This is a genomic window from Streptomyces antarcticus, assembly GCF_026627255.1.
Lineage (GTDB): Bacteria > Actinomycetota > Actinomycetes > Streptomycetales > Streptomycetaceae > Streptomyces > Streptomyces antarcticus.
This window is the reverse complement of record NZ_JAPNLM010000021.1, coordinates 1-55,988: the sequence shown is the minus strand read 5'-3', so window position 1 is coordinate 55,988 and position 55,988 is coordinate 1. Positions and strand designations below refer to the sequence as shown.

Below are 55,988 nucleotides of genomic sequence, written 5' to 3'. Positions count from 1 at the left end.
GACCTGCTGGTCGCGGCGAGCCCCGGCTACCACGGCCATCTGCGCCGCTCGGCCCGCCGTCTGGGTCTGCCGGACGCGGGCCGCGGCGCCCGCGTCCTGGACCTGGGCTGCGGTACCGGCGCCTCGACGGCAGCGCTGTTGTCGGTCGCGGGAGAGGCCCGCATCACCGGGGTGGACGCCTCCGCGGGCATGCTGGGGCGGGCCGCGGCCAAGGACTGGCCCGTCGGCGTCGACTTCGTGCAGGCCTCGGCCGACCGGCTCGGCGAGGCCGGCGTCCACGGCCCGTTCGACGCCGTGTTCGCCGCCTACCTCTTGCGCAACGTGCCCGATCCCGACCTGACGCTGGCCCGCGTGCGTTCCGCGATGGCGCCGGGCGCCCGGATCGCCGTGCACGAGTACGCGCTGGGCGGGAGGGCGGTGCACCGGGCGCTGTGGACGGCCGTGTGCCGGACCCTGATCATGCCGCTGGGCCGGGCCGGCGGGGACGCCGGGCTGTACGAGCACTTGTGGCGCAGCGTGCTCGGCTTCGACACGGCGCCGGAGTTCGCCGCGCGGATGCGGGCGGCCGGGTTCACGGAGGTGCGGGTGCTCCCCCTGCCGGGCTGGCAGACGGGGATCACGCACACCTTCGTCGGGCGGGTCGCCGCGTGAGCGGGGCCTACCCGGGCCGGGACCGGCGGGCCCGCCGCGTCGAAGCCCGCGGCGGGCGGCCGCGGGCCGAGGGGCACGGGCCGCGGGTGGCCGTGATCGGCGGGGGCATCGCGGGCCTGTCGGCGGCCACGGTGCTCGCCGAGCGCGGTGTGCGCGTCGTGCTCTTCGAACGGGACGCACAGCTCGGGGGCCGGCTGGCGGGATGGGGGACGCGGCTGGCGGACGGCTCGGAGGCGACGATGACCCGTGGCTTCCACGCGTTCTTCCGGCAGTACTACAACCTGCGGGCACTGCTGCGCCGAACCGATCCGGGGCTTCACGGGCTGACGGGGCTGGCGGACTATCCGCTGCGCCACCGCGACGGCGGGCAGGACAGCTTCGCGCGGGTGCCGCGCACGCCGCCGCTGAGCGCGCTCGGCTTCGTCGCGCAGAGCCCGTCGTTCGGCTGGCGCGATCTGGGGCGGATGAACCCGCGCGCGGCCCTGCCCCTTCTGGACGTCGGTGTCCCGGGGGTGTACGAGGCGCTGGACGGGGTGAGTGCCAGCGAGTTCCTGGCCTCGATCCGGTTCCCCGAGGCGGCGCACCATCTGGCGTTCGAGGTGTTCTCGCGGAGCTTCTTCGCCGATCCGGCGACGCTTTCGGCGGCCGAGCTGGTGCTGATGTTCCACATCTATTTCCTCGGCTCCAGTGAGGGGCTGCTGTTCGACGTGCCGCGCGAGCCGTTCCCGCAGGCCTTGTGGGATCCGCTGGCCCGGTATCTGGGCGGGCTCGGCGTGGACTTGCGTACGGGCACGCCGGTTCACGAGGTGCACCCCGTGGGCGAGGAGCGGGTGGAGGTCGTCGCGGGAGCGTCGCGCGAGCCGTTCGACGGGGTGGTGCTGGCCCTGGACACCGGGGGGCTGCGGGCGGTGGCCGGGGCGTCGCCGCGGCTCGTGGGTCCGGCGTGGCGGGCATCGGTCGCGCGGCTGCGGACGGCGCCGCCGTTCCTGGTGTCGCGGCTGTGGCTGTCGCGGCCGGTGGCGGGCGGCCGGCACGGGTTCCTCGGCACGAGCGGCTTCGGCGACCTCGACAACGTGAGCGTCCTGGACCGGTGGGAGGGCGAGGCGCACCGGTGGGCGCTCCGGAGCGGCGGTTCGGTGGTGGAGCTGCACGCGTACGCGGTCGATCCGGCGGAGCGGCGCCGGGACGTGGAGGAGCGGCTGGTGGGCCGGCTGCGTGAGGTGTATCCGGAGACGGCGGACGCCGGGATCGTGGATGTCCGGCACGAGTGGCGTGAGGACTGTCCGCTGTTCACGGTGGGCGGGTACCGGGATCGGCCGGGTGTGCGGACGGGTGATGCGCGGGTGGTGGTGGCCGGGGACCTGGTGCGTACGGGTCTGCCGGTGGCGCTGATGGAGCGGGCGGCTACCAGCGGGTTCCTGGCGGCCAATGCGCTGCTGGCGCGGTGGGGTGTGCAGGGCGAGACGCTGTGGACGGTCCCGGACCGGGGGCGGTCCACGGCGGGCCGCCTGCTGGCGGGCCTCGGACAGCGGGCGCCCCGCGTTCCGTAGTGGAGCGGGCCCGGTCGGAGCGGTCGCTTCGCGCCGGGTTCGGTCAGCCGGGGAAGCGGCCTGTGCTGCGCAGCTCCCAGCGGCGCTCGGCGTAGGCGAGGTCGTCGCGCCACAGGCGGCCGGCGGTGCGGCGCACGAGGGGCCGCAGGAGGGGGGCCGCGGTGCGGGCGAGGGTGAAGCCGGGGCGGTGCGAGGTGGCGATGACGGCTTCGGTGACCCGGGTGCGGGGGCGGCCGTCGCGGCCGGGCCCGAGCGGGGTGGCGTGGGTTTCCACGACGGAGCCCCGGCCCTCGCCCTCGGTGATGCGCATGACGACGGTGCGGGGGCCGGGGGCGGTGAACTCGGCCGTCACGGGTACGACGATGCGGCGGGACATCTTGAAGGAGACGCGCACGGTCAGGACGTCGGTGTCGGCGCCGTCGTCGAGGACGGTGAGGTCGACGAAGGAGTAGGGGTGGAACCAGGCCCCGTGCCAGGGGTCGAGGCGGTTGGCGACGATGTCCTCGGGCTCGCAGGCGCCCGTCCCGGTGTAGACGGCGGCCAGGGAGCGGGCGGCGGGCGGGCGGGCCGGCACGGCGGGCGCTTCGAGGGGTACCTCGCGGCCGCGGCCGTCGAGCCGTACCCAGGCGAGGACGCCGTCGTCGTGGGCGGGGCAGGGGTTCCATCCGGCGAAGGGGGCGCCGGTGAGGGCGAGTCCGTGCCAGGGGCAGACCAGGGTGCCGCAGCGGACGGCGGCCTGGGCCAGCGCGGCGCCCAGGTGCGGGCAGGCGCCCGGTCCGGCGACGAGCGCACCCTCGGCGTCCCGCCAGGCCACGATCTCGGTGCCGTCGACCGTCACGCCGTACCCGGTGTCCGTACGGACGGCGCTGCTGGGGCCCAGGACGTACCAGTTGCCCGTGGGCCGGGCCTGCGCCCGTTTGAGGGCGGCGTCGATGAGCCGGGGCGAGGCGTCGCGCCAGGTCGGTTCCTGCCGGTGCCAGGCCACCGGTCCGCGGCGCAGGCTGACCGGGATGCGGCGGCGGGGGAAACGCGGGCTCATCGGGCCGTCTCCTTGGCGGCGGGGGCTGCGGGGGCTGTCAGGCGGCCCGCCGCGATCCGGGCCAGTCCGGCGGCGGCGACGGCCGCCCTGCGGGTGAGGGGGACCGCGGAGCGGCGGTGGACGCCGGCGTACCCGTCGCGGGCGACGGCGTCGAGGATCTCGCCGTAGAGGACGAAGGCGGTGCGGACGCAGGGCCGGGAGCGGGGTTCGAGCATGTTCAGGCCGGGTTCCGCCCTCGCGTAGAAACGTCGGGCCAGGGCGGCCGCGGAGCGCAGGGCGTGGGTGATGCGCGGGTCGCGGCGGCCGGTGCGTCTGCTCCAGAACAGCAGGTCGCGGTCGACGCCCTCGGCGGCGAGGAGGTCGGCTGGCAGGTAGACGCGGTCGCGGTCGAGGTCTTCGCCGACATCGCGGATGAAGTTGGTGAGCTGGAACGCCTCGCCGAGGGCGGCGGCGTGCGGGGCGGCTTCGTCGCGGGGGGCGGTGTGGCCCAGCACGGGGAGCATTTGGAGGCCGATGACGGCGGCGGAGCCGTGCATGTAGCCGCGCAGCGCGTCCAGCGTGTCGTAGTCGGTGACGGTGAGGTCGCTGCGCATGGAGGTGAGGAAGTCGTCGAAGTGACTGTGGGGGATGCGGTAGTGGTGCGCGGTGTGGGCGACGGCGGTGACGACGGGATGGTGGCCGGTGCCGCCGGTGATCGCCGTGTGGAGGTCGCGCGAGAGCGTCTGGAGCCGCTGGGCGCGGTCGCCGGCCACCGCGGGGGCGGCCAGGTCGTCGACGATGTCGTCGGCGAGCCGGGCGAAGGCGTAGAGGGCGTGCACGGCGGGGCGGCGGGAGGCGGGCAGCAGCCGGGTGGCGAGGAAGTACGTCTTGCCGTGGCGGGCGTTGAGACGGCGGCAGCGGTCGAAGGCGGCGCGCAGGGCGGGGTCGGTGATGGCGGCGGCGTCGAGTTCGCGTCGCGTCATGCGGGGCTGCCTTTCGTCGCTGAGGGAAGTGGCGCCGTGGTGCGGGGGCCCGCGGGCAGGCCGGTGATGCGGGCGGCGGCGAGACGGCCGGAGATCAGGACGGTGGGGACGCCGACGCCGGGGGTGGTGCCGCAGCCGGCGAGTACGGCGTTGGCGGTGCCGCGTACGAGGTTGCGGGGCCGGAAGGGGCCCGTCTGGGGGAAGGTGTGGGCGACGGAGAAGGGGGTGCCGGCAGCGTGGCCCTGGGAGGTCCAGTCGGCGGGGGTGACCAGGACCTCGGTGTCGATGGCGTCGGCGAAACCGGTCAGGCCGCGGTGCTCCAGTTCGCGCAGCAGGCTGTCCCGGTAACGGGGGCCGAGGTCTTTCCAGGAGGCGGCCGAAGGGCCGACGGCGGTGTTGGGGCAGGGGGCGAGCACGTAGTGGGTGTGCTTGCCGGGCGGGGCGAGGCCCGGGTCGGTGGAGGTGGGCCGGGTGATGAGGAGGGAGGGGTCGCTCATCAGGCGGCCGGTGCGGGTGAGTTCGCGGAAGGTCTGTTTCCAGGCGGCACCGAAGGAGATCGTGTGGTGGGCCAGGTCCGGCCAGGTCCGGTCGGTTCCGGCGTGCAGGACGACGGCCGACGGGGAGTGGCGCAGGGCGAGCGGGCGGCGCGGGCGGGCGCCGAGCAGGCGGTAGGAGACGGGCAGGTCCGGGGTCAGGACGACCGCGTCGCAGGGGATGCGCTGGCGGTCGGTGACGACGGCGGTGATCCGGTCGCCGGTGCGCTCCAGGCGGGTGACGCTCTGCCCGTAGTGGACGGTGGCGCCCGCCTCGGTGGCGGCGGCGGCCAGCGCGGCGGGGACGGCGTGCATGCCGCCCTCGGGGAAGTACACGCCGGCGATGGTGTCCATGTAGGCGATGACGGCGTAGGCGGCGAGCGCGCGGGCCGGCGGGACGCCGGCGTACAGGGCCTGGAAGGAGAAGACGCGCTGCAGCCGCTCGTCGGTGATGAACCGGCCGATGGCGGGCTGGAGGCGGCCGAATCCGCCCAGGGCGGCGAGGCGGGCCAGGTCCGGGTGCAGGAGGGAGAGGGGCGAGTCGAAGTTGGTGTCGATGAAGCGGCCCATCTGCGCCCGGTACAGGTCGTGCAGCCAGTGGCGCAGGCGGCGGTAGCCGGCGGCTTCGCGGCCTCCGGCGAAGCGTTCGATCTCCGCTTCCATGGCCTGGGCGTCGGTGTGGACGTCGAGGCTGCTGCCGTCCGCGAACCGGGCGTGGTAGGCGGGGTGCAGGGGATGCAGGGTCAGCCGGTCGGACATCGTCTGGCCGACCGCGGCGAAGGCTTCCTCGAGCAGGTGAGGCATGGTCAGGACGGTGGGGCCGGTGTCGAAGCGGTAGCCGTCGCGTTCGATGAGACCGGCCCGGCCTCCGGGGAGGCGGTCGCGTTCGACGAGGGTGACCCGGCGGCCGGCGCCGAGGAGGTGGAGGGCGGCGGAGAGGCCGGCGAAGCCGGCGCCGATGACGACCACGTGATCGGTGCGGCCGGTGACCGTCCTCATCGGGCACCTCCGCGGCGGGCGGCGGGTCCGGCGGCGTCGTCGTGCGGTGGGGGCGAGGCGACCTGTCCGAGCAGTTCGGTCAGGTGCCGGGCGGCGGGGCCGTGCAGGCGGGCTGCGGCGAGGTGGCGTTCGCAGGTGCGTGCCAGGCGGTCGATGCGCCGCTCGACGTGTGCGGGCGCCCCGGTGGAGTGAAGGGCCGTACGGACCGAGGCGAGGTCGGGGCCGGAGAGGGGGGCGCTGCCCCGGCAGGCCTGGAGGAGGTCGATGACCTCGGTGTCGCCGGTGGCGCGGGCGCGCGCGTGGGCGAGGGCGAGCAGGTACGTCGCCTTGCCGGAGCGGAGGTCGTCTCCCGAGGGCTTGCCGGTCACCGCGGGGTCGCCGAACACGCCCAGAAGGTCGTCGCGGAGCTGGAAGGCGATCCCGGCGCACCGGCCGGCTGCGGCCAGGGAGCGGCGGGTGGTGTCGTCGGTCCCGGTCAGCGCGGCGCCCAGGGCCAGGGGCTGTTCGACGGTGTAGCGGGCCGTCTTGAGGCAGACGGTGCGGATGGCCTGGGCGGCCGAGCGGGTGGCGGTCGCCTGGCCGTGGAGGTCGAGGTACTGCCCGGCGACCATCTCCGTCCGCATGGCCCGCCAGATCCGCAGGATGTCGGTGCGTACGGGCGGGTCGAGGTCCGTCCCGGCGACGATGTCGTCGGCCCAGGACAGGGCGAGGTCTCCGGCGAGGACCGCGACTGACTGGGCGAACGGCGCCGGGCCCGCTTCCTCGGGGGACGTGTTCGCCGGGAACTGGAGTGCGATCTGCGCGTGGAACGAGGGCCTGCCGCGGCGTACCGCCGACTGGTCCATGACGTCGTCGTGGACCAGGGCGCAGCTCTGGATGAGTTCGAGCGCGGCGGCCAGGCGCAGCGCTCCGGCGGCGTGGCTGTCCGTGCCGCCGCAGGCGCGCATGGCCCACCACAGGAATCGGGGGCGGATCCGCGAGCCGCCGCCGAGGGTGAAGGCGGCCAGCCGCTCCGCGACGTCGGTGGCGAAGACCGGGTCGAGGGACCGGCTGTACGCGACGGACTCGGCGCACAAGCGCGCCAGTTCCTCCGTGACGGCGTGGGTGACGTCGGCGTCGACGGTTGCCGCGGCAGTGGGCTGGGGGGCTTGTGCGGTCTGCCGGCGGGGGGTGGTGATGAGGTGCCGGGCAACCGACTTCGCGTGCATAGAGTCCTCCGTGTCGTGAAGTGGTGCTTGCCACCTGTTCCGCTTCCACCCGGCGTACGGCTGCGCTCTCCCGCGGCCCCGGACCGTGCGAGGCATTTGTCCCCCGCGGGCGGAGGGACTCAGACAGCAGGCGGCGCCCGTCCACCCGATGGGTGCATCGATACGGCGCGAGCGGCGGCGGGGCCGAGCGCCTCCGAGCGGTGCCGGCGTACTTCCGCGCACCGACTCGGTCGCGCCCGCGCATACGCCGCCGCGCCCCACCCGTCGCGGCCGTGGAGGGCGGCTGCGACGGGTGGGGCGCGGTCGGGGTGGAGCGGCCGGTGGGTGGAGCGGCTGGCGGGCGGTGCGGCCGGTGGGTGGGCTACCTGTCAGAGGGCGGGCGGGAACCTGTCCCAGGCGCGGTGCTCGCCCAGGGCTGAGGTGATCGCCTGTACGGCCGCGGCGGCGCTGTCGCCGAGGGCGACGCCGGGTTCGTCGGCGGTGATGCCGGTGGTTTCGAGGAGGTGCTCCGCGCCGTTCCAGCCGCCGATGGCCTTGCCGTGGCGGAACGCCTCGGTGAGGAGGAGCAGGACGCGCGGGTCGCAGGCCGCGGGGGGCTGGGCCGTACCGGCCTTGGCGTCCCGGGCGCCGTAGGCGTCCGCGGCGGCCCGGGGTGCTCCGGCGAGCAGCAGCGCGTCGTATTCGACGGATCGGGCGGTGGCGAAGGTCCGCTGCACCGTGACCGGGTCGCCGTCGGAGCCGAGGGTCCTTCCGGTCGGGGCGATGACGAGGGGGACCATTCCGGCGTCCAGTACGGCCTGCCGTGCGGCTCGTACGCCGTCCAGGTCGGCGGCGGCGTCGGCGATGATGCCGATGACGCGGCCGTCCGTGGGCCAGGTGCCTCCCATCTGGGAGAGGGCGGGGCTGGGGTCGGGGGTGACGAGCGGCACGGTGGCCGCGGGAGCGGGAAGTCCGAGGCCGGTGGCTACTTCTTCGCAGAGCTGCGGATCGATGTTCGCCAGGACCTCAAGGGTGCGTTCCTTGATGGCCTGCTCGTAGCACTTGTTCAGTTCGAAGGTGTAGGCGGCGATGATGTGCTCGCGCTCGGGCGGGGTCATGCTGAGCCAGAACAGGCGGGGCTGGCTGAAGTGGTCGGAGAAGGAGGCGGGCGCCTCACGGACCTTGCTCGCCGCGGGAACTGTCACGGGCGTCTCGATGAACGCGCCCATGTCGGCGCCGGCGAGGAAGGGGCAGCCGCCGTCGAGGCTGTTCGGGTGGTACGGGGCCACGCCGGTGTGTACGGCGGTCTGGTGCATGCCGTCGCGGAGCATGTCGTTGACGGGGGCGTGCGGCCGGTTGATGGGGATCTGGCCGAAGTTCGGGCCGCCGAGGCGGCTGATCTGGGTGTCGAGGTAGGAGAAGAGCCGGCCGGCGAGCAGCGGATCGTCGGTGACGTCGATACCGGGGACGAGGTGACCGGGGTGGAAGGCGACCTGCTCGGTTTCCGCGAAGTAGTTCTTCGTGTTGGCGTTCAGGGTCATCAGCCCGATGGGCTGCACGGGGGCCAGCTCCTCCGGAACGATCTTGGTGGGGTCGAGCAGGTCGATCCCTTCGAACGTCTGCTCCGGGGTGTCGGGGAAGACCTGGATGCCCAGCTCCCACTGCGGGAAGGCGCCGGATTCGATGGCGTCGGCCAGGTCCCGGCGGTGGAAGTCGGGGTCGATGCCGTTGATCAGCTGGGCCTCCTCCCACACCAGGGAGTGCACGCCCAGCTTCGGCTTCCAGTGGAACTTCACCAGCACGCTCTCGTCGGCCGCGTTCACGAGGCGGAACGTGTGGACGCCGAAGCCCTCCATCATCCGGTACGACCGGGGGATGCCCCGGTCCGACATGTTCCAGAGGGTGTGGTGGGTGGCCTCGGTGTGCAGGGACACGAAGTCCCAGAACGTGTCGTGCGCGCTCTGCGCCTGGGGGATCTCCCGGTCCGGATGCGGCTTGCCGGCGTGGATGACGTCGGGGAACTTGATCGCGTCCTGGATGAAGAACACCGGGATGTTGTTGCCGACCAGGTCGAAGGTGCCCTCTTCGGTATAGAACTTCGTCGCGAATCCCCGGGTGTCGCGCACGGTGTCCGCCGAGCCCCGCGAGCCGAGGACGGTGGAGAACCGCACGAACACCGGCGTTTCCACGTCCTTGGCCAGGAAGGCGGCCTTGGACACCTCGCCGGCCGTGCCGTAGCCCTGGAATACGCCGTGCGCGGCGGCGCCGCGAGCGTGGACGACCCGCTCCGGGATCCGCTCGTGGTCGAAGTGCATGATCTTCTCGCGCAGGTGGTGGTCCTGCAGCAGCACCGGCCCGCGGGCCCCCGCCTTCAGGGAATGGTCGGTGTCGGGCAGCCGCGCGCCCTGAGCGGTGGTGAGGTACGCGCCGCTCTGTGCCCTGCGTGTCTGCTCGGCTCCGGTGGCCTGACCGGTCGGGCTCACGGTCTCCGGCCCCTCCTGGTCCGCCTTCGGCGGCAGCGGCTCTGCGGGCTGCATCGGCTCGGCCACGGGCGGCGGCACGGACGCGGGCTTGCCCGGCAGCCCGTCTCCCTCTGCACCCGTGGTGGCTTTGTCGTGTGCTGCGCTCATGCTTCTCTCCTCAGGGTCCGCGGAACGTCTCGGTCATGACCGCAGAGCCACGGGCTCGGGCGGGCTCGCGTTGTCACGCCCCTTCACGGGGGCCATGGCGCCTGCCCGGCGCAACGAGCGGCCGGGCACCGCGTTCGCCGCCTACCCGCTGCGGAGGGAAGAACCCGTCCGCAGGTGAGAAAGCTCCCAGCTCGGAAAAAACGGCTGAAAAGCCACACGCTCCGTCCGCCGCGAAGGTCCGCACCTGATGGACCACCGTATGGACGGTCGCTCCTTCTTTCAGCCCCCCACAGGTGTTGGTGCAGCTTCGCCCACCACACGGTCCGGCCCGCCGCATGTCCGCGTGCTGTCGGTCGATCAGACGGAAGCGGGCTGGGGGTGGGGCTGGGGCTGGGGCAGTTGCGCCTGTCCGAAGAGGAGGGCGTAGCCGTCGGGGAGCCGCTGGAGGATGCGGGCGAGGAGGTCGGGGCCGGCGAGGGCGGCGACGGGAGCGAATACGGCGCCGGTGTTCCAGCGGGCGACGGCCGGGCTGACGCCGGTTCCTGCGGCCAGGTCCTTCACGAAGCCCCAGCCGGTGAGCTGTTCGGCGTCGGGAGCTGTGGAGGTCAGGGCGAGGGCCGCTTCACGGGGCAGGCGCCGGGCGAGGTTGACGCGTTCGTCTCCGGCGATCTGTCGGCCGAGGGCCGCGAGGACCGCCCGGACGGCTTCGGCGGCGCGTTCACGGGTGGGGTATGCGCCCTCGTAGCGGACGCGTTCGAGCATCTGATCGAAGGTCATGGCGGGGACGGACCTGTCCGGTCGAGGCCGGTCGTACATGATGCTTCGGGTGCCCTTCTGCGCCGGAAACGCTTCGTGTCGGATCGGCATCACGTCACCTCCGGAACGGAGTGAGGGGGTAGGGGACGAGGGGGGGGTGGGTGTGTGGCTGTGTGGGTGGACTGGGAGACGCGGAGGACGGGGTGCCGGAGGGGGGATCGGGACCCGGTCCTCCCCGTCCTCCGCCGGCGGCGCGGGGGCTCAGCCGGAGATCTGCTCGTGCCCGTCTGTACGGCCGATGCTGACCTTGCGCGGCTTGGCGCGTTCGGCGATCGGGATGCGCAGGGTCAGGACACCCGCGTCGTAGTCGGCCCGGATGCGCTCGGTGTCGAGCGTGTCGGCGAGGACGACCTGGCGGGAGAAGACACCGAGGGGCCGCTCGGAGAGCTCCATCTGCACGGTGTCCGCCTTCGCGGCCGGACGGCGCTCGGCCTTCACCCGCAGCATGTTCCGCTCGACGTCGATGTCGATCGCCTCGGTGCTCACGCCGGGAAGGTCGAAGGCGATCACGTACTCGTCGCCCTCGCGGTAGGCGTCCATCGGCATGACGGACGGCTTCGACCAGGTCCCGGACGCACCCGACAGCTGCTGGACGATCCGGTCCATCTCGCGGAACGGGTCAGTGCGCATCAACATCGCGAAACACCTCCAGTTGGTTCGGGCAGAAACTGCCAATGCGCTTCAACGTGCATCCGTTGTAGCATGTCATCGAAACGATGACAAGAAAGATGTCACCTGGACGGTGACGGGTGAAGGAGACGCCGTGAATGACGTCAGCGAGTCGGCCGCACCAGTGCCGTTCCATGCCGCGTCGGCCGCCCTGGAAACCATCGGGCAGGCCCTCGGGGACGCCCGGCGCTCCCCCGTGGAAACGCCAGCGGCCGAGCCGGACAGCCAGCCGGGGCCCCACCCGGCCCTCACCGCGCTGCAGGTACTGCGCGAGGTGCGCGAAGAGCTCGCAGGCTGGGAGAGCGGCCTGATCGAAACGGCCCGCCGCCACGGCGCGAGCTGGGCCGACCTCGCCGGACCCCTCGGAGTCGCAAGCCGCCAGGCCGCCGAACGCCGCTACCTGCGCCTGCGCCCCGGAACCGCCGGCTCAACCGGCGAGCAGCGCGTCCAGGCCACCCGCGACACCCGCGCCGCCGACCGGACCGTCACCGCATGGGCCCGCGACAACGCCGCTGACCTGCGACGGCTCGCCGGCCAGATCACGGCCCTCACCGACCTACCCGCAAGCGCGCACGACGCCGTCGGCGACCTCGACCGGGCGCTCGGCGACAACGATGCGGCCGGTCTCGTCCGGCCGCTGACCGACACCCGACCCCACCTGCGCCCCGAGGACTCGGCCCTCGCCGACCGCATCGACGACATGACCCGGCACACCGCCCAGCTCCGCCAGAACAGCCACGAGCAGCGCAGCACCTGACGGGACCGGCGAATCACCGGCTGCCGGGCCACGCCCGGCCCACCCACACGTACCCACCGGGTTGCGGCGGTGCCGCCGGGCTAGGAACGGGCACAGGACGGCACCGGTGCCGGTGCCGGTGCCGGTGCCGGTGCCGGTGGCACGGTACGGAGGATCCGGGCGGAACCCCGGTCCCCCCTACGGACAAGCCGCCCCGGGCGCCGCCTCAACCGCCGCTGCGCTTGCCGGGCGGGTCCTGGGGGTCCACACCCGTCGCGGCTGAAGCATCCTTCGTTCCGCTGGGCCGCTGGGATCGGCCTCGTGGGCCGGTGTCGTGCATCCCCGTCTCCTCGGAGCCCTTGCTCTGGTCCTCACCACGGGTGCCGTGGCTCTTGACGGGCTTGCCGTGGGGATTGCCGGCTTCTTCCTTGGAAACCTTCCGGCCGGGGCCCTTGGCCGGCGCGTACTCGTCCGGGTGGAAGGACCGGTGGGCACTCGGGTTGTCCTGCTGGGTGGTCTCGTCCACGTCCGGCGACCAGCCGTGCTGGTTCGTGCCTTTGTGAGGGCTCGGGCCCTCACCGTGGGTGGGCTGGGACGGCTTCGGCTGCTTGCTCATGGCCTGGCCTGCTGTCTGAATCGGGGCGGGCGCACGGTGTTCTCGCCACTACCGCTGGTAAGTCAATGCTCCCACCGTTTGTACGAGCGGTCGCGTCGTCCGCCTGAGGCCCCGATGCTCGCCGCACCGACGAACGGAACACGTTCCTCAGTCGGGCCGCAGCCCGCGGCCGCCGCCCTCGCGGCCCGCGAGGAGGCCTGACGGCACGGTCGTACCTCTGTTCGCATCGGGCGACCGCCGCCGCGGGTCCCGGCTGCGGGCAGACACCCGTACCGCATGGGGCCGCCCGCCGTGGATAGCGGCTCCTCCCCCCTCCTCGCTGACCCGGATACCCCTCACCACAAGAGCCTGCGCAAACCACGCAAACCTCCTCAGAGGTCAGTACGCTTGGCAGCCGATTTCCTGACCGGTCCCGGAGATCGCGATGAGTCTGCCCCGCCCGGAGAGTCTCACCACCGCTATCGCCCCATCACAGGAGGAACGCGTGGCTCAGCTAGTGAGAGTCCAGAACTTCAACGTCTCGAGTGACGGCATCGGTGCCGGTGAGAACCAGACCCTCGAGAGGCCGTTCGGTCACGTCGAGCCCGCGAGGCTGTTCGCCTGGGCCGGCGCCACGGCGAGCTGGCCCATGCGCACCGACCCCGGCGGGAGCCGGGGCCTGGACGACTACCTCACGCGGGACTACGCGCGCAACATCGGCGCCGAGATCATGGGCCGCAACAAGTTCGGGCCCCAGCGCGGGCCCTGGCAGGACCATGAGTGGCAGGGCTGGTGGGGTGACGAGCCCCCGTTCCGCACCCCGGTGTTCGTCATGACCCACCACAAGCGCCCCTCGTTCACGCTGTCCGACACCACGTTCCACTTCGTCGACGGCGACCCGGCCACGGTCCTCGAGCAGGCCCGGGAGGCGGCACAGGGCAAGGACGTCCGACTCGGCGGCGGGGCCACCACCATCCGGCAGTTCCTCGACGCAGACCTCGTCGACACCATGCACGTGGCGGTCTCGCCGGTGAGGTTCGGGTCCGGAGTACGGCTGTGGGAGTCCCCCGATGAGCTTCTCGACCGGTTCCATCTCGAGGTCGTTCCCAGCTCGAGCGGGGTGACGCACCACCTGTTCTGGCGGAAGTGACCGGTCGTCAGGGCTGACTCCGGGCGGTGCCGGGAGAAGTCAGCGGCTCGCCTCTCGCCTCCGCTCGCGCCGGAGTAGAAGTCGAACTCGCCGCGCCTGTGCCACTCCTGCGAGAGCGAGTCCGCCGTACAGGGCGACAGAGCAGACGGACTCGTCAGGTGACCCTCGGCCCCTGGAACTGATCTGCGGCCCTGCGTCTATCGTGCAGGGAGCGCAGATCAGTTTCCTCCAGTACCACCGGAAAGGACGCCCCCTTGACAGTCCGGCGCCAGCACCACGTCACCGTCACTGTCCTCGCAGCGCTGGGGGCCCTGTTCCTCGCCGGGTGTTCAGTCGCCAGCGAACCCGGCGACACGGCGGGGATTCCCTCCGCGCTGCCGGCCCCCGATCCCCACGGCGCCTACGCCGCCGAGGACGCGGTTCGCGCCGCGCAGCTCCAGCAGTGGGCGTCCATCAACGCCGAGGCGGGCCCCAAGGCGGCGGCCATCCACATCAAGGCCGTACAGGTCGGGCAGTCCGGCGAGACGCAACTGGTCTACCTCCACACCGACTTGCCGCACACCCGCGACGGCAAGCCGCCGGAGCAGACCGCCGAGCTGCTGGCCGTCTACGAAGCGTGGCCCAACCGCCCGGCCACAGCCCTCCGGATCGGGGTATTCGACGCCGACGGACACCGTGTAGGCACCACCGGAATCCCCGCCCCCACACCGCTGGGCACCTGACGCCGGTGCGGGCGCAGGAAGTCAGTGTCCGTGACGGTGCGCCTCGCCCCAGCTCGGGCAGCCGCTTTTGTTCATCGTGCTGCCGTACGCGGGCAGGCCGCCGGATGCCCGGGGTGCGCCGGGACACGGGACGAAGCCGATCTTCGTCGACGTGGAGGGGGCGTTGGTGGTCACCTCGGTGAGCTGCCTGCCGCGTCGAAGTCCTGTTTGCCGGAGCCGTCGTTCGCGCTGAGCGTGTAGGTGCCGTTCCCGTTCTGGACCAGCTTCGCCTTCACCCCGCCGGAGGCGGTGAGCCCGGAGGAGGAGTTGGTGAACAGCCAGGTCGTCCCGGCACGTCCGTAGTAGGTGACGGAGCCTTCCTCGTGCACCACCGGCGCCACGTCGTACGGCGTCAGCTTCCACCCGAAGCCCGCGGCGGCCTTCGCGCCGGTGGCGTCGGTACCGATGGCGGCGCTGTTGCCGGCTACCCCAGAGCGGTGTCGGCGTCGGCGCAGGGCAGGGTGAGGTCGCCGGTGGTGACGAGCAGGTTGCCGGTGCCTGCGTCGACCTGGACGCCGACGTTGTCACGGCGGCGAACTTTAGCCGCGTGGCGCCCGGCGGTGACCGTTCCCCCACGCGACGAACGCCGACCCAACGGCAGTCAGCCTCATCGTCCACGCCCGCACCCTGACGAAGCCGTTGCGGAATCGGCACGGCCCGTCGTGCGCGGGAGGCCGGCCCGTCGGTCGGGCGCCCGTGCCGTGACCAGGATCGTTCACCGGGTCGTGTCAGCGGAGCAACGCGTGCCGATATTCGTTTCGTGCCGTCCGGGAGGCGCCTTACCGTGGCGCGGTGACGACTCAGATGATCATTCTCAACGGTGGCTCCAGCTAGGGGAAGTCCGGGATCGTACGGTGTCTGCAGGCCGTGCTGCCGGATCCGTGGCTGGCGTTCGGATGCGATTCGTTCATCGACGCCATGCCCGCGAAGATGCAGGCGTCGGACGAGGGAATCGTGTTCGCGGCGGACGGCGGGGTGAGCGTCGGGGCGGACTTCCGGGTGCTGGAGGCGGCCTGGATGGACGGGGTCGTGGCGATGGCCCGCGCCGGCGCCCGCGCCAGGGTCATCATCGATGACGTATTCCTCGGCGGCGTGGCGTCCCAGCGGCGGTGGCAGAAAGCGCTGGGCGGGCTGGACGCGCTGTGGGTCGGCGTCAGGTGCGAGAGTGCGGTCGCCGCAGGCCGTGAGGTCGCACGAGGAGATCGCGTCCAGGGGATGGCCGCGTCGCAGGCGGATGTGGTTCACGAGGGTGTGCTCTATGACCTGGAGGTGGACACGGCGCGTACCGAATCCCTGGCGTGTGCGCGAACCATCGCCGCCCACGTCAGCTGATCGCCGGGTCGGCCCCCGGCTGCTCGTGAGGCCGCTCGAACAACCGGCGACCCGGCAAACGTTGCCGGTCAGCGCGCTGGGTTGCGGCCACGCCCTTGGCGGCGGGGCGGGCCAGCGGGTGAGTGTGCCAGGGGTACGGCGTTGCCCCGCCTCCCGGGGGAGGCGGGGCAACGCCGTCGCTCAGGCCAGTGGCGCAGGCCAGTGGCTCAGGCCGTGGTGCGGCGCCGGCGGCCGGTGCCGGCGACCAGGGCCGCGCCCATCGCCACGGCAATGCCCGCACCGCCGAGGGCCCAGGAGGCGGCCGGGTCGGTGCCGGTGGCGGCGAGTTCACCACCGGTGGGGGCGGTGGACGTGCCGGTACCGGTGCCGGTGCCGCTTCCGGTACCGGTGTTGATCGGGGTCACGCCGCCGTCGGGCTTCGGCTGGTTGCCAGTGCTGCCGCCGTTGCCGGTGTTACCGCCACTACCCGTGTTACCGGTGTTACCGGTGTTGCCGGTGTTGCCGGTGTTGCCGGTGTTGCCGCCATTGCCGCCATTGCCGGTGCTGCCGCCGTTGTTGGTATCGGCGGCAACGATCTTCGTCAGTCGGGCCTTGGAGCGCGACTGGACCATCGAGTTGTTCTCCTCGTCGAACGGCCCGCTCCCCCAGACACGGATACTGAGGTCGCCCTTGGGCGCGTCGGCGGACACCCGGATCCGGACCTGGACGTCGAACGCCTTGCCGCCGCCAATCGGCCCGGAGGCGAGGTCGTAGCCGAAGCTGTCGACGTCGCCGATCCTGTCGTACGTCGGGTGCCAGCCGAGGACCCCGTTCTCGTCCTTGCTGTAGACCTCGACCTGGACCTGGTCGCGGTTCATCCCGGCCCGCTCCAGATGAATGAGGCTCAACCCCAGGTCGAAGGCCTTCTGGGCGTCCTTACCGGTGTTGTCGACGTGGACGCTCACCTGCGACCAGCCGCCACCGGCCGTGATGGAGCCGGGCACCTCACTCACCGTCAGGGCGGGCCCCTCGGTGATCGTCGGCCCCGACTCGCCCCCGTCCTCGGCGCCCTCGATCTTCGACTGGTACCAGGATCCGGGAGACGCGCTGACGACCGAACCGTCACGGCTGGTGCCGTCGGAGTACAGCTCGAAGGGCACGACCGGGGTGTCGGCGGCGAAGCTGATCCGCACCTCCACCGTGTAGTTCGCCTCGGCGGCCACGGAGGCGGTCTTGCCGAGGTAGTACTTGAACCCGGGGCCCATGCTCTCGGCGGTGACGGCCTTGACGGGCTGCCAGGTGCCGCCGACCAGCCGCTCGACCTCGACCTGCGAGGTCGTGAAGTCGCCGTCCCACTGCATGATGTTGAGGCTCGGGGTGTAGTTCGGGACGGCGCGGTGACCGGCGTTGTCGACCTCCACGGTCAGCTTCGTCCAGCTGCCGTCCTTCTTGAATCCGTCCTTGGGTATGCCCTGGACGGTGACTTCCGGGCCCATCAGGGTGCTGGTGGGCTGCTCGTACGCGTCGTCGGAGGCCTTCTCGGCCGCCTTCGACGCCGTCTGGCCCGCGGGCTTCTGGGTCTCCGGCTTCTGTACCTCGGACTGCTTCGCCTGCGCGGCGGGCGCCTGCGCGGGCTGGTCCGCGGGCTTGGCCGCAGCCGCGGGCGCGGCGTCGCCCTGGGGTTCGGTGTCCGGGACGGTCACTGCGGGCTGGACGGCCTCGTCGGCCATGGCGGGCGTGGTCATGAGCATCGTCGGGCCGACCACCGCGGCCGCGGCCACTGCGGCGAGACGCTTGTTGAGCTTCACTGCTGGTTCCCCCTCTATTTGAACCCGCTCAGATTATGAGGTGAATGCTCCTTCAACCCTCGGGGGAGATCACAGCTTGGCGTCTATTCCGCCGGACCTCTTGCCCACTTCCGGGCATACACCGCGCCACGGACACACACATCAGCGGACCGGGCTGAGGGAGGGGGTAACGGTGGAGGTGGAGGTGGCGGCGGCCCACGACGCAGCCCGCAGCCCGCGTGGTCAACGGCTGCGGGAGGTGACACGGCTGGGATGCGTCGCGGATCGCGTACCGCGCATGGGTAACCCGCCCCGGTCAGAGAGTCAGCAGCCGAATGAGCAAGGCCAGCAGCGTGCCCACTGCGAACAGCGCTCCCAGGAGGGTGAACAGCATGTCGACCGTCGTGACGTCCCACCCCTGGATCGCGAACCGGCGCGGGTCTTCCGGGTCGTATCGGATCACGACGGAAGTGCCCACGCCGAAGCTGCTTGCGATGGAACCCCGGCCGAACCTGGACGTGTGCTCGCACTCGCGGCCGTCGCGCGTCGTCCAGACTGCGACCGGGTGGTAGTACGTGGCGCCTTCGTCGCGACGCGTCACGACGTGGCGGACGATCCGCCCCTCGGCGGTCACACCTGTGCGGCGGAGCGCGGCGGCACGGCGGAGTCCGTACACACCGAAGGCGAGGAAGAGCACGCCGATCGTCAGCGGGATGAGCGAGAAGAGCCATTCGCGTTGCATGTGTTGTGCGACGCATGAGCGGGGGCCTCGGTTGCGCGTGGTGCGTGCGACAGCCGCATCCCTGACTCCCCGTCGTCACTGATCAGGCGGTCCGATACGTCGGGCCGATCGCACTACGGCCGCAGAATGTGATCTTGCCGCGCCCGCCGACAGGGCAGTCGTTCCGCACGCGGGGCGTGACATTCAGGGCCCGTACTTGATATCCGCACCGCCGCTGGCCTCGATCAGCCAGGTCAGCGAGTCACTACCGAATGGCCATCCGGTGGTGGCCACCTGCACCCAGCCGCCGCCCGATTCATGGGTACCCACGTGCCACCACCACCAGCTGCGATCCTTGCCGGCCCCTTCCTCGGTCGGGTCGAAGTGGTCCAGCCAGCTCGAGAGTGTCCACGGTTCCTCGCTGATGGCCTCCTTCTGCTCCGGCGTCATCGCACGCCACTGCCGCAGCCATACGTCGGCGTCGAAGGACTCGTCGTACTCGGGCGCACATCGCTCGACGAACCACGCCGGCAGCAGCTGCGGCCACCGCTCATCTGCGGGCCAGTCGCGCATCTCCTCGACCACACACGTCAATACCTCACGCGCATTCGCGATGACCTGGGCCGGATCCTCGGCGGCGAAACGGGCGCGAACGAGAAACGTCAGCCGCTGGTCGTCCTCGGCTCCAGGTCCGGATCGAAGGCGCCGTAGCTCGCCCTTCACGCTCTCCATGACGGAGAAGTGTGCACCACCACCGGCCCGTCGACCAGGCCGTCACCACATGGAAGCCGCACATGTCCCTGCCGGGACGACGACTTCTTTGCGACCGCGGTCTACGAGGTGCCGCCCGCGCTGTACGGCGAGGCAAAGTGCCATCCCGCAGCTGGAGTTCCATGAAGGCCTGGACTACCAGATCGGTGGATTCCTCCCATGGGACTGAGCTTGCCGGCCCGGGGATGCGCCGGGGCTACCGCCCGGTCGTTCCGGCTCCCCGCCGGCAACTGCTCCCACCGCTCGCTCCGGGTGCCCCGTTCGCGGCCGCCGGGTGGGGCGGTGAGGGCGGCAAGGAATCACGGGACCAGCGGACGGGGCCTTCGGTGAGCCAGGAACCGTCGCCCAGCGGCTCCACGTCGTAGGGGTGGGCCGACTCGACGGTCATCTCGCCGCTGATCGTGCCCGTGCGCACGTCGATCAGATGGTGGCGGAACCACTCCTCCCCGTCCTCGGTCTCACTGCCGAGGACGACCACAGCCGTGTCCGGGGTCAGATAGCCGCCGCTCCATTCCACGAACGTCTCCTCCGGGTCGTAGCCGAAGGCTTCGACGGGGAGAGTGAAGAGCACGGCGCCGCTGGGGTGGTGGTGGAAGGCGATGTCCGCCTGCCCGTGGTCGACGGTCATGAACTGCTCCCCGCCTGGCGCCAGGTCGATCAGGCAGCGGTCCGACCACGGGTACGTCACGAACTCCACCTCGCCGTCGGTTCCGGCCGCCGTACCCCGGAGAATGACGGAGCCGTCCTGGCCCTCACCGATGTCGAGGTAGATGCTGCCGTCCACGGGGTGCACGTGGTGACCGGCGCCGTGCCCGACCGTCTCCAGCTCCTGACGGGCGAGGACCGCCCCGGTGTCGGCGTCGTACACGACCCACTGGTCGCCGCCCCCGCGTCCCGCCATCGCGTCCGGCCGGTAGATCCACACAGTCCGGCCGTCCAAGGACATCGCACAGCCAGGCCGGTGGCCGTGGCGCACGTCGGAGTGGGGCTCGAAGGTCGACGTCCACACCGGCTCACCGGCGCGCGTGAGGCAGACGGCTCTGTTCAGAGTCGTGTACACGGCTCGCTCCAGATCGGGCCGGACCACCGAACTCACCACCTCGTCACCGGCCCGCGGCCGGAACGTCGCGGCGGGCTCCAGCAGGCCGAAGGTGCCGGAGTCGATCACGTAGGCGTGGATCCGCCCGTCTCGGTGTCGGGTGATGACCTTCGGAACCCGGGCAGGAATCATTGGCCGAGGCTAACGCCCGGCCCGAGCGCCCGACGGATGGGGCTGGCGTTCACGATCCTGCCCGTGGTGACTGCGTCCAGCAGGGCGGGGGCGGACGGTGTCGGCAGGCCGCGCAACACTCTCGCGATCAGGGCTGCACTGGGCTGAACCAGTCGCCTGTAGTCGCGGGCGGGGCTCCGGTCAGAGTCGCTGAAGGACGTCCAGGTCCGACGAGGCGTACTGCTCCAGCAGGGCGATCCGCCGCCTGCCGCCGCGCCGGATGAGCCGGACGGGCTCGAGGCCGATCGGGCACCGGGCGGGAAGATGGTTGCGGCCATCCGGAGAAGATGTGGATCCCCGGGTGTGAGGTCGGTTTGGGCGGGCAGGCGCTCTTCAGCGAGGCGGCCGTACCTCCCGCATTTCGGGGAGTGAGCGGCCATCCAATTCACTGATTTCGGAGGGGACTTCGTATGACTGAGAACGTGTGGGGTTACCGCGAGACGTCCGGTCGTCTGGCCGGTGCCGATCTGACGGGCTACAAGGTCGAGGCGACGGACGGCTCCATCGGGAAGGTCGACAAGCACTCCGACGAGGTCGGATCCTCGTACATCGTGGTCGACACCGGTCCGTGGATCTTCGGCAAGGAGGTCCTGCTGCCCGCCGGCACGATCAGCCGGGTCGACGCGGACGATCAGAAGGTGTACGTGGACCGGACCAAGGAGCAGATCAAGAACGCTCCGGAGTTCGACAAGGACAAGCACCTCGGCAACGAGGACTACCACCGCGAGGTCGGTGGCTACTACGACGGTCCGCACCGCGTCTGACCGGCACGCACCCGTAGGGCCCCGGGCGGGGGCGACGGCCACTCGGCTGTCGCCCCCGCCCTTTGCCGGATCCCGCCCCGCGCGGGATCCGCGGCGGCCTCGCCGACCGCATGGAAGTCCGGTCCGGCCCCGGCGGCGAGTCCGTCACCACGTCGTTCGCGGCCCGTCCTCCACACCGTGATCACCCAGTCCGACGGACCGGATGTTCGCCGAACGGTTCGCGGCCGGCCGACCCCCAGGACGACATCGTCGTACTCGTCGCCCGCCTGCGGCCCGTGCCCGATCCGGCCCCGGCCCCGGCCTGGCCGTCCCAGCCTGACCCGACCTGACCTGACAGCTACGTCACGACCTGTTCTCCCCTTGCAGCGGTGGGCGCCTCAAGACGGGGTGCCCCAGGGAAGAAGGCTTCTCGTCGCCTCCTCTCATGGGGTAGGCGCTGCACACGTCGTGCGGGCCCCGTAAAGTCCGGGGACGGGCCCGTCCGCTGGAGACGCGCTCCCGGAAGCTGGAGTAGGCCCGCATGGACAAGTTGGCAGAGGGAGCCGAACCGCAAGCCTCGTCGCCCCCATCCATATCGACGGCAGCCGCATTCGAAGGCACCGAACCCATCGCCGCGGCCCGGGATTTCGCGTGCTCGTTCTTGAAGGACGTACAGGGCGTGCACCTGATCCGGGTTTCCGAACGCGCGACGAGCGTGGTCGAGCTGGTGGTCAGCGAGCTGATCACCAACACCCGCAAATACGCGCCCGGCCCCAGTCGACTGGCTCTCCACGTCCGGGACGGCTGTGTGGAGGTGACCGTCTGGGACGGCAACCCGGACATCCCCGTGATCCTTCCGCCCGACCCCCGCCGGGTGGGCCAGCACGGCCTGGAGATCGTCGCGGCCGTCTCCAGAACCCTTCAGGTCCACCGCGAACCCGCCGGGAAACGGATCACAGCCACCATCGGCTTGGCCGACCCCCGCGTCTCGCAGGCCGACGACCAGCACCACTGACATCGATGCGCCCGGAACCGGGCGGCGGGCGCCGGGGCGCCGGCTCCGCCGGGCACGAAGGCACAGGGTGCGGGGTGCGGGGTGCGGGGTACGGGGTGCCTCGGCGGGACGCCGGCCCGCTCCCCCGCTCGGGCGGAGCCGCCGGGTTCCGTCAGCCGGCGTTTCGGCGGGGCGTACCCGGCTGCTGCTCGCTCACGTGGCTGCACGTGAGGCGGCCGCCGGTCACCGGGATGCCCATCCGGCGCAGGAAGTCGCGCGTGGGGCGGGCGGCCGACGTGCTGCGCCAGTTCAGTCCCGGATGGCGGGAGCGAAGGTGCGCCAGCGCCCTGTTGCCCAGACCTGCGGAGCGGAAGCGGTCCTCAATCTCGATGCCGGTGATCACTGCTTCGGCGCAACTGGGACAGATCCGGTAGCGGACCTGGCCCACGACCTTGCGGATGTGCACGAGGAGCAGGCACGACTCGGCGTTCCCGGTTTCGCGCGGGTGGTGGGAGGTCAGGAAGTCGATGTCGCGGTAGGCGAAGATCTTTCGGCGTAGCCGTTCGGCGAGACGTCGTCCCCGGCGCGCGTGTCTGCTCCCGTCGGGCCGCGGAGGCCGCTCGGCTGCTGCGGGGGCGGCAGGAGTCATGGTGCTCGCGGGACGCGCGTGTTGTCCGGGCATGGGCTACGTGTGCCCGGCGCACGACCCGTCATGCCGCCCGTTCCTCAGCATCGTGCGCAGTCCGCGTCCTGGCCGGCTGTTCACTTCTTTCGGCGATGGCGAGCCACCAATACGGTGGACACCAGCATGGCCAAGCACACCAGGAGGACGGGAAGGTGCCAGCCCTCCGGTATCCATTCACCCCTGGCTTGGGGCGAGAGCGCGAACTCGATCGACATGTCAGCTCCTCAAGAAGGAACTACGGGCACTACGGAAGTGCGACGCCCAGCTCATCGATGTCCGGACCGCGGTCGAGATGAGTTCTCTTTCTTTGTTCTCTTGATGACCAATGCGCCGATGAAGCACAGGGCTATGAATCCGAGCACCCACCCCGCGCTGGGGAGCTAGTCGTACCGTCCGCTCTCGGCGAGTACAGCCCCCATGGAATCCCTCTCATGTACGACGCCGGTTCGCGACGTCCTGGCACTCCCTGAAGTCGCCACCGGCGTCCACCGGTTGCCGCTGTCGTAGCTGTAGCTGTAGCTGTAGCTGTAGCTGTAGCCGGTCGTCTTGCCCGTCCGGTTGCTTTTACTCCACCGCGGCTCGCTCCGGTCGTCGGCCCGAGCCGTCGAGCAGGTTCCGGGGGGTTCCCTGGCGCGGCAGCCGCCGGTCTCGAAGTGCCGACCGGGCGGCCTCGGGTTCCCGTTCGCGCCGAGGCCGCCCGGCTCGGGGCGAAGACGGCCCGTACGCATCCCCGTTCGTCAACACGAGACGCCCCGCACCGCACGTCCGGGTGATACTTCGCCGCGCGGGTGCGTTCTGGCCGTTCGGGTCCGGGCGGGCGGCCAGAGTTGGTTCATGATCATGAACTCTGATGCCGGCTCGGACAACACCGAAGCTCCCCGATCCCCCGGCGATCCCGCGCCGGTGACCTCCCGCCGGCCTTCCCGCCGTACCGTCATCGCCGGCGCGGCCGCCATCGCCGGCGCCGGCGGGCTGACGGTCGCCGCCACCTCCGCCGGGACCTCGCAGGCCGTCCCGGCCGCCGCGGTCACCGACTGGGACGCGTGCCTGACGATCGCCCGGGCCATCCTCGTACGGGACGACCAGGACCGGCCGCTGGTGCCGCGCTACGCCGACATCCTCCTGAAGAACGGCCTGCCCCGCTCGCGCCGCCCCGGTAAGAAGGTGCTGATCGTGGGCGCCGGGCCGGCCGGCCTCACCGCCGCGCACCTCCTGCGCGAGGCCGGCCACCAGGTCACCGTCATCGAGGCCAACGCCAACCGCGTGGGCGGCCGGATCAAGACCTTCCGCACCGGCGGCCACGAGAACGCCGCCCAGCCGTTCGCCGACCCCAAGCAGTACGCCGAGGCCGGCGCGATGCGCATCCCCGACAGCCACCCCCTGGTCACCGGGCTGATGGACGGCCTCGGCCTCAAGCGCCGCCGCTTCCACCTGGTCGACGTGGACGGGGCCGGCCGCCCCGCCCACCGGACGTGGATCTACGTCAACGGCATCCGCGTCCGCCGCGCCGACTACGCCCGCGCCCCGCAGGCGCTCAACCGTTCCTTCGGGGTACCGCGGTCGTACGAGTCCGTCCCCGCCGCGCAGATCGTCCGCGCCGCCTTCGCCCCCGTGCGCGAGGAGATCGAGGGCAAGAAGGACCGGGCGCTCGTCGAGGGCTGGGCACGCATCATCCAGCGCTACGGCCACATGTCGATGTACCGCTTCCTGACCGAGGAGGCCAAGCTCGACGAGCGGACCATCGACCTGATCGGAACCGTCGAGAACCTCACCTCCCGCCTGCACCTCGCCTTCGTGCACAGCTTCATCGGCGCTTCCCTGATCAGCCCCGACACCGCCTTCTACGAGCTGCCCGACGGCACGGCCACCCTGGCCGACGCGCTGTACGCCCGCGTGAAGGACCTCGTACGGCTCGACCGCCGCGCCACCCGCATCACCCACGGCGGCGGCAGGGTCACCGTCGAGACCGTGTCCGAGGGCCGCGGCGGCAGCCCCGTACGGCGGGAGGCCTTCACCGCCGACACCGCCATCGTCACCGTCCCCTTCTCGGGCCTGCGCCACATCCCCATCAGCCCCGCGCTCTCCTACGGCAAGCGGCGTGCGGTCACCGAACTGCACTACGACGCCGCCACCAAGGTGCTCCTCGAGTTCAGCCGCCGCTGGTGGGAGTTCGACGAGGCCGACTGGAAGCGCGAGCTGGAAGCCGTACGGCCCGGCCTGTACGGGAAGTACCAGACCGGGCAGACCCCGGCGGACGGAACCCTGCTGGGTGCCCACTCCTCCGTGCCCGAGGGCCACGTCTCCGCCGGCCAGCGCTCCCACTACGCCGCCTGCCGCGTCGTCACCCGCGACCAGCCCGAGGCGGCCGGCGTCATCGGCGGCGGCTCGGCCACCGACAACCCCAACCGCTTCATGTTCCAGCCCTCCTACCCCGTCGAAGGCAGCGCCGGAGGCGTCATCCTCGCCGCCTACAGCTGGTCGGACGACGCCCTGAAGTGGGACTCCCTGGACGACGAGGAGCGCTACCCGCGCGCCCTCGCCGGGGTCCAGGAGGTGTTCGGGCAGCGCATCGAGGTGTTCTACACCGGCGTCGGCCGCACCCAGTCCTGGATGCGCGACCCGTACGCCTACGGTGAGGCGTCCGTCCTGCTGCCCGGCCAGCACACGGAGCTCTTCCCGCACGTCGGAAGGGCCGAGGGCAGCCTGCACTTCGCCGGATGCCACACCTCCATCAAGCCCGCGTGGATCGAGGGAGCCCTGGAATCCGCGGTGCGGACCGCCCTGGAAGTGCACACGGCGTAGCGGACGGCGCGCCCCGGGGGCGCCGTCAGCTCTCGGCGAGCACGATCAGCCAGTCCTCCTCGGAGAACCGGACCCGGCGCCGCTTGTCGGGGTTGACCACTACTCCGTAGTCGGGACCCGTGGTGCTGCGCGCCCGCAGCCGGTAGCCGACCGCGCATTCCCCGCGCCGCCGCGCCGACTCGACGGCGGTGGCGAACGAAACCTCAGAGCCGGCCCGGACGTAGTCCGCGGCCGGCTTGAGGTGGAACTCGTGGCCCTCCGCCCGGAACAGCTCCTCGAAGACCGCGGCGAGATAGGGGCTCTCGGAGATCTGCGTCATCAGGAGGCTGATCAGCCTGCCGCTCACGATGAAGTCGGCGCCGTCCCGGGCGGGCGCGAGGAGCCGGTTGCCGTCGGCGGACATCTCGGTGGTGAGCGCGAGTTCCCGCTGCGCGGCGTCCCCGATGGCCCGAAGGTGCAGCAGGGTGACCAGCGTCCTGTCGTCCGCACGGGCCTCCGGATCCGGCGCCGGAGCGAGGTCGGCAACGCGCGCGTCCGAGGCCCCGGCCCCGGTTTCGGCCCCGGTCTCGGTCTCGGCCCCGGCCCCGGTCCCGGTCCCGGTCTCACCGAGCACGATCACGCTGTCGTACGAGGGCACGTCCAGCTTGGCCAGGGTGAGCGGGTCGGTGGTGTCACCCTCGTGAAAGGAGACTTCGAGGCGGGACCGTGCCGCTGTGGCGGCTCGGGAGCCGCGCGTGGCCGCGTACGCGCCGAGCGCCACGACGTCCAGGGTGGTCCCCGGGCTCACGTACTGGTCGAGCTGCTCGATGACGAGCGGGGCGCGGCGGTTCCAGCCGAGCAGGAGGAGACGTTCGACCCGGGCGGTCCTGGGCCCGGCCGTCACGATCGCCTCCTCGTCGACGTGGGGGGCCACGTCCGACCGTACGGCCGTGTCGTCGTCCCGGGAGATGACGATGATCCGGTCGGCCGGGCCGAGCACCGCCCACGGATCCGGATTGAGGGTGACGCTCCCGTCGTCGTGCAGCAGGCCGACGGCCGAGGACGTGGCGAACGACAGCAGCGCCTCGCCGAACGTACGGCCCACGAGGCCCGCGGCGGCGACCGGGTAGAACTCGTCGCCCTCGAAGTCCAGCAACTCCGAGTAGACGAGCGAGAGGCCGGGCTGCCGGGCCGTCTGGACGAGGAGCCGGGCGACGATGTCGTCGACGCACAGGACGTGCCCCGCGGGCCCGGCGGCCAGCCGTGCGGTCACGTGGTTGCGGGAGTCACGGACGGCGGCGACCACCACCGCTTCCCCCTGTCCCGGCCCGGGGACGGCCGCGTCGAGGGCGAGGAGCGTCTTCACCACGTGGGCGTCGGCGCCGTCACCGGTGGGAGGCAGCACCAGCACCGACTTCGCGGTGCGCGGACTCACCCGGCACAGCCCGGTGGGGTCGGTGGTGCTCCCGTTGCGGCAGATGATCCGCGTCCTGCCGCTGTCGCCGACGCGCGTGGAGATCTCGTCCTCCATCCACACCTTGTCCCGCGGGGCGAGTACGGCGACGGCGGAGCGGCGCTGGTTCGCGTTGGCGGCCACCAGCTCGCCGATCACGGGAAAGATCTGGTCCGACCAGCCCAGTACGACGGTGTGCCGCGTCTCCAGCACGGTGGAGTGGCCGAGGCGCAGCGACATGATGCGCCGGTTGATGCCCGTGGTGATCAGGCTGACCAGGGTCGACACGAAGAGCAGCGCCACGAGCGCGAGCGATACCGAGGCCAGTACGTGGAGCGGGGAGCCGACCGCACCCCCGATCTTCAGCGTCTGCCCGACGCTGACCCAGACCGCGGTGATCCGGCCGGAGAGCGTGGCGGGAGCGGCCCGGTCGGACCAGACGAGGACCACACTGGCCGGAACGACGACCGCGAGGCAGACCAGGGCGAGCCAGCCGATGAGCGCGGTCGTTCCCCCGGAGACCAGGTGGTCGAACCGGTACCGGAGACGGAGCCGGAGTGACGTCGTGTGGTGCTGCGCCACGCAAGCTCCCGTACATGATGAGTCGACGCGCCGATCGGGGCGGCTGCCCGCCGCCCCCGGAGCCCACCCTAGGCAGATCGCTGCCGCCGCTACCCTCGAAGCCCGCAAGCCTCACTCAGAGGTATGAACGCGGCGCCGGACGGGCAAGTGCCATCGATAGGGCGCGACCAGGGCGTCGATGCTGTCGGGCCCCCAGCTCCCGCGTGCGTACGGTTCCACCGCCGGTGGCGCGTCGAGCAGCGGGGCGGCCACCTCCCAGAGCCGTTCGACGCCGTCGGACCGCGTGAACAGGGACTGGTTGCCGCGCATGGCTTCCAGCAGGAGGTGCTCGTACCCCTCCAGGAAGTTCTGTGCGGCGAACGAGGTGCCGTAGTTGAAGACCATGGCGGCGTCGGCCAGCCGCATCGACGGGCCCGGCTCCTTGACCAGGAAGTGAGCGGTGATGGAGCCGGGGTCGTCGAAGTCGATGACGAGTTCGTTGCTCCGGCCGTCCGCGGCGGCCCGCGCGTCCAGCGGGAACATCCGCAGGACCGGCTCGCGCAGGCCGAGCGTGACCAGGTGGCGGCCCTCGGCCAGGGCCTTGCCCGTACGCAGGTGGAAGGGCACCCCGGCCCAGCGCCAGTTGTCGATCTCGACCCGTAGCGCCACGAACGTCTCCGTGTCCGACTCGGGATCCACGCCCGGCTCGGCACGGTAGCCGGTGTACTGGCCGCGGACGACGTGCGCGGGGTCCAGGGCGCGCATGCTGTGGAAGACCTTCACCTGCTCGTCGCGCAGCGCGTCCGCCTCCAGGGCGACCGGTGGTTCCATGGCGACGAACCCGAGCAGCTGGAACAGGTGGGTGACGACCATGTCGCGGAACGTTCCGGTGCCCTCGAAGAAGCCGGCACGGCCCTGGATGTCGATCTGCTCGGGCACGTCGATCTGTACGTGGCTGATGTGCTCGCGGTTCCACAGCGGCTCGAGGAGACCGTTGGCGAAACGGAGCGCCAGGACGTTGTCGACGGCCTCCTTTCCGAGGAAGTGGTCGATCCGGAACACCCGGGACTCGTCGAAGACGGCGTGGATGGCGGCGTTGAGCGCGCGGGCGGACGCGAGGTCGGTGCCGAACGGCTTCTCCACGATGACCTTGCCGTCCTCGGCGAGCCCCGTCGCGCCGAGCAGGTCGATCATCGAGGTGAACGCGACGGGGGGCACGGCGAGGTGGAAGAGCCGGCGCGGCTTGCCCCCGAGGGTCGCCTCGGCCTCGCGCACCGCCGTCATCAGCGGGTCCGCCGCTCCCGTGTCGGCCGCGCCGAAGGACAGGGCGTCCGCGAACGCCTCCCAGTCCGGCCCCTCGGGCCGCGAGCGGCCGAAGCGCGCCACGGCCTGCTGCGCGTGGGCCCGGAACTCCTGATCGGTGAGGGCCTCCGCCGCCGGCGCGGTTCCGACGATGCGGTAGCGCCGCGGCATCAGCCCGGCTCGGGCCAGGTGGAACAGCCCGGGCAGCAGCTTGCGCCGGGCGAGGTCACCCGTAGCCCCGAACAGGACGATGATGTGGTCCGCGGGGGGTTCGGGAGACTGGGCCGGCTGCGCCATCGGGCATCCTCACTCGTCCGCGCCTGAGCGCTGCACCGGCACGGCCCGGCCCCGTGCCGGGTCCGCCGTCGCGGCGGTGGCCGTGCGTCCTCAAGCCCACTCTGCGCGCCCCCGGCCGATCCGGCACCCGGGCGCCCGGACCGGCCCGGGCGCCCGGGCCGGTCCGGGGCCCCACAGGTCCGCGGCCCCCGCCCGGGGTGAAAGAGGTGATGGGAGACTGGCGGACATGGATACCCGTCGCAGGAACAACGTCACCGTCGTCGGCCGTACGGACGGACCGGTGCTCCTGCTCGCGCACGGGTTCGGCTGTGACCAGAACATGTGGCGCCTGGTCGTCCCCGCGCTGGCCGAGGACCACCGGGTGGTGCTCTTCGACTACGTGGGTTCCGGGCGCTCGGACCCCGCGGCCTGGGACGAGCGGCGCTACAGCTCGCTGGAGGGTTACGCCCGGGACGTGCTGGAGGTGTGTGCGGAGCTGGACCTGCGGGATGTGACCTTCGTGGGGCATTCGGTCAGTGCCATGGTCGGGGTGCTCGCGGCCGCGAGGGCGCCGCAGCGGTTCGCCCGGCTGGTGATGGTCGCTCCGTCACCCCGCTACATCGACGAGGACGGGTACCGGGGCGGGTTCAGCGAGGACGACATCGACGAGCTGCTGGAGTCGCTCGAGTCGAACTACCTGGGCTGGTCGGCGGCCATGGCTCCGGTGATCATGGGCAACGCCGACCGGCCGGAGCTCGGCGAGGAGCTGACGACGTCGTTCTGCGCGACCGATCCGGGCATGGCGCGGGTCTTCGCCCGTACGACGTTCCTGTCGGACAGCCGCGAGGACCTCAAGTCGGTCACGGTGCCGACGCTCGTGGTGGAGTGCGAGCAGGATGTGATCGCCCCCCGCGAGGTCGGCGCCTATGTCCGCGACGCGATTCCCGGCAGCCGGCTGGTCACGCTGAAGGCGACGGGGCACTGCCCGCAGTTGAGCGCGCCGCAGGCCACCGCCGAGGCGGTCATCGAATTCGTCGGAGCGGCCCGGTGATGTGCCGCACCGGCCAGGACCCGGACGGGGAGCGTGACGTGGATGCCACGGACGCGGTGTTCACCTCGCTGCTGGAAGACAGCGCGGAGGAGCTGTACGAACAGGCCCCGTGCGGCTACCTCTCGACGCTGATGGACGGCACCATCGCGAAGATCAACACCACTCTGCTCGAGTGGCTGGGCCGGGACCGCTCCGAGGTGGTGGGCCGGATGCGGTTCACCGACCTCCTCACCGTGGGCGGCAAGCTCTACCACGAGACGCACTTCGCGCCGCTGGTGCGGATGAAGGGCGAGATCAGCGGTATCGCCCTGGACATCAAGGCCGCGGGCGGACAGCGGATGCCGGTCCTGGTCACCTCGAGGGTGAAGGCAAGCGGCGACGGCGAGCCGCTGCTGATCCGCACCACGGTCTTCGACGCCCGTGACCGCCGTGCCTACGAGACCGAGCTGCTGCGCGGCCGCCAGGCCGCCGAGGAAGCCCGCCGCGAGGCCGAGGAGGCCCACCGGGCCGCCGAGGAAGCCCGCCAGGCCGCCGAGGAAGCCCACCGCCAGGCGGAGGGGGCGCGCCGTCAGGCGGAGGCCGACCGCGAGCGGCTCCAGGAAGCCCTGGCCGTCCTCCAGCAGAACCTGCTGCCCGCCGCGCTGCCCGAGGTCCCGGGGATGGAAGCCGGCTCGTACTACCACACCGCCTCCCCGGACCTGCTCGGCGGAGACTTCTACGACCTGTTCCCGCTGGGTGCGGACCGGTGGGCGTTCTTCCTCGGCGACGTGTGCGGCAAGGGCCCGAAGGCCGCGGCGGTCACCTCGCTGACCCGCTACACCCTGCGGGCCGCAGCGATGCACGACCCGGACCCCGTCACGGTGCTGACCACCCTGAACACCGTGCTGCACGAGCGGTACAGCGGCGGCGGCGACCCCCGCTACTGCACCGCCGTCTTCGGTGTCCTGGAGCCGGAAGGCGACCACGTCAGCGTGCACCTGGCCTCCGGCGGCCATCCTGCCGCGCTGATCCAGCGCGCCGACGGCGCAGCCGAGTACCTGCACACTCCGGGCGGGATGCTGATCGGCATCCTCTCCTGGGCGCAGTTCACGCCCGCCCGCACCCGGCTGTCCCCCGGCGACACCATGCTGCTCTACACCGACGGCCTGACCGAGGCCCGCACCGGCCCCGCCCGGGAGCTCTACGGCGAGGAGGCCCTGCTCGCCTTCACCGGCGCCCAGCCGCCGGCGGGGCCGCAGGCCCTGGTCTCCGCCCTGAGCGGCCTCCTCGCCGGCTTCGGCGACGGCCTGGACGACGACACCGCCCTGCTCGCCCTCGGCGTGCCCGCCCCGCTGGACACCCCCACGAGTGAGACCTGAGATGAGCTCCCTGACGATCACCTCCCGAGACGCCGCCACCGGTCCCGTACTGGAGATCACCGGTGACCTCGACTACGCGACGGCGCCCGATCTCCGCAGGGCGGTCGACGGCCTGACCCTGGACGCCGGGCAACTTCTGCTCCTGGACCTGGCCGGTCTGGAGTTCTGCGACTCCAGCGGCATCACCACCCTGCTGGCGGCCCGCAACCTGGCCACCCGGCACAGTGCCGCCATCGCCCTGGCCGCGGTCCCCGCCAATACGGCCCGCATCCTGCGCATCGTCGGCCTGGACCGGGTCTTCACCGTCTATCCGGACGCAGCGGCGGCCACGGGATCCACCGGCCCCGTCGACCCCGCCGGCTCCGGCCCCGGCTCCGGCTCCGCAGGTCAGGGCGTGTCGCTGTCCCAGAGGAACGGGCCCCCGGGGTCGGTCGCGGAGGGCCTGTAGAACGCCCGGCCGCCGGGCCCGAACAGGCCTCGGTCGGTGATCAGAAGCGCGCCCACTTCCCGCTCCTGCCCGGACCAGCCGGTGACGTCGTAGAGCTGGCCGTCGAGGGGGCCGCCCATCAGACTCACGTACACGCGTCCGGGCGACGGACCGGCCCAGTGACCGTCGTCGCCGCCATACACTCGCGTATCCATCGTGCTCACCCCGTCCGCCTGCCCCCTCACTGGCCCCCACAAGCGGGTGAACTCGCTCACCCACCCGCGGCGGGCGGATGCCTGTGGGCAGGGGCTACAGGGTGCGGGCGGCCTCGATGCTGTCGGCGATCCGGAACAGGGTGCGGGCCTGGGTGAGCTCCAGGACGCGTTCCAGGGATGTGGGCAGGGGGCCGACGAGGGCCAGGCTGCTGTTGCGCAGGAGGCGGAACATTTCGTTGAGCATGGAGGAGTCGGCGAAGGTGATGCGGCTGACGTCCATGACGATGTGCCGGATGGCCGGGTCGGCGATGGCCGCGGTGCCGGCCTGTCTGACGGATTCCAGCGTCTGCTGGTCGAACTCGCCGACGCACACGATGACGCGCGTTCCGTCATCGCGGTCCGGGAGGGTGAGGACCTGCTGATGTCCCGGCGCCCTGTCGTCGGCCGTGATGTCGGGACCGCGGCTGTTGAGCAGTCCCGCCTGGTTCAGGGCTCCGATGACGACCCAGGCAAGATCGTCGGGGTTGGGTTCGTTCGGGCGAACCGCGGCGAGGTACGCGGCAATCCTGGTTGCGACTACTTTTGCTGTTTCCGCATCGCTCATGCGTGCCCGTCTGCTGTCTTCTGCTCGTCCCGAACGCCGTCTGGAGTTGGGGGTGGTGATGGAGGGGGAGCCGGCGTCATTCCGCGTCCGAGCACTTCAGGCGCTGGACGGTGGTGATGGTCTTGCCGTCGGGGAGGGCGGTGGTGGAGGTCACGCGCCGCACAGGGTGGGGGTGCGATCTTCAGTGGTCAGCATGTCATCCCATCCTCCAAGCTGTCCGCCCGGCGGAATGCGGCACCCGCGGAGGTGACCTCGAACACGGTGGCGGGCCCCGGCCCCGAGCGGCCCGCGCGAACGAACGCACGAGCCGGGTGCCGGCCGCCGGCGCGGCTGACAGGGGGCCGTGCGGGGGTGGAGTGACTCGGCGGACCGGTGGGAGGGGAGACGCCTCTCACTGCGCGTGAGGGTGGAGACGGTGTGTCTCTTTGGCGTGCATGAGGTGTGGGACGGTGTGGGGCGGGGGGCCCGGTTGCCAGGAGAGTGACGGATGGAGGATGGTTGCCGGAAGGCAATCAATTTTCTTCGAGACTATGAGGTGAGGGGTTCGCCCAGCGGACCCTCAACGTGTGGTGAATCCCACCCAGGAAGCGGCCCCTTCGGTGCGCGCACCGTGGAACGAGGCCCCCTACCCCGTGCTTGTGGCCGACGACCAGGGAACCCTGGTGTCGGTCAACGAGGTTGCCGGTCTGCTGTTCCCCGATGCCCGTGCCGGGTCCGCACTGGCCGGCGTGGTGCCCGCCTGGCTGTCCTCGGCCCACGCCCGCCGCCTCGCTCCGGCGGTCACCACGCCTGCGGGAGCGGACGCGGACATCGACGTGGACGTCGACGTGGACATCGACGTGGACGTCGTCGCCCAGGGCCCGGTGAGCGACCGCTCGTACGAGGCGCATCCCACGGTCCGCGGTGACGGGACCGTGGTGTGGTGGCTGGTCGACGACACCGACCACCGGCTGGCCCGCGAGGCCCTGCGGATGGAGCGGGAGCGTACGGATTTTCTGGGTCAGGCGTCGAATCTGCTCCTCTCCTCGCTGAATCTGGGGCGGTGCATGGACGTGACGGCGCAGATGGCCGCCGAGCACCTGGCCGACGCGGCGCTGGTGATCGCGCCCTCGCGCGGTCGTGAGCTGCCGATCGTGTCGTGCGTCCGTGGCGGGGTGCCGGTGTCGTCGCGGGTGGCCGCGCGTCCTGAAGCGGTGCCGGGGCTGGCGGAGGCACTCCAGGGCTTCCCGCCGGTGCCGTCGCGGTGGATCGATCCCGCCACCGCTCCGGCGTGGCTGGTCCCCGAGGGGTTCGGGACGGTGGGGTCGATAGTGATCACCCCGTTGCCCGGCCACGGCGTCCCGGCCGGTGCCCTGGTGCTGCTGCGCCGTGCGGGCGGCGCCGGGTTCACCGAGGGCGAGGAGGTGTTCGCCCGCCTCTTCGCCGCGCGGGCGGGCGCCGCGATGTCGGCTGCCCGGCTGTACGCGGAGCAGGCGTCCCTGAGCGAGACGCTGATGCGGGACCTGCTGCCGCCCTCGCTGCACCAGGTGTCGGGCGTGGAGTACGCGGGCGGCTACCGCCCCTCCCTGGATCACGAGCGGATCGGCGGGGACTTCTACGACGTCCATCCGGCCGCGGTGGAGGGTGAAGCCTCGCTGGTCGTTCTCGGGGACGTCTGCGGCAAGGGCCTGGAAGCCGCCGTGATGACGGGCAAGATCCGCAACACCCTGCACGCCCTGCTGCCGATGGCGGATGACCACCAGCGGATGCTGAACCTGCTGAACACGGCGCTGTTGAGCACGCACAACGCACGCTTCGCGACGCTGGTGCTGGCCTCGGCGATCCGCGAGGGCAGCACCGTGAAGCTGCGGCTGACCAGTGCCGGGCATCCCGCGCCGCTGATCCTGCGCGCCGACGGCCGCGTCGAGGAAGCCGCGACCCACGGCACGCTGGTCGGGGCGCTGCCCGCCGTCACCGCCGAGACGGCGGAGGTGACGCTCGCGCCGGGCGAGACGTGCGTCCTGTTCACGGACGGGATCACCGAAGCCCGGGGCGGGCCGATGGGCGGGGCCATGTTCGGTGACGCGCGCCTGCGGCGGGTGCTGGTCGAGTGCGCGGGCATGCCCGCGCAGGCGGTGGTGGAGCGGGTGCAGATGCTTGCCTCCGAGTGGGTGGGCACCGGCCGTCACGACGACATGGCCCTGGTGGTGATCTCTGCACCCCGAACCCATCACTTGAGTGCGGTAGGCGGGCACACGCGGGGCAGGTTCACAGGGTGATGGCAGATCCGACCGACTCCGAAGCGATCGATTCTCCCGTGGAACGGCTGGTGGAACGGCTGGTGGAACGGCTGTGGGACGCGGTCCTGGCCGGCGACGAGCGGGCGGCGACCGCTGTGGTCCGCCGGGCTCTGGACGACGGCCGGGACCCGGAGGGCGTGCTCCTGGACGTGATCGCCCGGGTCCAGAGCCGGGTCGGTGAGCAGTGGGCCGCCAATCGCATCACCGTCACGCAGGAGCACATCGCCACCGCGATCAACGAGCGCGCCGTGGCGACCGTCGCCGCGCATCCGGCGGCCGCCAGGCAGCCGTCGCGCGGGCGGGTCGTCGTGGCGTGCGTGGACGGGGAGTGGCACGGGCTGCCGGCGCGGCTCGTGGCCGAAGTGCTGAGGCTGCGGGGCTGGCAGGTGGACTACCTCGGCGCCCACGTACCGACACCGCACCTCGTCGCGCACATCCACCGCACCGGTCCGGACGTCGTCGCCCTGTCCAGCTCGATCCCGACCCTGCTGCCGACCGCGCACGCGACGATCACCGCGTGCCAGGCCGCCGGCACGCCGGTCCTGGCCGGTGGAGCCGCCTTCGGCCCCGACGGCGCGTACGCGCGTCTCCTGGGCGCCGACGCGTGGGCGCCCGACGCCCGCGCGGCCGCCGACCGGCTGGAGCATCGCCCGCTGCCGCGCCCGCAGCCGGACCACCAGGCGATCGACGACCTGCCGCACCTGGCCGACCAGGAGTACACCCTCGTCGCCCGCACCCGCCCCCAGCTCGTACGGACGGTCTTCGCCGGGCTGGAGGACCGGTACCCGGCGATGCGCGGCTACGACGAGGCCCAGCGGGAGCGCACGGCCGGGGACCTGGCCCACATCGTGGAGTTCCTCGGCGCCGCCCTCTACACCGACGACGCCGAGCTGTTCTCCCGCTTCCTGCTGTGGACGGCGGGCATCCTCGAAGCACGCGGTGTCCCCGCGCAGAGCCTGCCGCCCGCGCTGGACCTCCTCGGCAACGAGCTGAAGGACTTCCCCCGCGCCACCGGCATCCTCCGGTCCGCCACCGCACGCCTGACCCGTATCCCTCTCACCGTTGGCGGAGCCGCCGAATGATCCCCATACCCGGACCGCTTCGCCTCACGCGCGTGCGCACGGACGACGCCGTCCGCATCGAGCTGCACGGCGACTTCGGCTACCCGGACGCCGATGCCCTCCTGGACGCCGTCACCAGCGTGCTGGCGGGGTCGGACGGCCGACATGATCCGCACGATCCGCACGTGGACCGCGGGGACCTACAGGTGGACCGCGGGGACCTACAGGTGGACTGCACGGACCTGCACCTGGACTGCACGGACGTGGCCGCGATCGACTCCAGCGGGCTGTCGGTCCTCCTGATGGCCCGCCGGCTGACGGACGCGGCAGGCGTACGCTTCCATCTCGACGGACGGCCTGTCGAACTGGAGCGGATGCTGAAGGTCACCGGTACCCTCGCCTACCTCACCGGCCGGCACGCGAGTGACCGGCCGGCGTCCTCCGCGGTGGAGAGACGGTCCGCCGGCTCGGAGCAAGCGATCACCGCCCGCTCGGGCGGACCGGACACCACCACCTGACCGGCACAGGCGGGCGACCCGCTCGCGCGGAAGGAACACAGATGTCCGTACCGGCCTTCGGGCCACACAGCAGCGGCCCGGACGCGGCACGCTCGGTCAGCGACATCGCCGAACTCCTCGACGTCGTCTACGAGAACGCCCGCCAGAGCGCCGCGTCACCCGTCTCGACGACGCAGTTGCGCCTGATGTTCCTCGTCGACCGCCAGCCAGGCATCCGCATGCGGGCCCTGGCCCAGCTCCTCGCCGCGGCCGGCCCGTCCGTGACGCGCCTGTGCGACCGGCTGGAGGCCGCGGGTTTCCTGCGGCGCCACCGCTGTGCCGATGACGGCCGGGAGGTCACGCTGCGGCTGACACCGGCCGGTGAGAGACACCTCGCACGGATACGGGAGACGCGCGAGCGGACGCTGGCCCAGGCGTTGGACACGATGACCCCCGACAGCCGGCAAGCCCTCGCCTCGGGGCTCGCGGCCCTGCGGCGGGGCATCACCGCGACCTCCGGCTTCCCGAAGTAGCACGACCCCGCCGCCTGGGCCCGCTCCGCGGGCGGGCGGGCACGGGCCGGCGGGAAGGCGCGCGGACGGCGCGCGGGCAGCGGACGGGGAGCGCGCGGCGGACGGTGAGCGGCTACGCCTGATCCCGCAAGGCTTCGGCTTCCAGCCGGTCCAGCTGTGCCTTGGTCGACTCCTTGCTGCGCACCAGCTTCCATGTCTCCTTCACGCACCCCCCGAGCGCCACCAGGCCGGCCAACGCGGCCAGCAGCCGGAAGGGGAGCCACCAGTGCTCCCGAGCCACTCCCATCCCACACAGGTACACGCCCATGAACAAGGGCCCCAAGATCTTCCGCAGCCACAACTCGACCCCGTCCAGCAACGTCCCCACCCCAACCCGGCCCCGAACCAAGCCACTCCCCCACGGAATGTGGCACTGCCCCATGATCAGGCACTCGGACCGGCCGGGCTGACGAAACGAACCAACGGCCGGGACGATTTGTGAGGTGATCGCTCGGTGAAAGCCGGCGGACCCCTCACAACTGCTCAACGGCCTCCGTACCCGGGCCTTCCGGCGCCACCTCCTGAACCACAGCCAGTTCCGCGGGGGCCGGGTGACAGGGGCCGGCGGGTGGACGAGCCGGTCAAGGAGACGGCGGGCGGTGTCGTGCCCGTTGAAGCCGGCAGGGTCGATGGGGCACTGGACCCGATCCCACCCCTGCCGTGGACGGCTCCGCCTTCGCGCGGCTGGGTGGTCGCTCCGTGGAATCCGCAGAGGGCCCGCGCCGGGCTACCGGGCCGTGCATGATGGCAGGTGACTTTCTTGGGGGGCGAGGGTGAGACGACAGGAACTCGCGGACCGGCTGGACGCCGAGCTGATGAAGCGGCTGCTGCCGGCGACCGCGTTGCGCGCCGTGGGCGGTTGGCTGGCCGGATCGGGGGCCCGGTACGCAATCGGTGCGGGCGCCCATGCCGTGCAGTACGCACCCGCGCACTGGTCGGGCATCGAGCCGTGGCCCGACCGGTTCCTCGAGCGGTCACGGGTGGAGACCGCGACGGTCACCCGCGCCCAGGTGGTGGCCATCACGCGAGAGGCGGTGCGGGGCGGGCGGTGGACCGAAGCGCTCGTCGCCTCGTCCGTGTGGGGGCAAGGCAGAACCGGTTACGGCCCACACCGCCTCAAGGGAATCCTGGCCGAGCCGAATGTCGCCGATGCGCTGGCCGAGGCCGGCTCGGCCCTCCGGGAGGAGGGCGCGGTTGCCGCGTACCGCGTGCTGTACGGATCGGTGAGAGGGCTGGGGCCTGCGTTCTTCACCAAGCTCCTCTACTTCCTCGACCTGGCGCTGGACGCTCCGGCCACTCCTCGTGCGCTCGTTCTGGATCAAAGGGTCGCGCGCGTCGTCCGCGCACACGCCACGCGGGTCGGGCGTGAGAGCGGACTGGCATCGGCGTCAGAGGTGGCCACCTGGACCTGGTCCGACGGCGGCTGGACGCCGCACCGCTACGGGGTGTACCTACGCTGGACCGACGCCGCCGCCCGCCAGCTTGCCTCCTCCGGGATCGGGTGGCCCGAGGCGAGCCCGGATCTGCTCGAACTCGCCTTGTTCGACGGCGTCTGGGATCCGACAACCTGACTCCCGGATGAAACCGGCTCGCCCTGGGCCGTCCGCGCTCCCGTACGGCACACCCGATGAGGTGGCCGAACAGCCGGAACGCCAGGCTGAGTCCGGGGTGGTAGTGAGCGCGCTGACCTGCGCAGGCCATGTCGCTGGTCCCGCCCCCTGAGCGAAGCCAGAACAGCGCCGAAGCCGCACGGTGGTGCCACCAGCACCCTGGGCGTGTCCTCCATACGCGCAGGTGGGAGCGGTGCGAGGGGGCCGCCAAGGGGTCCGCCGAGAGGTCCGGGGTCCGGGCCGAGTCCCGGGTTCCGCCCGCGACTCCCTGAAGGGCATGGGGCCATGGCCCGACCGGACAGGGGAGCGCGAAACCGTCGAGGTCGTCCCGGCCGAAACGATGCACAAACAGGGCAAATCGCTGCGGGGCGCCGATCCGCCTAGTTTCATACGTACGAGACCCCCCTCCTCCAGGGTGTCCCTTGAGTCAACGACTCGAAGGAGAATTCCCATGATCGTCGAGAAGCCGCACACGACGCAGGAGTCAAGAGCGAGCACGCCTATCTGGCGGCGACCCTGTCCATCGGCCTCTCGCTCGCGTCCTGGCTCGCTTCCAACCGCCAGGAGAACCTGGAACGCGCCGACCGGTGGGGCACCTTCGGCGGAGAGTGGGCACCCACCTTCTTCGGACTCGGCCTGGCCCTCGCGAACTACGAGTACGAGACATGAGGACTGGCCACCGAGACGTGAGAACCGGCACCACACCCCCCTCGAAGCACGGTGAAGGAACTCCATGAGACTTGGTGACGAACTCCCCTTGGATCACCGACTCGCGACCGTCTACCGGTACGGCGCCCTGCTCTGCGGCCTCATCCTGATCGCGTTCGGCGTCCTCGGCTTCGCCGACGCCCTGCGCCCCTTCGACACGGAGGGCGAAACGATCGCGGGGCTGACCACCAACACCACCCTCAGTGTCATCTCGGTCGCCGTGGGCCTGGCCCTCGCGGCGGGCGCGTTCATCGGCGGCAACTTCGCCTCGACCCTCAACATCACCGTCGGGGCCCTCTTCCTGATCAGCGGTTTCGCGCACATCTTCATCCTCGACAAGGGCGCCAACATCCTGGACTTCGGCATGACGAACGTGATGTTCAGCTTCGTCATGGGACTGATCATCATGACCTTCGGCATGTACGGCCGCGTCTCCAGCAAGCTCCCGCACGACAACCCCTACTGGCAGCGCCGCCACTCCTACGAGGACCCCGTCCGGGCCGTCCGGCCGCACTCCGTTTCCGGCGCCGGATCGGCCGGTACCGCCCTGCCCGCATCACCCGCGTACACCAGTGGCGCTGCCAGCGATCCGGATGCCGGCCCCCGATGACCGCGAGGAACGTAAAGCGTGGAAGCGTAGAAGCGTAGAAACGCGAAGGGAGCACACCTCACCGGTGCGCTCCCTTTCACGGTTCCCCGTCCCCGAGGGCACGGCCAACGGAACCGGCGGGCAGTAGCTCGGGCAGATGGCGGCCCTCACCCCTTCGAGGGAATGAGCAGCGTCAGGGCAAGCCTCCGCCCCGAGGCCGGCGAATGCGGGGTGTGGCCCGGTTCTGGGCCGCGGCGGCACGCTCCGAGCATGCCGCCGACACCGAAGAAGGAGACGTTCCGTGTCCCGTGTTCTGAAGAGCGCAGCCCTTGCCCTTGCCGCCGGCGCCGTCGTGGTCGGCGGTGCCTCCATGGCCTCGGCCGATGCCGGCGCGCAGGGCATCGCCGCCGGTTCCCCCGGCGTCCTGTCCGGGAACCTGATCCAGGTCCCGATCCACATCCCCGTCAACGCCTGCGGCAACACGGTCAGCGTCATCGGCCTGCTGAACCCGTCCTTCGGCAACACCTGCGTCAACTACTGACCCCGGGTACCGGCGTAGCGAGTTGCGTCGCGGGTGGTGGCGGCTTCGGCCGTTACCACCCACTCGCCGGACCCGTAAAGCGAAGGCGCCGACCGTCACCGGATCGGGTGAGGCTCCCATCCGCCGGACGGACCGCTCCGAATGGCGGGGTGTGAGCACCTCGCCACCCGGCGCAGCCATGGGGGCGGGGAGCCCGCGACCCCGTCCTGAAGTCCCGACCGTCCTCATGGAGCCTTCGATGAACGCCCTTCGCTTCCGTCGCACCGCCGTAGCAGTCGCCGCAGCGGCCGTACTCCCCTTCGCGCTCGCCGCCTGCTCCGAGAGCGGCAAGAGCACCGACGCGGGAGCGAGCGCCGACAACGCGAAGCCCGCGGACTCCGCGGCGGGCGCCGCCGAACCGTCGGCGGCCGCGGACGGGCCGTTCGGCTCGGCCTGTGCGGGCGTTCCGGCGGAGGGTGCGGGTTCGTTCGACGGGATGGCGAAGGACCCGGTGGCGACGGCCGCCTCCAACAACCCGGCCCTGTCGACACTGGTCACCGCGGTCAAGCAGGCCGGCCTGGTGGACACCCTCAACAACGCCAAGGACATCACGGTGTTCGCGCCGACCAACGACGCCTTCGCGAAGATCCCGAAGGCCGACCTGGACAAGGTCCTCGCCGACAAGGCCACCCTGACGAAGATCCTCACCTACCACGTCGTGGGCGAGAAGCTGACCCCGAAGCAGCTGGAGAACGGCTCCTTCGACACCCTGGAGAAGACCAAGGTGACCACCGCCGGCTCCGGCGAGGCGTACAAGGTCAACGGCACGTCCAGTGTCGTCTGCGGCAACGTCAAGACCGCCAACGCCAACGTCTACATCGTCGACACCGTCCTGATGCCCAAGTAACACCACCCGGTGCCCGCTGCGGCTCCGGCTCCCTCCCCGGCCGAGGCCGTCCCGGGTCGCCATGACGACGGGAAGGGCCTCGGCCGGGGAGCGGGAGCCGCGCCTCGCCGTCGGCCGTGGTGAGACCAATCCCTTGCGGCTCACTGCTCCGAATGTCCTGCTGAGGCGCTCGTACCAACGGGCGCCCGGAGCAGCAGTTGGAGTGATCATGCGTACACGCTTGATGACTTACGCGATGGGAACGGCGGTCGCCGTCACCCTGGCCCTGCCTCCGCTGGCCCGGGCCGACGGCACCGCCCGGCCCGCCGCGGACCCCACGGCCGGGGCCCTGGCCGTGGTGGGGTTGACGACGGACCAGCGTCTGGTGGAGTTCCGTACGGACGGACCGGCACGGCCCACCGACCTGGGACGGGTCACCGGTCTCAGCGGCGATGGCAAGATCGTGGGCATCGACTTCCGCGTCCAGGACCGGAAGCTCTACGGCATAGGCGACCGCGGCGGCATCTACGTCCTGGACCGAGCGTCCGCGCAGGCCGAGAAGGCCTCCCAGCTGACGGTCCCGCTCGCCGGCACCGCGTTCGGAGTGGACTTCAACCCCGCCGCCAACCGCCTGCGGGTCGTCAGCGACACCGGGCAGAACCTCCGCCACAACATCGACGACCCCGCCGCCCCCGAGACGACCACCGTCGACGGGACGCTGACCAATCCCGCACCCCCGCCCGGCACGGCACAGCCGACCACGGCCAGGGGAGTGACCGGCGCCGCCTACACCAACAACGACCTGGTCAGCGCCACGGCCACCACCCTGTTCGACCTCGACACCGGCAAGGAACGGCTGTCCCTGCAGTCCCCCGCCAACTCCGGCACACTGGCCCCCACCGGAAACCTCGGCGCCGCCGCGGGTCCGAGCGCCGGCTTCGACATCTACCACTCCCCCGAAGCCAAGACCAACCACGGCTTCGCCACCCTCCAGACCCCGACCGCTTACGGCTTCCACACGGTCGACCTGCTGACCGGGACGACGACCGCCGCCGGAGCCTTCCCGGCCGGCACGCAGGTCTTCGACATCGCCCTGCCGCTGGACCAGGGCTGACGCCCCGGCAAGCGGTGTGACCCCGTCCTGTTCAGCGTCGTGAACCGCGCGTTCCCCTGGGTCCGCAACCCGCCCCGCGGCTGCGCCTGACCGACCGCGCGAGTGGATGTGACTGGCCCGTCGCGTACATGATCGCTAGCCTCGGTCCCCATGAACCAGCGGCAGCGAAAGAAGCTTTCCCGGCGTCTCTTCGACGCGATATCGAAGGATGACGCTGCCGTCGTGAGGGCGCTGCTGCGGGCCGGAGCGGACCCGGACCGGGCGGACTGTGAGGGCACCACCCCCCTGTACGAGGCATCCGTCCGCGGAAGATCCGAGATCGCCCGGCTGCTTCTGGCGGCCGGGGCCTCGCCGAATGCCGAGAGCAGCGGACTCGGCGCGGAGGGGACCCCCTTGTGCGCGGCCGCATGCTGGGGGCACACCGAAACGGTGCGCGAACTCTTGGCGCACGCCGCCGATCCGAACCTCCATGAGGATCACGGCACGGGGTGGAGCCCTCTGCAATGGGCGGTCCGCGGCCCCCACCCGGAAACCGCCGGTCTCCTCCTCGCAGCGGGAGCCACCCCTTCAGGGACTCAGTAGCACCGCCGCTCCCGGCCGGGCCGGGGCCCGGCCGGTACCGGATCTCACACTTCGGTCCGACGGACCGTGACCGAGCCACCACCGGGTCTGGCTGGAGTGGCCGCTGCACTACGACCGCGCCGCGACCGGCGTCGCGTTCGCCCTTCTCGGCACGGACGAAGCCCGCGAGGAGGGGGCGCTGGACCCCGCCGACCTCGCCACCGTGGAGCGGGCGCTGGCCGAACCCGGTTACATGAGCGTCCCCGAGGAACTGCCGAAGAGCGACTACGAGGGGCCCGGCTCACTGGAGCCCTTCGCGGCGCGGCGCACCTGGTGGACTCGCCGCCGTCAGGGCGTCCGCGGGCGCTCAAGTCCCTGGAGGAGGAGGGCGATCAGCCTTCGGGGGTCATAGCGGGGGTCGTTGTCGCGCCCGACGCAGAGGTTGCCGATGCCGCGCATCAGCTCGTAGGGCTGTGTGCCCGGCCTGATGTCACCGGCCGCGACCGCCGCGTCGAGCAGCTGGGTGCAGACGGGCAGCAGGCGGTCGAGGAAGTAGGCGTGCAGCGCTGCGAAGCGGTCGCTGTCGGACTGCAGGGCGTCGGCGAGGCCGTGCTTGGTGACGAGGAAGTCGACGAAGAGGTCGATCCACTGGCGCAGTGCGTCGAACGGGGAGTCGGCGCTGGCCAGCAGGCTGGGGCCGGCTTCGGCGCATGCCTCGATCTGGTGCTCGTACACGGCGGTGACGAGGTCGGCCCGGGTCGGGAAATGGCGGTAGATCGTGGCCATCCCGACGCCCGCCCGGGCCGCGATCTGGCGGATCGGCGCGTCGACGCCAGAGGTGACGAACACCTCGGCTGCGGCGGTAAGCACCGTTTCCCGGTTGCGCTGGGCGTCGGCCCGCTTGCTCCGGGACGGCGGCGAACCCCCCACAGGACCCTCGGCGGCCATCACGTCCTCCTTCGACACCGATTGACAAAACGGAGCGACGCTCCGGATACTAACTGGAGCGACGTTCCGTTTCAGTTTAGCCGAAACAGGACGCCTCTGACCGCCCTGCCCGCCCCCGCCCGCACGCGGGAGGCAAGCGCCACCGAAGGGAACCCCCACCGTGAGCACCTCCCCCTCCCCCTCCAGCACCGCATCCGCATCCGCATCCGCATCCAGCGACACCGACGTGCTGGGCGCGCCCGTACCGGTCCTGTCCTTCAGCCCCGTGGTCCTGTCCGTACCCGGACGCCCCGTGGACCTCCAGATGCGCGTCTCCGCACCCTCGACCGGAACCGGCCTCCCCGTCATCCTCCTCTCCCACGGGCACGGCCCCTCGAACAACCTCTCCTCACTCAACGGCTACGCGCCGCTCGCCGACTTCTGGGCGGCACACGGGTTCGTCGTCATTCAACCCACCCACCTCACCTCCAGGACACTGACCCACCTGGTCGCCGACGCACCCGGCGCACCCGACTTCTGGCGGTCCCGCGCCGAGGACATGACCCACGTCCTCGACCGGCTCGACGCGATCGAGAACGCCGTGCCGCACCTGGCCGGACGCATCGACCACACCAAGATCGTCCTCGCGGGACACTCGCTCGGCGGCTTCACCGCCGCCCTCCTGCTGGGCGCCGGGATCACCGACCCGGACACCGGGAAGGTGGTGCGCCTCGTCGAGCCCCGTATCAAGGCGGGCGTACTGCTCGCCGCGCCCGGCAGGGGCGGCGAGGTCTTCAACGGGCCCGTGGCCGAGCTGTGGCCGGTCATCGGGGCCGTCGACTTCTCCACCATGACCGCACCCGCGCTGGTCGTCGCCGGCGACAAGGACGACCCTCGGCACTTCACCGACATGGGGCCGGACTGGCACGCCGACTCCTACACCCTCGCCCCCGGCCCCAAGACCCTGCTCACCCTGTTCGACGCGGAGCACGGGCTCGGCGGGATCTCCGGATACGACGCCGCCGAGACCACCGACGAGAACCCCGGGCGGGTCGCCGCCCTTGCCCGGCTCACCGCGGCCTACCTCCACACCCAACTCCACCCCGGCGCACCCACCTGGCAGCTCGCCCGCGAGGCGCTGACCACCGGACGCGCCCCGGTGGGACGAGTCGAATCCAAGTAGCCCGTCAGCTCAAGCCCCTCAGCAGCTGACGATCACAGCAACCGCCGCCCGGGGCACGACGAGCGGCCACTCGGGGCGCGCGCCGGCGGGTCCTCCGTCGAAGGCATCCCGGTCTCAGGGCGGGCCCGTCGAACCGCCATGCCCGGCCGGCGCCGTCGACGACCTCGTCGCCCGGGTGGATCGTGTACCCGGTGCCGTCGAGACGCCGCACTCGACTCCGGCCGGACCTGGTGAACTACGCGGTCACAGCGATGGGCGGCACCGCCGCAGGCAGGACGGGGGGCGGCTCGACCGTGCACGCCCCCCGGGGCATCACTTCGACTGGTAGACGCCGAAGACGTCGAGCACCAGGTCGGCGTCCTGATAACCCTGGTTCCAGAAGGTGATGACGCCGTGATCGCCGTCGCTCGCCTGCACGAGGTTCGGGACGGTGTCGCCGGCCGTCCAGTTCAGGGTGGAGGAACCGGGGCGCGGCCCGGAGGGTGCGGCGGGCCCTCCTTCCGCAGGCAGCGCGTACGGGCTCGGCGCCACCGAGAGGTATCCGGTGCCGCCGGTCTCGGTGACGGTGGTGTTCAGCACGTAGGCCTCGACACCCGTCGCGGCCTCGGGCGTGAACCCCTGCGTGATGTACTCCCGTGCCCGGAACCGGCCGCCGGGCCAGCCGTAGGCCTCCTCGCGGGTGTCGAGCGTCCGGAACGGCGTGAAGGGCAGGAAGGCGGCCTTGCTGTCCTTGCTGTAGTAGCCGACGACGTCGACCACCACGTGAACCGGCATCCAGGACCCGTTGAAGACCTTGACCGTCCCGTCCGCGGCCACCGGAACGATCACCGAGTTGGCGACCGTCTGACCGCGCACGAAGTTCAGGTTCGACGATGTCGGGACGGGCCCGGCGCCGGAGAAGGCGGTCAGGTGGCCCGGGCCCTCGGGTTCGGTCACCGTGACGTTCAGCGCCACGGCCGTGATGCCCTGGGGCACCTCCCGCAGGCCGCCGATCCGGGTCTCGAACGCGGTGCGCGCGGGGAGCCGGCCGCGGGACGCGCCGAGGCCCTCACGGGTGTCCACGAACCGGGCGGGGGTCATCGAGGTATAGCCGCCGGCCGAGGCGCGGGTGAAGTAGCCGGTGACGTCGGCGATCAGGTCGACCGGCTGCGGACCGCCGTTGTAGAGCTCCACGTACCCGTCCTCGCCGACCGGCACGATCACCAGGTTCGGTACGGACCGGTTGGCGGTGTAGTTCAGGTTCGAGGTCCCCGGGCGGTCGTAGCCCGCGCCGGGCCACGCGGTCACGTACCCGCTGGCGGCGGTCTCCGTGACCGTGACGTTGAGGGCGACCGCGGTGACGCCAGCCGGGACGGCGGCGTTGCCGGCCACCTTCACCCGGGCGGTCCCCTGACCGGCGACCTTGGCCAGGGGCGCGCCGGTGCCGTCGCGGGTGTCGAGGAGCCGGGTCGGGGTGTGCGGGGTGAAGTCGGAGCCTGGGGTGAGGAAGGCGCCCCCGTTGGCGGCCTGGACGGCGTTGGCGGTGTCGGTCACCGTCACCTTCACCTGGTACTCACCGGACTTGTCGTACGTGTGCGAGTGGTGCAGCTCGGCGTTGCCCTGTGCGGTGACCGTGTCGGTCTTCCCGTCGCCCCAGTCGATGACGACGCCGAGCGCGAAGTCGGCGCTCGTGATCAGGGTGGTGAGCTCGATGCCGTGCGCGGTGAAGCTGGTTCCGCTGACGTCGACGGCGAGGGCCGAGTTGGCCCCCGCGTCCACGGCGGCCTGCGCGGTCGGCCCGGTCTCCGCGGCTTGCGCGGCTTGCGCGGTCTGCGCTACGGCGGTCTGCGGTACGGCGGTCTTGGCGTTCGTCGTCCCGCTCGTCGTCCCGCTCGTCTTGCCGTTCGTCTTGGCGTTCCCCTCGGAGGCGGGCAGGGCGGTGCGGATCGTGCGGTCGGCCGGGCTGCGGAAGCCCTCGGAGGTGGATGCCTCGGCTATCGCCTCGGCCACGCCCGCCGCGACGGGTACGGGACCCGCCGCCTGCGCGGTGCCGGGAATGATGCCGAGACCGGCTGCCACGAGGGCAGCGGTCATTACGAGTCGGTGGTTGCGCACCGGCCCCCCAATGGTGGTGATGAGCGAAGAAGGGCCACCGTATGAAGGGTTCCGGCCAAGGGTCACGGGGTTCTGACGCGATTCACTCCATAGGGGCCAAGGCTTTACCCGCTGTGCGGTTTGCGATCGACTGAAGCCGCCGGGCGGACAGCCTTGGCCAGGGGGAGGTCTGCCCGGAGGCGGGTGACGGTCCGGTTCAGCGGGGGTCGCTGTCGGCGACCCGGCCCTTGCACGGGACCAGGAGGCGATCGGAGCCTGCGGCCAGGGCCTGGCTGTGGGTGACGCCGATGACGCGTTCGCCCTGTCGGTGGGCCAGTTCGCGGAGCCTCGTAGCCGGCCCGGGTAGGCCGGCCGATGGCACGCGAGGCCCCCGGCCATCGGCCGGGGACCTCCCGCCGTACCCCGTCGCCGCGGCGTCCGGCTCCGGAGCCGGTCCACGAGCGGTACCTAGAGCAGGGCGGTGATGACCTCCCGTGCCGCGCGTTCGCCCTCGGTGGCGCCCCCTTCCATGAAGCCCTGGAAGTCGTAGCTGCAGTGCTCACCGCCGATGTGGACGTTCCCCTGTGCGGTGCCCTCGTACCGGGCGTAGCGGTGCAGGTAGCGGGTGGGCCAGTACGAGTACGCACCGAGCGCGTACGGGTCACGGTGCCAGGCCGACAGCTGCGCGCGACCGTTCCAGGCGGCCCCGGTACCGGGGAAGAACGCGTCGATGCCGGTCAACATCCGGGTTGCGAGGGTCCTTACGTAGCCGTCGGTCTCGGTGGCGAACGGGGTCGCGGGTGTGAGCGCGCGTGCGAGGGTGCCGCCGCCGTACTGGAGCAGGATGCCCCCGTTGCCCGGTTGGACCTTGGTGGTGTCCCAGGTTTGCTGGATCTCCGAGTCGGTGAAGCAGTCTCCCGCGGATACGCCGGGCCAGGGGCCGGTACCGCGCCAGGGCCGGCGGGTGAACTGCATGTTGAGTTTGGTGCAGTAGCCCATGCGAGCGTCGCGCAGGAGGTTCACCATGAGCGGGTCGAATCCGGCCGCCGTGAGGTCGACACGCTGGAGTACGGGCAGTGGTATGCACAGGATGGTGTGGTCGGCGATGACGGTGCGGGTGGTGCCCGCGTCGTTGAAGGTGAGGGTCTGGGTTCCGTCGGAGTTCGCCCGGACGGCGATGAGTTCGCGGCCCATCAGAAGGGATCCGGGTGGCAGGGCCTGTGCGATGGCGTGGGGGAGCTGATCGTTCCCGCCGACGATGTGGTATCGCTCGTTGGACAGGCCCCAGACGTTGAAATGGCCGGGATTGGGCTGGTACCCCATGAGGAGGACCAGGGCGAGGGCGGACTGGTCGACGGTGTCGGCGCCGTACTCGACGTTGTACGCGACGTCGATGAACTGACCGAGGCGCGAGCCGTGTCCGCCGGGGACCCGGGTCTCGATCCACTGGTACAGCGACATGCTGTCGAGGCTGGTGCCCGCGGGAGTGGTCGAGTTCCAGGCGACCTCGCCCGCGTCCTGCAGATCGCGGCGCAGTGACTGGTAGACGGCTTTGAAGTCCTCGTCGGCCTGCGCGCGCGGGTAGTAGGAGCCGTCGAACCAGAGGACTTCTTCCGCTCCGTTGGGGCCGCCGCCGAGGAAGTCCTCGGTGGTCAGGTCGAAGCGGCGGCACAGTTCGAGGATCTTCTTGTGGCTGGTGTCGATCAGCTCGCCGCCGATCTCGGACGTCTGGCCGTACGCCCAGTGGTCGCGCTGGGTCCACATACGGCCGCCGACGCGCGTGGGGTTGGCCTCGTAGACGGTGCACGCGATGCCGGCGTCCTTGAGGCTGAGCGCGGCGGTCAGGCCGGCGATGCCCGCGCCCACGACGGCGACCCGGGGGTTGCCCGTCGGTGGCTTCCTGTCCTCGGGCGCCGTCTCGGCGCGGGCGGGGGTGGTGGCTGCCGCGCCTGCCAGGGCGGTACCGAGTCCGAGTGCCGTGGCGCGCTTGAGCAGGGCTCGCCGGCCCAGGCCCCGTACGTCGGCGACGGGAAGGGCGAGTCTGCGGGCGGCGGCGTGCTCGGCGGCGAGTTGCTTGAGTGCGTGCATGACGGGGGTTCGGGCCATGGTGGGTGGCTCCTCCTGTGTCAGACGTTCGCGGCGGTGGGGGAAGAACTCTCGGCGCTGGGGTCGGTGCGTTCGGCGGCGTCCTCCAGGACGATTCGGCCGATGACCTCATAGCGCGCGGGCACCTTGAACTTGAGGTAGACGCCGAGTCCCAGTCCTCCGAGGAAGACGACGGCGACGATCCAGGGGATGAGGGTGAAGACGAGGGAGTCGGCGGCGAGGCCGGCCGCGGTCTTCATGTTGACGCCCAGCAGCACGACGACGGCACTCATCCCGATCCCGCCGAGCAGTGGGGCGGTGAAGGTCTTGAACCAGTGCCGGTCCTCGGGGTGGTTGTTGCGGAAGTAGCCGATCACTGCGAAGGAGCAGAGGGTCTGGACGATGAGGATCGCCATGGTGCCGAGGATCGCGAGCAGGGTGTAGAGGTGGATGTACGGGTCCTGGCCGGTGAGCCAGAAGCCCGCCACGAGGGCGACGGCAATGGCTGTCTGCACGACGGAGGCGACATAGGGGGATCCGTGCCGGGCGTGGGTGCGGCCGAGCGCGGGGTGCAGGAATCCCTCGCGGCCGATGGCGTAGAGGTAGCGCGCGGCGCACTGGTGGAAGGCCATGCCGCAGGCGAAGGAGCCGGTGAGGAGCAGCCACTGGAAGGAGTCGACGGCCCAGGAGCCGAGGAACTGCTGGGTGGGTGCGAAGAAGAGGTCCAGGGGGTTGGCAGAAGCTGACCGTTCGACGGACTTGGCCAGGCCGTTGCCCGCGATGGTCATCCAGGAGACGTAGATGTAGAAGAGGCCGACGCCTACGACGGAGATCAGGGTGGCTTTCGGGATCACGCGCTTGGGGTCGCGGGACTCCTCGCCGTACATGGCGGTCGATTCGAAGCCGACCCAGGACCAGAAGGCGAAGAAGAGGCCGAGCCCCGCGGAGGTGCCGGTGAAGGCGTTCGTCGGATTGACCGGTTCCAGCGGGATGCCGTCCGGGCCGCCGCCCGCGAGCAGCACGGCGGTGGCCACGGCGAACAGGACGGCTATCTCGCCGACCAGCATGACGCCGAGGGCCTTGGCGGTGAGGTTGATGTCGAAGTGGGCGAGGACGGCGGTGATGCCGAGCATCGCGGCGGCGTAGAGGATCCAGGGGAGGTCGACGCCGAGCTGGTCGTGGACGGTCGTCTTTGCGAAGTACGAGAAGACGCCGACGATGGAGGCCTCGAAGACGATGTACGCGAGGACGGCGAGCATGCCGGAGGCCATGCCGGCGACCCGGCCGAGCCCGTGGGAGATGTACCCGTAGAAGGCTCCGGCGGCGGTGATCCGCTTGGCCATGGCGACGTAGCCGACGGCGAAGACCGTCAGGACGAGGGTGGCGAAGAGGTAGCCGGCCGGGGCGCCGATGCCGTTGCCGAAGCCGACGGCGATCGGCAGGTTTCCGGTCATCGCGGTGATCGGCGCGGCCGTGGCGACGGCCATGAAGACCACTCCGACCAGGCCGACCGAGTTCGCCTTGAGTCGATGGACTTCACCACTGGGACTGTGGGACATGGACACCCTCTCACGCTGGCGGCGGGTAGCCGATGGGAAGGGGGCCACTCTCGTACCGCGTGACCCACGCCACAATCGACACGAGGGCTGGTAATTGGCCTGCGGAGAAGACGAGTTGTCGCTGTCCCGGACCGGGAGACCCAATGCGTAACCGCCCGGTGATGTTCAGGTGACACGGGAACCGCTAGGGCGCGGGGCTCGGTCACGACGCCGTGCGGCCCGAACCCGGGCAGCTGCTCGTCCCACCGGCCCCCGGGAGCACACCACCGCACCGTCCCGGGGAACGCCGCCCAGGTGACCCGGTCCGGGGTGATCCGGGTGTGCCGACCGGCCTGCGGCGCACTCCAGGAGTCGCCACGTTCCGTAGCCGAATCACAACTCGTTGGACGGCGTGTCGGGCTTACGGGTGACCGCGCGCCCCGATCCCGCGGGCTGCCCCGCGCGCGCCCGGCACGCGCCGCCGCCCGGGGTCACGCCGCGTACTGGTGGGCCGGATACGTCAGATAGCCCGTGTCACCGCCCTGGAAGTACGTGGCCTCGTCGACGGGGGCTATGGGGAGTCCGGCCCGCAGCCGCTCGACCAGGTCGGGGTTGGCGAGGAAGGCTCGGCCGAAGCTGATGAGGTCGGCGCCGAGGCCGAGCCAGTGGTCGGCCTCGGCCCTGCCGGTCTGCTTCGGGCCCAGAGGAAGTACGGGGTTCATCACGAGGGTGCCCTGCCACGCACGGCGCAGGGCGACGAGCATGGCTTCGTCCGCGGTGGCTTCGAGGTGTATGTAGGCCAGTCCGAGGGGGTTCAGTTCGGCCAGCAGCGCGCTGTAGAGGGCGCGGACCTCGGTCTCTTCCACTCCCCAGAAGGTCCCGCCCGGCGAGAGGCGAATGCCGACCCGCTCCCCGCCGACGGCGTCTACGGTGGCGGCGACGGCCTCGACGGCGAACCTGATCCGGTTGGCGACCGGGCCTCCGTAACGGTCCGTGCGCAGATTGGCGTTGGACGACAGGAACTGTGAGATCAGGTATCCGTTGGCACCGTGCACTTCCACTCCGTCGAAGCCCGCCTCCACGGCGCGGCGGGCGGCCAGGGCGTAGGACCCCGCGTGTTCGGGCACTTCGGCGGTGTCCAGCGCGCGCGGCACCGGGGCGGGCTGCGGCCCGGTGGGGGTGAACACGTCGCCGACGGCGGGAACGGCGGAGGGCCCGACCGGCTGCAGGCCGGTGGTGTCGGGGTGCGAGACCCTGCCGCCGTGCATGATCTGGGCGAAGATCCGTCCGCCGTTGCTGTGGACGGCGGCGGTGACGGGGCGCCACGCCTCGACGTGTTCGTCGGTGTGCAGTCCCGGGGTGCCCGGGTTCGCCTGCCCGATCAGGCTCGGCTGCACCCCTTCGCTCACGATCAGCCCGGCTGTGGCCCGCTGGGCGTAGTAGGTCGCCATGGAAGGCGTCGCCAGGCCGCCGGCAGCGGCTCGGACCCGGGTCATCGGGGCCATGACCATCCGGTTGGGCAGTGTGAGACCGCCGAGCCGGTAGCTGGTGAAGAGACGTGTCATGCCGGGAGCTCCTTCGTGGCTGCTGTGCCCGCGCTTCGGGCACAGCAGCTACGCTAAAACCTCACACCGATGTCAGAGGCAAGGGTCTGCGGCACTGGATTCGGCCGGAAGGGCGGCACATGCGGATCGGCGAGCTCGCGACACGCGCCGGAGTCAGCGTTCGTTCCGTGCGCTACTACGAGGAGCAAGGACTGCTCACCAGCACGCGCAGTCCCAGCGGACAACGGCACTACACGGACGGCGAGGTCGAGCGGATCGCCTTCATCCAGCGGATGTACACCGCGGGCCTGTCCAGCCGCACCATCACCGAGCTGATGCCCTGCATCGACACGCCCAGCGAAGAGACGTCCCACGCCGCGCTGGAACGGATGGCACGGGAGCGTGAGCGGCTCTCCGCGCACATCGCCGACCTGCTGCGGACCAGGGACACGCTCGACGCCCTGATGGCCACGGCCCGGACACACCGCGAGCAGATGATGACCGCCGGAGCCGGCTCCGACTGGCGGCCCCCGGACTCCTGCCGGCCGTCGGGTCAGTCCCGCCCGTCGGGTCAGTCGGGTCAGTCGGGTCAGTCGGGTCAGTCGAAGGCGATGTGGCCCCCTCCCGTCTCCGGTGGGGCGCGGAACGCCTCGATCACGTAGGCGGCGAAGCGGCGGGAGGCGGCGAGCCGGGCGGTACGCGGCGCCTGCTGGAGGCCCTGGTGGGCCATGAGCATGAGGATCAGGTCGTCGACGACGAAGCCGGGGCGGAGCCGGCCGATCTCCTGGGCACGGCGGGCCAGTTCGGCGCCCGCCCGCCACGTCGTCCGGCAGTTAACTCGGGGTGGCCCTGCGGGTGTTGCGGGGCCTGCTGGCACACCCCGGCCCGGAGGTCCGCGATGCGGCGTACGCGGCCCTCACCACGGGGGACCGGGACTGACCGGCCGGCGTCGAGGCCGCGTAGAAGCACCTCGGCGCGCCCCGAAGCGATTGCCGTCGGCGGTCGGCGGCGGTCAGCGCAGGCGGTCAGCGCGGCGCGGCGGAGCCGTGCTGTGTCTGCAGGCTGCGCAGGAGGTCGAAGGCGGGCCGGTCGACCGGGCGCGAGGTGTTGCCGAGTGCGATGACCCCCAGCCGCTTCTCCGGATCGAAAGCGACGAAGGAGGAGAAGCCGCCGGTGCCGCCGTTGTGCCAGATCTGGAGGTGGGCACCCTGTCGGGGGTGAAGCCGGTGGGCCATCCAGCCCAGGTGCGCCCAGGCGAAGGGGCTCTTGCGGTGCTCGACCTCCCGGCTCAGGCGGATCGCGGCCGCGAGGGGCTCGGGGCCGCCGTCCAACTGGGCCCGGACGAAGGCCGCCAGGTCAGTCGCGGTCGACCGCAGGCCGCCGGCTCCGGTGAGGTCGGCGAGGTGCCAGGGAGGGGTGGGCCGTCCGCGCCGGTCGTGGCCCCGGGCGGAGCGTCGCGTCCGGGCGGCGTCCACGCTCACCACGGTGTCCCCCATGCCCAAGGGGGTACAGATCGTGCGGGTCACGAGGGACTCGTAGTCGGTACCGGCCCGCCGGGCCAGGGCCAGTCCCAGCAGCCCGGCTCCGAGGTTGGAGTAACGGAACCGCGCGCCCGGTACGGCCCCCAGCCGGGTCCGGGCCAGCCCTGCCATGAGCCACTCGGTGCTGCAATGGGCGTACGGGTCCGGCTTGCCGGGACGCAGCAGGGCGGTGAGCAGCATCCCCCGGGGCAGCCGGGGCAGGCCGGAGGTGTGGGTGCCGAGGTGCCGCAGGGTGATCCGCTCGCCGCCTCGTGACGGTACGGCCGCCCCTTCAGGCAGCAGGTCGCTCAGCGGTTCGTCCAGGTCTGTTTCGCCGGTCACGGTCAGCCGCGCCAGGGCCAGGGCGGTGAACGCCTTGGTCACCGACCCGATCTCGAACAGGGTGTCGGGCCCCGGTGCATGGGCGTGGGCGCCGCCGGTGGTGCCCGCACCTCTGATCTCTACGTGGTCTCCCGCGAGGGCGGCCACCACCACGCCGACGCGGCGGTCGGCCAGCTGGTCGGCGGTCTGCTGGACGAGGGTGCCGAGTTCTTGATCCATGAACGAAATCATCGCGGCGTCCGGCCGTCGGCCCGTGCGCCCTGATGATGAATTCCGGCCGCGACACTGCGACCTGAGCAGGAGGACGATGCCCCGCCTCCTGCGCCGGGAGGAGGACGCGACGGAACGGGACGGAACGGAACGGGACGGAACGGGACGGAACGGGACGGAACGGGACGGAAGGACAAACCCGCCCAGCGGGCGGGGGCGCACGCCTGCCTCCGCCGCTTCCGCCGCTTCCGCCGCTTCCGGGGAAGCCTGCGTTTCGCGGCCACGGCCTCCGGCATCGCCCGGACTTGCGTGGCGGCCTGCCGTCCGGACGGCGTGCGAGCCGTGTGACTATGTCCGTCGATCATCCGCACCACATGGGGGGACCATGCGCAGCCGCACCCGTAGCCGTAGCCGTAGCCGTAGCCGTACTCGTACCAACACCGTCACGACCGGCCTCAGCGCGGCACTCGTGGCGCTCCTCGTCCTGGCCGGGTGCACCGCTGCTCCGCCCCGGAACCAGCCCGGGGCCGCGGCTTCCGCGGCCCCCACGCCCGCGCCCGCGCAGAGCTCCGAGTCCGGGGGCGGTAACGGGGCCGCCACGGCCGGGTTCGAGGGGCCCCTGCCGCAGGACCAGAACCTGCTGGCCTGGACCGGCGACCCCAACGACGCGGGTCACGTCACGGCACAGTCGGCCGCGGGGGTCGGCGGGCGGATCACCCTGGTGCGGATCGTCCTGCGCGAGCGGATCACCTGGTCGAACGTCTGGCTGGGCCTGGCCGGCATCGACCCCAACGCCCAGCTCGCCAACTGCCGGCTCGGTGTGTACAGCGAGGGCGGCACCCTGCTCGGGACCACCCCCGACGTCTCGCCCCAATTGATGACCGATGCCATCGCGAAGCCCCTGGCTCTGGAGAAGCCCTTCACGGCCGAGCCCGGGACCTACTTCATCGCCCTTCTCCTGAACGGCACTTGGGCCACCAATGCCCTCACCCTCAAGTCCACGGGCGCCGGCATCTCGGTCAACGCCGGCCTGACACCGCCGAAGCTCCGCTACAGCACCATCCTGACGGGACAGACCTCCCTGCCGCCCCAGGTGAACCTTGCCGAACAGTCCAACAGCACCATCAACACCGGCTGGGCCAGCCAGTGGTACGCCGTCTCCTGACCCCGCGGCAGCACCCCAGGCCCCAGCTGATCCGCGCCTCTTCCTGCCGGCCGATGCCTGCCATCGGCGGTCGGCTTCGCGACCGTGAGCGTGGGGAGTGTATGAATAACGGCGGATCCGATGATCAAGGAGACGCCAGATGACGGACACCGTCGTTGAGTTCGAGCCGGCCGAGGTGTCGGTGAAGGAGCCGGCCGCTGGGGCGGCGTCAGACGAGCAGTTGGTCGCGATGCTCGTGGACCGGGCCCGGTCTGAGGGGCTGCAGCTGACCGGGGAGGGCGGGCTGCTACAGCTGCTGACAAAGCGTGTGCTGGAGTCCGCCCTGGAGGGCGAGATCACCGATCACCTCGGCTACGAGAAGCACGATGCCGAGGGTCGGAACAGCGGGAACTCCCGCAACGGAACCCGGGCCAAGA

51 protein-coding genes and 2 pseudogenes (1 of these 53 running past the window's edge) are annotated in these 55,988 nt (G+C 71.6%); 26 read left to right on the top strand and 27 right to left on the bottom strand.

Annotation, left to right across the window (positions count from 1 at the left end; all coding sequences use genetic code 11):
* Nucleotides 1–651 carry the 3' portion of a class I SAM-dependent methyltransferase gene (locus OTB16_RS27465; RefSeq protein ID WP_267723478.1) on the top strand. It extends 60 nt beyond the left edge of the window, so 651 of the gene's 711 nt are visible here — the last part of the coding sequence; the start codon falls outside the window, past its left edge; it ends in the stop codon at nt 649–651.
* Nucleotides 648–2,201 (top strand): FAD-dependent oxidoreductase, encoded by a 1,554-nt coding sequence (locus OTB16_RS27460; RefSeq protein ID WP_324290886.1) that lies wholly within the window; start codon nt 648–650, stop codon nt 2,199–2,201. Before OTB16_RS27465 ends, OTB16_RS27460 begins: the two co-directional genes overlap by 4 nt.
* Nucleotides 2,202–2,244: 43 nt before the next feature.
* Here the strand turns inward: OTB16_RS27460 and OTB16_RS27455 are convergent, their stop codons facing one another.
* The 7 genes from OTB16_RS27455 to OTB16_RS27425 all read right to left on the bottom strand — a co-directional run bounded on the left by OTB16_RS27455 (nt 2,245) and on the right by OTB16_RS27425 (nt 11,003).
* Complete coding sequence (locus OTB16_RS27455; RefSeq protein WP_267723477.1) at nt 2,245–3,240, bottom strand: Rieske (2Fe-2S) protein; 996 nt, start codon at nt 3,238–3,240, stop codon at nt 2,245–2,247.
* Nucleotides 3,237–4,202, bottom strand: a complete 966-nt coding sequence (locus OTB16_RS27450) for a phytoene/squalene synthase family protein (protein ID WP_267723474.1) — start codon at nt 4,200–4,202, stop codon at nt 3,237–3,239. Before OTB16_RS27450 ends, OTB16_RS27455 begins: the two co-directional genes overlap by 4 nt.
* Nucleotides 4,199–5,734, bottom strand: a complete 1,536-nt coding sequence (locus tag OTB16_RS27445) for a phytoene desaturase (RefSeq protein ID WP_267723473.1) — start codon at nt 5,732–5,734, stop codon at nt 4,199–4,201. Before OTB16_RS27445 ends, OTB16_RS27450 begins: the two co-directional genes overlap by 4 nt.
* Nucleotides 5,731–6,942: a polyprenyl synthetase family protein gene (locus OTB16_RS27440; protein ID WP_267723472.1), complete on the bottom strand. Its 1,212-nt coding sequence runs from the start codon at nt 6,940–6,942 to the stop codon at nt 5,731–5,733. Before OTB16_RS27440 ends, OTB16_RS27445 begins: the two co-directional genes overlap by 4 nt.
* Nucleotides 6,943–7,310: 368 nt before the next feature.
* Nucleotides 7,311–9,551, bottom strand: a complete 2,241-nt coding sequence (locus tag OTB16_RS27435) for a catalase (RefSeq protein ID WP_267723471.1) — start codon at nt 9,549–9,551, stop codon at nt 7,311–7,313.
* Between the two features lie 357 nt (nt 9,552–9,908).
* Nucleotides 9,909–10,367, bottom strand: a complete 459-nt coding sequence (locus OTB16_RS27430; protein ID WP_267723559.1) for a DUF2267 domain-containing protein — start codon at nt 10,365–10,367, stop codon at nt 9,909–9,911.
* A gap of 201 nt (nt 10,368–10,568) precedes the next feature.
* Complete coding sequence (locus tag OTB16_RS27425; RefSeq protein WP_267723470.1) at nt 10,569–11,003, bottom strand: Hsp20/alpha crystallin family protein; 435 nt, start codon at nt 11,001–11,003, stop codon at nt 10,569–10,571.
* A gap of 127 nt (nt 11,004–11,130) precedes the next feature.
* Between OTB16_RS27425 and OTB16_RS27420 the strand changes: the two genes are divergently transcribed.
* The gene (locus OTB16_RS27420) at nt 11,131–11,793 is read left to right on the top strand and encodes an HSP18 transcriptional regulator (protein WP_267723469.1); all 663 of its coding nucleotides are present in this window, start codon (nt 11,131–11,133) and stop codon (nt 11,791–11,793) included.
* 205 nt (nt 11,794–11,998) lie between these two features.
* Here OTB16_RS27420 and OTB16_RS27415 read toward each other — a convergent pair whose 3' ends face one another.
* Nucleotides 11,999–12,388 carry a hypothetical protein gene (locus tag OTB16_RS27415; RefSeq protein ID WP_267723468.1) on the bottom strand — a complete coding sequence of 130 codons (390 nt, stop codon included), beginning with the start codon at nt 12,386–12,388 and terminating at the stop codon, nt 11,999–12,001.
* 484 nt (nt 12,389–12,872) lie between these two features.
* Here OTB16_RS27415 and OTB16_RS27410 point away from each other — a divergent pair, with 484 nt between their 5' ends.
* Both OTB16_RS27410 and OTB16_RS27405 read left to right on the top strand, forming a co-directional pair.
* Nucleotides 12,873–13,517 carry a dihydrofolate reductase family protein gene (locus OTB16_RS27410; protein ID WP_267723467.1) on the top strand — a complete coding sequence of 215 codons (645 nt, stop codon included), beginning with the start codon at nt 12,873–12,875 and terminating at the stop codon, nt 13,515–13,517.
* Between the two features lie 254 nt (nt 13,518–13,771).
* Nucleotides 13,772–14,239: a hypothetical protein gene (locus tag OTB16_RS27405; protein WP_267723466.1), complete on the top strand. Its 468-nt coding sequence runs from the start codon at nt 13,772–13,774 to the stop codon at nt 14,237–14,239.
* Between the two features lie 170 nt (nt 14,240–14,409).
* Here OTB16_RS27405 and OTB16_RS27400 read toward each other — a convergent pair whose 3' ends face one another.
* On the bottom strand, nt 14,410–14,610 hold the full coding sequence (locus tag OTB16_RS27400) for a hypothetical protein (RefSeq protein WP_267723465.1): 201 nt from the start codon (nt 14,608–14,610) through the stop codon (nt 14,410–14,412).
* 92 nt (nt 14,611–14,702) lie between these two features.
* The gene (locus OTB16_RS27395) at nt 14,703–14,873 is read right to left on the bottom strand and encodes a hypothetical protein (RefSeq protein WP_267723464.1); all 171 of its coding nucleotides are present in this window, start codon (nt 14,871–14,873) and stop codon (nt 14,703–14,705) included.
* A 251-nt stretch (nt 14,874–15,124) separates the two neighbouring features.
* Here OTB16_RS27395 and cpt point away from each other — a divergent pair, with 251 nt between their 5' ends.
* Complete coding sequence (gene cpt / locus OTB16_RS27390; protein ID WP_267723558.1) at nt 15,125–15,610, top strand: chloramphenicol phosphotransferase CPT; 486 nt, start codon at nt 15,125–15,127, stop codon at nt 15,608–15,610.
* A 206-nt stretch (nt 15,611–15,816) separates the two neighbouring features.
* On the opposite strand, the gene OTB16_RS27385 is transcribed toward cpt, so the two are convergent.
* The 4 genes from OTB16_RS27385 to OTB16_RS27370 form a co-directional block, all read right to left on the bottom strand.
* Entirely contained in the window at nt 15,817–17,397 is a 1,581-nt protein-coding gene (locus OTB16_RS27385) for a hypothetical protein (protein WP_267723463.1), read from the bottom strand.
* A 295-nt stretch (nt 17,398–17,692) separates the two neighbouring features.
* Nucleotides 17,693–18,118 carry a DUF3592 domain-containing protein gene (locus tag OTB16_RS27380; protein ID WP_267723462.1) on the bottom strand — a complete coding sequence of 142 codons (426 nt, stop codon included), beginning with the start codon at nt 18,116–18,118 and terminating at the stop codon, nt 17,693–17,695.
* Between the two features lie 183 nt (nt 18,119–18,301).
* Nucleotides 18,302–18,829 carry a hypothetical protein gene (locus tag OTB16_RS27375; protein WP_267723461.1) on the bottom strand — a complete coding sequence of 176 codons (528 nt, stop codon included), beginning with the start codon at nt 18,827–18,829 and terminating at the stop codon, nt 18,302–18,304.
* A gap of 235 nt (nt 18,830–19,064) precedes the next feature.
* A complete protein-coding gene (locus tag OTB16_RS27370; RefSeq protein WP_267723459.1) occupies nt 19,065–20,099 on the bottom strand; it encodes a hypothetical protein in 1,035 nt (344 codons plus the stop codon).
* 449 nt (nt 20,100–20,548) lie between these two features.
* On the opposite strand from OTB16_RS27370, the gene OTB16_RS27365 reads away from it, so the two are divergent.
* Both OTB16_RS27365 and OTB16_RS27360 read left to right on the top strand, forming a co-directional pair.
* Nucleotides 20,549–20,902: a PRC-barrel domain-containing protein gene (locus tag OTB16_RS27365; RefSeq protein WP_267723457.1), complete on the top strand. Its 354-nt coding sequence runs from the start codon at nt 20,549–20,551 to the stop codon at nt 20,900–20,902.
* A gap of 640 nt (nt 20,903–21,542) precedes the next feature.
* Nucleotides 21,543–21,896, top strand: coding sequence for an ATP-binding protein (locus OTB16_RS27360; protein WP_267723456.1), 354 nt, complete (start codon nt 21,543–21,545; stop codon nt 21,894–21,896).
* Nucleotides 21,897–22,047: 151 nt separating this feature from the next.
* On the opposite strand, the gene OTB16_RS27355 is transcribed toward OTB16_RS27360, so the two are convergent.
* Both OTB16_RS27355 and OTB16_RS27350 read right to left on the bottom strand, forming a co-directional pair.
* Nucleotides 22,048–22,557: a hypothetical protein gene (locus OTB16_RS27355; protein WP_267723455.1), complete on the bottom strand. Its 510-nt coding sequence runs from the start codon at nt 22,555–22,557 to the stop codon at nt 22,048–22,050.
* Nucleotides 22,558–22,637: 80 nt separating this feature from the next.
* Nucleotides 22,638–22,775, bottom strand: a complete 138-nt coding sequence (locus OTB16_RS27350) for a hypothetical protein (protein ID WP_267723454.1) — start codon at nt 22,773–22,775, stop codon at nt 22,638–22,640.
* Nucleotides 22,776–23,394: 619 nt separating this feature from the next.
* On the opposite strand from OTB16_RS27350, the gene OTB16_RS27345 reads away from it, so the two are divergent.
* Nucleotides 23,395–25,362: a flavin monoamine oxidase family protein gene (locus tag OTB16_RS27345; RefSeq protein ID WP_267723453.1), complete on the top strand. Its 1,968-nt coding sequence runs from the start codon at nt 23,395–23,397 to the stop codon at nt 25,360–25,362.
* 25 nt (nt 25,363–25,387) lie between these two features.
* Here OTB16_RS27345 and OTB16_RS27340 read toward each other — a convergent pair whose 3' ends face one another.
* Both OTB16_RS27340 and zwf read right to left on the bottom strand, forming a co-directional pair.
* Complete coding sequence (locus tag OTB16_RS27340; RefSeq protein WP_267723452.1) at nt 25,388–27,376, bottom strand: CASTOR/POLLUX-related putative ion channel; 1,989 nt, start codon at nt 27,374–27,376, stop codon at nt 25,388–25,390.
* A 111-nt stretch (nt 27,377–27,487) separates the two neighbouring features.
* The gene (zwf, locus tag OTB16_RS27335) at nt 27,488–28,954 is read right to left on the bottom strand and encodes a glucose-6-phosphate dehydrogenase (RefSeq protein WP_267723451.1); all 1,467 of its coding nucleotides are present in this window, start codon (nt 28,952–28,954) and stop codon (nt 27,488–27,490) included.
* Between the two features lie 226 nt (nt 28,955–29,180).
* Here zwf and OTB16_RS27330 point away from each other — a divergent pair, with 226 nt between their 5' ends.
* From OTB16_RS27330 to OTB16_RS27320, 3 genes are read left to right on the top strand one after another with little or no spacing between them, the layout of a single operon-like run.
* Nucleotides 29,181–29,984, top strand: a complete 804-nt coding sequence (locus OTB16_RS27330) for an alpha/beta fold hydrolase (RefSeq protein WP_267723450.1) — start codon at nt 29,181–29,183, stop codon at nt 29,982–29,984.
* A complete protein-coding gene (locus OTB16_RS27325; RefSeq protein ID WP_267723557.1) occupies nt 29,984–31,342 on the top strand; it encodes a PP2C family protein-serine/threonine phosphatase in 1,359 nt (452 codons plus the stop codon). The genes OTB16_RS27330 and OTB16_RS27325 overlap by 1 nt, the downstream gene beginning before the upstream one ends.
* A 1-nt stretch (nt 31,343) precedes the next feature.
* On the top strand, nt 31,344–31,790 hold the full coding sequence (locus tag OTB16_RS27320) for an STAS domain-containing protein (protein ID WP_324290885.1): 447 nt from the start codon (nt 31,344–31,346) through the stop codon (nt 31,788–31,790).
* Nucleotides 31,791–32,078: 288 nt separating this feature from the next.
* Here the strand turns inward: OTB16_RS27320 and OTB16_RS27310 are convergent, their stop codons facing one another.
* Nucleotides 32,079–32,588, bottom strand: coding sequence for an STAS domain-containing protein (locus OTB16_RS27310; RefSeq protein ID WP_267723448.1), 510 nt, complete (start codon nt 32,586–32,588; stop codon nt 32,079–32,081).
* 566 nt (nt 32,589–33,154) lie between these two features.
* Here OTB16_RS27310 and OTB16_RS27305 point away from each other — a divergent pair.
* Genes OTB16_RS27305 through OTB16_RS27290 form a run of 4 tightly spaced genes read left to right on the top strand, consistent with a single transcriptional unit; the run spans nt 33,155 to nt 36,958 of the window.
* A complete protein-coding gene (locus OTB16_RS27305) occupies nt 33,155–34,846 on the top strand; it encodes a PP2C family protein-serine/threonine phosphatase (protein WP_420717806.1) in 1,692 nt (563 codons plus the stop codon).
* Entirely contained in the window at nt 34,846–35,949 is a 1,104-nt protein-coding gene (locus OTB16_RS27300; protein ID WP_267723447.1) for a cobalamin B12-binding domain-containing protein, read from the top strand. The genes OTB16_RS27305 and OTB16_RS27300 overlap by 1 nt, the downstream gene beginning before the upstream one ends.
* Nucleotides 35,950–35,981: 32 nt before the next feature.
* Nucleotides 35,982–36,446, top strand: a complete 465-nt coding sequence (locus OTB16_RS27295; protein WP_267723446.1) for an STAS domain-containing protein — start codon at nt 35,982–35,984, stop codon at nt 36,444–36,446.
* A gap of 41 nt (nt 36,447–36,487) precedes the next feature.
* Nucleotides 36,488–36,958 (top strand): MarR family winged helix-turn-helix transcriptional regulator, encoded by a 471-nt coding sequence (locus tag OTB16_RS27290; protein ID WP_267723444.1) that lies wholly within the window; start codon nt 36,488–36,490, stop codon nt 36,956–36,958.
* Nucleotides 36,959–37,070: 112 nt separating this feature from the next.
* Here the strand turns inward: OTB16_RS27290 and OTB16_RS27285 are convergent, their stop codons facing one another.
* Nucleotides 37,071–37,244 (bottom strand): hypothetical protein, encoded by a 174-nt coding sequence (locus OTB16_RS27285; RefSeq protein ID WP_267723443.1) that lies wholly within the window; start codon nt 37,242–37,244, stop codon nt 37,071–37,073.
* 568 nt (nt 37,245–37,812) lie between these two features.
* Between OTB16_RS27285 and OTB16_RS27280 the strand changes: the two genes are divergently transcribed.
* From OTB16_RS27280 to OTB16_RS27255, 6 genes are all read left to right on the top strand, one after another.
* Entirely contained in the window at nt 37,813–38,568 is a 756-nt protein-coding gene (locus tag OTB16_RS27280) for an 8-oxoguanine DNA glycosylase OGG fold protein (RefSeq protein ID WP_267723440.1), read from the top strand.
* Nucleotides 38,569–39,340: 772 nt separating this feature from the next.
* Nucleotides 39,341–39,925 carry a DUF4383 domain-containing protein gene (locus OTB16_RS27275; protein ID WP_267723439.1) on the top strand — a complete coding sequence of 195 codons (585 nt, stop codon included), beginning with the start codon at nt 39,341–39,343 and terminating at the stop codon, nt 39,923–39,925.
* A gap of 280 nt (nt 39,926–40,205) precedes the next feature.
* On the top strand, nt 40,206–40,445 hold the full coding sequence (locus OTB16_RS27270; RefSeq protein WP_267723438.1) for a chaplin: 240 nt from the start codon (nt 40,206–40,208) through the stop codon (nt 40,443–40,445).
* A gap of 238 nt (nt 40,446–40,683) precedes the next feature.
* On the top strand, nt 40,684–41,331 hold the full coding sequence (locus tag OTB16_RS27265; RefSeq protein WP_267723437.1) for a fasciclin domain-containing protein: 648 nt from the start codon (nt 40,684–40,686) through the stop codon (nt 41,329–41,331).
* Between the two features lie 208 nt (nt 41,332–41,539).
* Nucleotides 41,540–42,424, top strand: coding sequence for a DUF4394 domain-containing protein (locus tag OTB16_RS27260; protein WP_267723436.1), 885 nt, complete (start codon nt 41,540–41,542; stop codon nt 42,422–42,424).
* Between the two features lie 150 nt (nt 42,425–42,574).
* Nucleotides 42,575–43,006 (top strand): ankyrin repeat domain-containing protein, encoded by a 432-nt coding sequence (locus tag OTB16_RS27255; RefSeq protein WP_267723434.1) that lies wholly within the window; start codon nt 42,575–42,577, stop codon nt 43,004–43,006.
* Nucleotides 43,007–43,333: 327 nt separating this feature from the next.
* Here the strand turns inward: OTB16_RS27255 and OTB16_RS27250 are convergent, their stop codons facing one another.
* Nucleotides 43,334–43,933: a TetR/AcrR family transcriptional regulator gene (locus OTB16_RS27250; RefSeq protein ID WP_267723432.1), complete on the bottom strand. Its 600-nt coding sequence runs from the start codon at nt 43,931–43,933 to the stop codon at nt 43,334–43,336.
* Nucleotides 43,934–44,159: 226 nt separating this feature from the next.
* Between OTB16_RS27250 and OTB16_RS27245 the strand changes: the two genes are divergently transcribed.
* Nucleotides 44,160–45,095: an alpha/beta hydrolase family protein gene (locus tag OTB16_RS27245; RefSeq protein WP_267723555.1), complete on the top strand. Its 936-nt coding sequence runs from the start codon at nt 44,160–44,162 to the stop codon at nt 45,093–45,095.
* 312 nt (nt 45,096–45,407) lie between these two features.
* Here OTB16_RS27245 and OTB16_RS27240 read toward each other — a convergent pair whose 3' ends face one another.
* From OTB16_RS27240 to OTB16_RS27225, 4 genes are all read right to left on the bottom strand, one after another.
* A complete protein-coding gene (locus tag OTB16_RS27240) occupies nt 45,408–47,168 on the bottom strand; it encodes a PKD domain-containing protein (protein ID WP_267723430.1) in 1,761 nt (586 codons plus the stop codon).
* Between the two features lie 468 nt (nt 47,169–47,636).
* On the bottom strand, nt 47,637–49,274 hold the full coding sequence (locus OTB16_RS27235) for a flavin monoamine oxidase family protein (protein WP_267723429.1): 1,638 nt from the start codon (nt 49,272–49,274) through the stop codon (nt 47,637–47,639).
* Nucleotides 49,275–49,294: 20 nt separating this feature from the next.
* Entirely contained in the window at nt 49,295–50,812 is a 1,518-nt protein-coding gene (locus tag OTB16_RS27230; RefSeq protein WP_267723428.1) for an APC family permease, read from the bottom strand.
* Between the two features lie 470 nt (nt 50,813–51,282).
* Nucleotides 51,283–52,356, bottom strand: a complete 1,074-nt coding sequence (locus OTB16_RS27225; RefSeq protein WP_267723427.1) for an alkene reductase — start codon at nt 52,354–52,356, stop codon at nt 51,283–51,285.
* Between the two features lie 119 nt (nt 52,357–52,475).
* Between OTB16_RS27225 and OTB16_RS27220 the strand changes: the two are divergent.
* Nucleotides 52,476–52,841: pseudogene (locus OTB16_RS27220) on the top strand (MerR family transcriptional regulator); the annotation flags it as partial.
* Nucleotides 52,842–52,933: 92 nt separating this feature from the next.
* Here the strand turns inward: OTB16_RS27220 and OTB16_RS27215 are convergent.
* Nucleotides 52,934–53,158: pseudogene (locus OTB16_RS27215) on the bottom strand (TetR/AcrR family transcriptional regulator); the annotation flags it as partial.
* Nucleotides 53,159–53,360: 202 nt separating this feature from the next.
* Entirely contained in the window at nt 53,361–54,416 is a 1,056-nt protein-coding gene (locus OTB16_RS27210) for a serine hydrolase domain-containing protein (RefSeq protein ID WP_267723425.1), read from the bottom strand.
* A gap of 376 nt (nt 54,417–54,792) precedes the next feature.
* Between OTB16_RS27210 and OTB16_RS27205 the strand changes: the two genes are divergently transcribed.
* Together OTB16_RS27205 and OTB16_RS27200 are read left to right on the top strand one after the other, a co-directional pair.
* A complete protein-coding gene (locus OTB16_RS27205) occupies nt 54,793–55,572 on the top strand; it encodes a hypothetical protein (RefSeq protein WP_267723424.1) in 780 nt (259 codons plus the stop codon).
* 229 nt (nt 55,573–55,801) lie between these two features.
* Nucleotides 55,802–55,988 (top strand): transposase (locus OTB16_RS27200; RefSeq protein WP_267723554.1); only part of this gene is annotated, 187 nt, incomplete at its 3' end.

Excerpts from the sequence above, each read along its gene's own strand:
- OTB16_RS27455 (WP_267723477.1), bottom strand. The coding sequence starts at position 3,240 with ATGAGCCCGCGTTTCCCCCGCCGCCGCATCCCGGTCAGCCTGCGCCGC.
- OTB16_RS27450 (WP_267723474.1), bottom strand. The coding sequence starts at position 4,202 with ATGACGCGACGCGAACTCGACGCCGCCGCCATCACCGACCCCGCCCTG.
- OTB16_RS27445 (WP_267723473.1), bottom strand. The coding sequence starts at position 5,734 with ATGAGGACGGTCACCGGCCGCACCGATCACGTGGTCGTCATCGGCGCC.
- OTB16_RS27440 (WP_267723472.1), bottom strand. The coding sequence starts at position 6,942 with ATGCACGCGAAGTCGGTTGCCCGGCACCTCATCACCACCCCCCGCCGG.
- OTB16_RS27435 (WP_267723471.1), bottom strand. The coding sequence starts at position 9,551 with ATGAGCGCAGCACACGACAAAGCCACCACGGGTGCAGAGGGAGACGGG.
- OTB16_RS27430 (WP_267723559.1), bottom strand. The coding sequence starts at position 10,367 with ATGTACGACCGGCCTCGACCGGACAGGTCCGTCCCCGCCATGACCTTC.
- OTB16_RS27425 (WP_267723470.1), bottom strand. The coding sequence starts at position 11,003 with ATGTTGATGCGCACTGACCCGTTCCGCGAGATGGACCGGATCGTCCAG.
- OTB16_RS27415 (WP_267723468.1), bottom strand. The coding sequence starts at position 12,388 with ATGAGCAAGCAGCCGAAGCCGTCCCAGCCCACCCACGGTGAGGGCCCG.
- OTB16_RS27380 (WP_267723462.1), bottom strand. The coding sequence starts at position 18,118 with ATGCAACGCGAATGGCTCTTCTCGCTCATCCCGCTGACGATCGGCGTG.
- OTB16_RS27375 (WP_267723461.1), bottom strand. The coding sequence starts at position 18,829 with ATGGAGAGCGTGAAGGGCGAGCTACGGCGCCTTCGATCCGGACCTGGA.
- OTB16_RS27370 (WP_267723459.1), bottom strand. The coding sequence starts at position 20,099 with ATGATTCCTGCCCGGGTTCCGAAGGTCATCACCCGACACCGAGACGGG.
- OTB16_RS27365 (WP_267723457.1), top strand. The coding sequence starts at position 20,549 with ATGACTGAGAACGTGTGGGGTTACCGCGAGACGTCCGGTCGTCTGGCC.
- OTB16_RS27355 (WP_267723455.1), bottom strand. The coding sequence starts at position 22,557 with ATGCCCGGACAACACGCGCGTCCCGCGAGCACCATGACTCCTGCCGCC.
- OTB16_RS27350 (WP_267723454.1), bottom strand. The coding sequence starts at position 22,775 with ATGTCGATCGAGTTCGCGCTCTCGCCCCAAGCCAGGGGTGAATGGATA.
- OTB16_RS27345 (WP_267723453.1), top strand. The coding sequence starts at position 23,395 with ATGATCATGAACTCTGATGCCGGCTCGGACAACACCGAAGCTCCCCGA.
- zwf (WP_267723451.1), bottom strand. The coding sequence starts at position 28,954 with ATGGCGCAGCCGGCCCAGTCTCCCGAACCCCCCGCGGACCACATCATC.
- OTB16_RS27330 (WP_267723450.1), top strand. The coding sequence starts at position 29,181 with ATGGATACCCGTCGCAGGAACAACGTCACCGTCGTCGGCCGTACGGAC.
- OTB16_RS27325 (WP_267723557.1), top strand. The coding sequence starts at position 29,984 with ATGTGCCGCACCGGCCAGGACCCGGACGGGGAGCGTGACGTGGATGCC.
- OTB16_RS27320 (WP_324290885.1), top strand. The coding sequence starts at position 31,344 with ATGAGCTCCCTGACGATCACCTCCCGAGACGCCGCCACCGGTCCCGTA.
- OTB16_RS27310 (WP_267723448.1), bottom strand. The coding sequence starts at position 32,588 with ATGAGCGATGCGGAAACAGCAAAAGTAGTCGCAACCAGGATTGCCGCG.
- OTB16_RS27300 (WP_267723447.1), top strand. The coding sequence starts at position 34,846 with ATGGCAGATCCGACCGACTCCGAAGCGATCGATTCTCCCGTGGAACGG.
- OTB16_RS27290 (WP_267723444.1), top strand. The coding sequence starts at position 36,488 with ATGTCCGTACCGGCCTTCGGGCCACACAGCAGCGGCCCGGACGCGGCA.
- OTB16_RS27285 (WP_267723443.1), bottom strand. The coding sequence starts at position 37,244 with ATGGGAGTGGCTCGGGAGCACTGGTGGCTCCCCTTCCGGCTGCTGGCC.
- OTB16_RS27280 (WP_267723440.1), top strand. The coding sequence starts at position 37,813 with ATGAAGCGGCTGCTGCCGGCGACCGCGTTGCGCGCCGTGGGCGGTTGG.
- OTB16_RS27275 (WP_267723439.1), top strand. The coding sequence starts at position 39,341 with ATGAGACTTGGTGACGAACTCCCCTTGGATCACCGACTCGCGACCGTC.
- OTB16_RS27265 (WP_267723437.1), top strand. The coding sequence starts at position 40,684 with ATGAACGCCCTTCGCTTCCGTCGCACCGCCGTAGCAGTCGCCGCAGCG.
- OTB16_RS27260 (WP_267723436.1), top strand. The coding sequence starts at position 41,540 with ATGCGTACACGCTTGATGACTTACGCGATGGGAACGGCGGTCGCCGTC.
- OTB16_RS27255 (WP_267723434.1), top strand. The coding sequence starts at position 42,575 with ATGAACCAGCGGCAGCGAAAGAAGCTTTCCCGGCGTCTCTTCGACGCG.
- OTB16_RS27250 (WP_267723432.1), bottom strand. The coding sequence starts at position 43,933 with ATGGCCGCCGAGGGTCCTGTGGGGGGTTCGCCGCCGTCCCGGAGCAAG.
- OTB16_RS27240 (WP_267723430.1), bottom strand. The coding sequence starts at position 47,168 with ATGACCGCTGCCCTCGTGGCAGCCGGTCTCGGCATCATTCCCGGCACC.
- OTB16_RS27235 (WP_267723429.1), bottom strand. The coding sequence starts at position 49,274 with ATGGCCCGAACCCCCGTCATGCACGCACTCAAGCAACTCGCCGCCGAG.
- OTB16_RS27230 (WP_267723428.1), bottom strand. The coding sequence starts at position 50,812 with ATGTCCCACAGTCCCAGTGGTGAAGTCCATCGACTCAAGGCGAACTCG.
- OTB16_RS27225 (WP_267723427.1), bottom strand. The coding sequence starts at position 52,356 with ATGACACGTCTCTTCACCAGCTACCGGCTCGGCGGTCTCACACTGCCC.
- OTB16_RS27210 (WP_267723425.1), bottom strand. The coding sequence starts at position 54,416 with ATGGATCAAGAACTCGGCACCCTCGTCCAGCAGACCGCCGACCAGCTG.
- OTB16_RS27205 (WP_267723424.1), top strand. The coding sequence starts at position 54,793 with ATGCGCAGCCGCACCCGTAGCCGTAGCCGTAGCCGTAGCCGTACTCGT.